The sequence below is a fragment of the Parazoarcus sp. PS-13 R2A genome, assembly GCF_057621855.1.
The window spans coordinates 56,587-112,539 of the sequence record NZ_JBYEXN010000004.1 but is presented as its reverse complement, the minus strand read 5'-3'; the positions used below and the strand labels follow the sequence as shown (position 1 = coordinate 112,539).

The window sequence follows — 55,953 nt, the reverse complement described above, 5'->3', positions numbered from 1 at the left end:
CCGTTCATGTGCGAGCAGTTCGAACGGTGCGCCGAACGTGGCATGCAATTCACTGGCGCTGTAGCGCATGACCGGCAGCCCGCTGCACTTGGTTGGTCCATCTTCGGCAAAGGTCGCGACGATCACATGGCCATCCGGCTTCACCACCCGCAGTACCGTCTCGATATAGGCACGGCGCTCCTGCGCCGTGGTCAGGAAATGAAAAACCGCGCGGTCATGCCAGATGTCGATGGATTGGCTGGGCAGATCGGCGTTCGTGATATCCGCTGCCACCCAGTTGATCGTGTGCGCAGACGCGCCGAGCCGTGCCCTGGCGACCGCGAGCGCCGCTTCCGAGAGATCAAGCACGGTGAGTGCCGAATAGCCCTCCCGCAGCAGATCGTCGACCAGCGTCGATGCCCCGCCGCCTACATCCAGCACCGCTGCCGATCGCGGCAGACCGGTCTCGCGGATGAGGCGAAGGGAACGCAGCGCATGATCCTGAAACCAGCTCACGCCTTCGGCGGGAACGTCCGAGTAGACCTTCTCCCAGTGCGCCCGGGATTGCATTGACTGACCCATTGATCACCTGTCCGTGTTACATCAGATCGAGCGGGATTTTCAGGTAGCGCACCCCGTTGCTCCCCGGGGGCGGCAGCTTGCCTGCGCGGATGTTCACCTGTATCGCGGGCAGCATCAGCTGTGGCAGATCCAGGGTGGCGTCGCGCTGCGTTCTCATGGCAATGAACGCCGCCTCGGTGATGCCATCCCTGACATGAATGTTCTGTGCCCGCTGCTGCGCCACGCTGCTGAGGCCGCATGCCTCGCGCCCTGCAGTCGGGTAGTCATGGCACAGGTACAGGCGAGTACTGGCAGGCAGCGCCAGCAGACGGCTGATGGAGCGATACAGGGTGGCGGCATCGCCCCCCGGAAAATCGCACCGTGCTGTGCCGACATCGGGCATGAACAGCGTATCGCCGACGAACACCGTGTCGTCGCCGACCCGGTAAGCGATGTCGGCTGGCGTGTGTCCGGGCACATGCAGCGCCTGCGCCGGAAGCGGACCGATGCTGAAGCACTCGTCCGCCGCAAAGAGGTGGTCGAACTGCGTGCCCTCGCAGCTGAATCCCGTCCCCAGATCATAGACGTCGCGAAACACCTGCTGAACCTCGCGAATACGGGCGCTGATGCCCACCTTGCCGCCGACGATGCTGCGCAGATAGGCCGCGGCAGACAGATGGTCGGCATGCGCATGCGTTTCGAGCAGCCACTCGACCTTCAGCGCGCGAGCACGCACGAAGTCGATGATCCGGTCGGCACCGCTGGTGGAGGTGCGCCCCGAAACCGGATCGAATCCAAGCACCGGATCGATGATTGCGCATTCGCTGCCGACGCCGGCGTACACCACGTAGCTGAACGTACCCGATGCGGCGTCGAAGAATGGCTCTGCCAGCGTCTTCACGAAGAGTGTCCTGGTGGTTGAGGGAAGATGGGCACGGCCGACGGACTAAAGGCGAAAGATCGAACCGGTGGCACGAGATCCGCACCACCGATCCGCTCCGCGAACAGGCCTCGATCAGTAGGTCTTGTACGGCAGGAACTTGCCGGACATGGTGATGCTGACGCGGTCGCCTGCGGGGTCGGGCTCGCGCTGCAGATCCATCTTGAAATCGATCGCGGACATGATGCCGTCGCCGAACTCTTCGTGGATGAGCTCCTTGAAGGTCGTGCCATACACGCTGATGAGCTCGTAGAAACGGTAGATCAGCGGATCGGTCGGCACGGCGGTGGGCAGCGAACCCTTGTAGGGCACGGCCTGCAGCACGGGAATGGCCTCGGGCGGCAGGGCGAAGGTATCGGCAACGATTGCAGCCTGTTCCGCGGTGAAAGCCATCTGCCCCAGACAGGCCGAGGTGACCCACTCCTTTGCCAGGCCGATCTTTACGGCCACATCCGCCCACTTGATGCCCTTGGCAATCTTGGCGGCCACGATCATTTCGGTAACGTCATTGCGGTTCATGTGATCTCTCCTTGAGGAAACTACTGATTAACAACTTTCTTGAGCTGCGGGACCGGACGTGCGGTTTCGGGCGCCAGTGCGGCCTGTTGCTCCTCGGCCAGCCCCGGGCGCACCACCGGCGGGTGTTTCGGGTCGTACTGGGCGAGCTCGCCGCCACCTGCATAGTCCTTCGATCGATTGACGAGGAAGTCGACCAGGTGATTGCGAATCCGGTAGTACTGCGGGTCGTGATGCATTTCGGCGCGGGTGCGGTTGCGCGGCATCGTGATCTCGACGATCTCGGCAACCTTCGCCAGGGGACCGTTGCTCATCAGGATCACCTTGTCGGCGAGCAGGATGGCTTCGTCCACATCGTGGGTGATCATGAAAACGGTCTGGTGCGTGGCCTGCACGACCTTCAGCAACTCGTCCTGAATGGTGCCGCGGGTCAGTGCATCGAGTGCGCCGAAGGGCTCGTCGAGCAGCAGCATCTTGGGCTGGATCGCAAATGCGCGGGCGATGCCAACGCGCTGCTTCATGCCCCCGGACAGTTCGGCCGGCTGCTTGTGGATGGCATGCCCGAGTCCGACCATTTCGAGGTATTCGGTGCAGTGTGCTGCGATCTTCGCCTTCGACCAGTCCGGCCACTTCGACTTCACCGCAAACGCCACGTTACCGAGCACCGACATCCAGGGCATCAGGGCGTGGCTCTGGAACACCACCCCACGGTCCAGGCTCGGTCCCTTGACCTCGCGGCCATTCATGATGACCACGCCGCCCGAAGCCTCCTCGAGGCCTGCAAGCACATTCAGGATCGTCGTCTTGCCGCAGCCCGAATGCCCGATGATGCAGACAAACTCGCCCTTTTCGATGGAAAAATGAATGTCTTCGAAAACCGGCGTACCGACTTTTCCGTCACTGGTCGGATAGGCCTTTTTCAGGCCTTCCACGCTGAGATAATGATTGGTCATGGCATCAGTCCCGGTAGGTGACCATCTTCTGCAACACACCGAAGGCGAAGTCGAGCAGCATGCCGACGAGGCCGATCATGGTGATTGCAAAGATCACGTTAGGCAGGGCGAGGTTGTTCCACTCGTTCCACACGAAATAGCCGACCCCCGTTCCGCCGACCAGCATCTCGGCTGCGACGATGACGATCCAGGCAATGCCCATGGAGATGCGCATGCCGGTCAGGATGGTCGGCGCTGCCGCCGGCAGGATGACCTGGAAGGCCTTGCGCATCGGGCCCACTTCGAGCGTGCGCGCCACGTTGATCCAGTCGCGCCGCACCGACGCAACACCGAACGCGGTGTTGAGCAGCATCGGCCACATCGAGCAGATGAAGATGACGAAGATGCCCGATACGTCGGAGTCCTTCAGCACGTACAACGCCAGCGGCATCCACGCCAGCGGCGAGATCGGCTTGAGTACCTGGATGAAGGGGTTGAGCGCCCGCGTCATCAGCGGCGACATGCCGATGATGAATCCAAGCGGCAGGGCCACCAGGGTGGCGAGGAAGAATCCCGCGCCGACGCGCATCAGCGAGTAGGCGATCTGGATGCCGATCCCCTTGTCGTTGGGGCCATTGTCGTAGAAGGGGTCGGACAGGAAATGCACGAAGGTGCGCCCGACCGCCGACGGCGTCGGAAAGCCCTCGGCCTTGCCCGCGCCTTGCCCCATCAGGGCGGCGTATTCCGCGTCGGCGGCGGACACCACTACGTTGTCCGACGGCAGCGTCGCGTAGTGCCAGATGCCAATGAAGCAGGCAAAGAGCACGAGCGACAGCAGTGCGGCACGCATAGGCAGGTGCTTGTTCATGGCTGCACCCCCTTGCCGCAGGGTGAAAGGACGTCTGCCCATCCGTGCTGACGGGACAGTTCCGGCGCATCCGGGCGGATGTTGAGTCGTTGCGAACTGGCTGACATGATGGTCTCTCTGTTATGGAGTGGGCCCGGCCTCACGCCCCGGCTGAAAGGCCTTTCAGGTAGGCCTCGGGCTGCGCAGGATCGAACTCCTTGCCCAGAATCATGTGCTTCTTGTAGGTCTGCGCCGGCGCCTCCAGCCCAAGCTCGGCCATGCGCTTCTTCGCATCGGTGGCGAGATACACGCGCTCGGCGATGTCCTGGTAATTCACGTCGCCCTTGATGTAGCCCCAGCGCTTCATCTGCGTCAGCATCCACACCCCCATCGAATGCCAGGGGAAGGGGTCGAACGCAATCCGGTTGGGCTCGCTGAGCACACGTCCCAGACCATCGGCATAGCGCCCGACCAGCACCTGCTCCACGACGGTCTGCGGCTGGTTGAGATAGTTCGCCGGCGCAATCATCTCGGCCACGCCCTTGCGGTTCTCGGCCTTGTTGACGTATGCGGTGGCACCGATGATCGAGCGCACGAGCGCAGCGAAGGTGTTGGGGTTCTGGTTGACGAAATCCTCGGTCGCAGCGAAGGCGCAGCACGGGTGGTTGTCCCAGATCTGGCTCGTCAGCAGATGAATGAAGCCGACCTTCTCATAGACCGCACGCTGGTTGAACGGCTCGGCGACGATGAAGCCGTCGAGGTTTCCGGAACGCATGTTCGCAACCATGTCGGGCGGCGCCATCACGCGCAGTTGCACATCCTTGTCCGGGTCCAGGCCATGGGCGGCAAGGTAGTGACGCAGCAGGAAGTTGTGCATCGAGTAATCGAACGGGATCGCGAACTTCATGCCCTTCCAGTTGCGGGGGTCGCGATTGTTCTTGTGCTTCACATGGAGGGTGATGGCGTTGCCGTTGATGTTCTCCATCACCGGCATCACCATCGGCGCCGCGGTCGAGCCTGCGCCGAGCGAGATCGCCAGCGGCATTGGCGACAGCATGTGCGATGCGTCGAATTCCTTCGCCAGCACCTTGTCGCGCACAATCGCCCAGCCTGCCGTCTTCTGCAGCGTGACATTCAGCCCTTCACGACCATAGAAGTCGGCGGCGCCCGCAAAGATGATCGGCGTCGCGCAGGTGATGGGCAGGAAGCCCACCGTCAGATCCTTCTTCTCCAGCGGCCCGGCCTTCTCCAGCGTCATGGCCTGGAGGTCGGAAATCGGCATCATGCTGGCAATCGCGGCCATCGCCGCATTGGCGCCAACCGCCTTCAGGAACCGGCGACGGGTCGCGTCCTGCGGGAATATCGCACGCACCAGCGCGGCTTCAACAAAATCGGTGGAGAGGCTTTCGGCCTTCTCGCCGCGCAGGCTGCGCGCGCGTGCCGCTTCGGCATCATGTTCGTGCTGGCTGCCATGCTGACCACAGGAGCAGCGGCCGAGTGCGACATCGGCCGCATAGGGGCGATAGAGGTTTTCGTCTTTCATGGCTGGGCACCTTTTCTCTGGAAGGGAAAAATCTGTTGTCGTTCGAATGCTGGCGGCGTCAGGCGGCAAGGCGCTGGCGCAGGCTACCTGCCTCCAGCCTTGCCACCACCTCACCGTTGCGGCGCTGGTTCATGCGCAACATGTCGGCGGTGTCCTCGACCACCACCCACTCCCCGTCCGTGCAGGGCAAGCCATGCACCACGACCGGAAGCGATTTCGTTTTGAGCCGTATCACGGGTTGAACATGCGCATAGCCCGGGTGCTGACGGCCAAGCAGGTCATGCGCAATGGCGGCGGCCTGTTTGGCGATCGGCTCGATGAAGCGGCAGGGCATGCCGGACAGGCTGACGCAGTCGCCCAGCGCATACACGTCGCTGGCACTGGTCTGCATGCTGACCGGATCAACCACGATGCCGCGCTCGAACTCGAGCCCTGCAGCGCGCGCAATGCGGTCTTCAGTGACCAGGCCGGTGGCCGCGACAACCTCGTCGGCGTCGATGCGGAGGCCGCCGGCAGTGACGATGTGCTTGCTGCCATCCGCCGCAGGGGTGACCGAAGCGACCTGCGCCGATCCAGTGAATTCGACACCAAGCGCTTCAAGACTCAGGCGCAGGCGCTCGCCGGCGAGCGGCGGCAGCAAGGCCGCCAGCGGTGTGGCCTGCAGGTCGAGCAAGGTCACTGCGTGGCCGGCACGGGCGAAGTCTTCTGCAAGTTCGCAACCCACCATGCCGGCGCCGATGATTGCAACGCGACGCTTTCCCGATACCAGCCTGGCGCGCAGCCCCGACCAGCCCGCAAGGTTGTTGACCCGCCAGCACACGTCGGCAGGCAGCGCGGCAGGCAGCGCCGGACGCGCGCCCTGTGCAAGCACCAGTTTCGTGAATTGCAGCGTTCCACGGGACGTCCGCAACTGGTGCAGCGCGGGCGACAGGCCGACCACACAGGTGTCGGCCAGCAAGCGCACACCCAGACGCGCGGCCGCGGCCGCAGCACTTTCGCGCACCAGATCTTCAGGTTCATGCCCCCGGCTCAGCGCAATCGAGAGCTCCGGCTTGTGATAGCGATCGCCGTGACAGGCACTCACCAGCGTGATTCCGATTTCGGGATCAAGGGCGCGAACCGCCTCCGCAACCGACCAGCCGGCAATGCCGGCACCGACGATGACGACACCCGCAGTGCGGGAGACCGCGACGGATGCACATGCCGGGCTTTGCATTTCGAGTCCGGCATACGGCTCGAAATCGTTCTTCATGACCCCGCACAGCGGACACTCCCAATCGTCGGGTATGTCCTCGAAGCGGGTTCCGGGCGCCAGTCCGCTATCCGGATCTCCCTTTTCTTCGTCGTAGATCAGGCCGCAGGCGCGGCAGATGAATTGCTTCCACGCGGATGTCGATGCGCTCATGCCGGCATCTCCTCGCGCGACAGACGATCCATCTCCCAGCGCAGATGCTTGATCGCAGGGGTCACGATGGCAACGAAGTGCGCCTCGCGGATACGGCGCTGAGGTGCTGAACTCATCAGGTAGCCGCGCGCGCCCTGATGCATGAGGGCGGACTGCGATGCGCGCAGCGCGAACTCGGCACCCTGGGTGCGAGCGTCGAGCACATCGAGAAGGTAATCCTTGCTTCCGTCGTAGGGCGTCAGCGCAAGCTTCGCCACCCGCGCGCCAAGCTCGTCGAACTCGGCCTGCAGTTCATCGGGGCGGTCGTGCAGGAAGCTGTTCACATGCCCAAGCAGCGGCTCCACCTCCCTCATCGAATCGATACTGCCCTGCGCCACCCCCACCGCGATACCGGCCTGAAGCAGCACGAAGGCCGCCCGGATGCGGGCGATGAAGGGCTTGGCGGGGTCGGCGATCATGTCGTCTTCGCCAACAAAGAGGTTGTCGAGACGGACACCCCAGGTGCTCGTGCCCTCCATGCCCGAAAATTCCGGACACGCGCGCAGCACGACGTCTTCGGTGCAACGCAGCATGAACATGATTTCGTGCGAACGGCTGCCGTCGTCACGATAGACCGCTGCAATCGCGCCACAGTACTGCCCCGGGGCAATGTGGCTGACCCAGGGCAGCGCGCCGCTCACCCGGTAGCCACCGGCCACCTTGGTGGCACGCAGCAGCATCTTCTCGATGCCGGCAAGCGCCTTCATCGGGTTGGAGAGCGCCGTCCCGCCGAAGGTCTCGCCGAGCGTGTGAGCGCGCAGCATCTCGCCAGTCAGCGCCGGATTGCCCGACTGCTCCATGTACAGACCGCATACATCGTGAGCCCAGGTCAGGAACCCGGTCGATCCGCAACTGCGGCTGATTGCGCGCATCGCGTCGATGGCGAGGCCATAGCGGCAGCCGCTGTCTTCAAGGTGGGCGCCAAACGCCCCGGCCCGGCCGAGGGAGGCCATGATCTCGAGCGGATAATGGCCTTCGTGATCGATACGGTACGCCGCATCGGACAACGGACCGTTTGCAACCGCAGTCACGCGTTCCATGACCTGTGCATCGGTCCACGACGGTTCGAACACAGATTGGCTTTCATCGGCAGGATTCATGGCTTTTTCTCCGGTTAAGACTGGCAGGACGAGGCGTGGGGCCCTCAGTCGGCCAGGCCGATGGTGAAAGGAATCGGGTTGCGCATCGTGTTCGCGACCGGCGAGTAGTAGTTCGCATGCTTGACGATGTCGTCGAGCTCTTCGCGGCTGGCGTCGCCCTCGATCACGACCTTGACCCGGATGTCCTGGAAACCCATCTCTTCGGGCTTGCGCTCCGCGCCGCCGGCACCCCAGGCGGCCGTATTGCCGATATCGGCTTCGAGAAAGACCTCGAGGCGCGACAGCTTGACCTCACGATGGGTGGCCACAGCCGTGATGCCGACGCTGAGACAGCCGCCGAGCGCGGAGAGGACAATTTCGCCCGGTGCCGGAGCGGTGTTCTCGCCGAACAGGTGCAGGGGCTCATCGACCACCACCGGGTTATGGATCCCGACGAAACTCCACGAGCGGAACTGGCCCTGCATCACGGTATGAACCTTGTTGGTACCGCGGCGCTCGGGGTTCTCGCGACCCGAAGCGGCGAATTTCAACAGCCCGTCGCGATCGATCGGGCGAAGCTGGGTTTTGACGGTTTGGGGGTTGAGGGTCGTGGTCGTCAAGGCGTTCTCCTGGGGAATTGGACGGCGGATTTGCTACCGCACTCGGTTCATCGCAAATTCGATGGACTCGACATCCCTTTTGCAACGACCGTGCCAGAAGAACAGCAAACTTCTTAAAACATTGATTTTTATCAAAACAAGAAGCGCATTGATGTGATTGTCATCATCCGCACGTCTGATCACAGCCGCTGACATTGTTAACAATGTCGACATTTTGTAAACACTTCAGGCCGGGGCGATTGCTACGCCTCCGCTCGAAACCATCACGCATCGAGCGCCAGTTTCTGCCAGCGATAGGCAAACTGGCGCGCAGTCATGCCCAGCACCTGTGCCGCGCGCGACTTGTTGCCCCCGCACTGGGCGAGCGCCTGGCGCAACTCGGCGGCCGAGTGCGATCCTGCGGGCGCATAGGGGCGAACGTTCGGAAACGTGCCGGGATTCACCGCTGCCCCTGCACCCGGTGCGGACTCGGCCAGCGCCTTGGCAGCGGACGCCGCTTCGCCGCTGGGCATGAATTTCTCGATGTCGGCAAGACCCACGATCGGCTTCTCGGCCAGCAGCACGATGCGCTCGATCAGGTTCGCCAGTTCGCGGATATTGCCCGGCCACGAGTACGCCTCCAGCCGCGCAATCGCCTCCTGGGTCAGGTTCACGCTGCGCTGGTTGGTCTGGTTGGCCCGGCTCATGAAATTGAGCGCAAGGGCATGGATATCGCTCTTGCGCTCAGCCAGCGAAGGCAGCCGGATGGGGATCACGTTCAGGCGATAGTAGAGATCCTGCCGGAACAGCCCGCGGGCCACCTCCATTTCGAGGTCGCGGTTCGTCGCCACCACGAGGCGGACGTCAATGCGGATCTCGCGCTTGCCGCCAAGATGGGTGATCGTGCCCTCCTGCAGGGTGCGCAGCAGTTTGCCCTGCATCGAGAGCGGCAGTTCGCCGATCTCGTCGAGAAAGATCGTGCCCCGGTTCGCCTGCTCGAACAGACCCTCGCGGTTCGTGCTGGCGCCGGTAAATGCGCCACGCTCGTAGCCAAACAGTTCGGACTCGAACAAGGTATCGGGGATCGCCGCGCAATTCACCTTGATGAAGGGCTCGTCGCGGCGCGGACTTGCAAGATGCAGGGCTCGCGCAAACAGTTCCTTGCCCGTGCCCGATTCACCCAGCAGCAGCACGCTCGCGGTCGAATCCGACACCTTCTCCAGCTCGGAAATGGCCCGCAGCAGGGGCGGCGAGGTGCCGATGATGCCGTAGCGGGCGGTCTCGTGCTCGAGGGCATGAATCAGGATCTGGTTCTGCTGCTCGAGTTCGCGGGTCTTGGCCTCAAGCATCGCCTGCAGCTGCAGCAACTGCCCGGCCAGCGTGGCCAGGATGCGCAGGATCGAGAGGTCGTCGGCAAGCGCGCGGCTGCGCGTGCGAATACGGTGACAGGCGAGCACGCCAATGGTTTTCTGTTCGATGCGGATGGGCAAGGCAATGAAGGAGACCGGCCCTGAAGGCAGGTTCTCACGCTCGACCGCACGCCCGAGGAAGTTCTCGTCACGATCGATGTCCTGCACGATGATGAGCTGACCGTGCGCCAGCACCGCCCCGGTCACACCTTCTCCGGGCAGATAGCACCCGCGCTCGACCTCATGCCGGGTCAGGCCGTAAGCGTAGCGAATCCGGCTCGATTTGCCGTCATCGTCGAGCAGGACGATTCGCCCGCGGTTGAGGCCGAGCAGTTCCGACAGCAAGTGCAGGGTCTCGCGCAAGACGACATCGGGCGAAAGGCTCTTCCCGACGAGGCCCATGATCTGCTGCATCAGCAGCATCTCCTGTTCGCGCCAGAACGAGGGGGAACTGTCCAGATCGGACTCGGTAGGCTGTGCTTGCTCCATCAGTAAGTTCTAACACGGCTGCACGCCTCAAGCCAATGCCCTGGCCGGACAGGAAGGAGCGGACACCGTCGCAGCAAGTGCGTAAATCGATTTGTCATCACGAACGAAATCACACGCGCACAGACGATCTGACACACGGAAAATCAGTGCATCGCATTCCGTAATGCACAATCTGCCAACTAAACGACGTTGAACGCAATATTATTCTCCATTCAATCTGATTTTGTGCCGAACTTGCAATCGTCTGCCGCGTGCTCCTGCGTAAGATTCTCCCTATCGCCTCAGGGCTCAGACAGATCGAGGAACACGCCATGATGTTGCAGGATCCAGCCACCAAGTACCGTCCCTTTGCACCGATCCGGCTCGCCGACCGTCAGTGGCCGAGCCGCGTCATCGACAAGGCGCCGATCTGGATGAGCACTGACCTGCGCGACGGCAACCAGGCGCTGTTCGAGCCGATGAATGTCGAGCGCAAGATGCGCATGTTCCGCACCGTGTGCGAGATCGGCTTCAAGGAGATCGAGGTCGGCTTCCCGTCGGCTTCGCAAACCGACTTCGACTTCGTGCGCCAGCTCGTCGAGGGCGGTCACATTCCCGCCGACGTCACCATCGAAGTGCTCACCCAGGCGCGTGAAGACCTCATCCGCCGCACCATGGAGTCGGTGCGCGGCGCGCCGCGCGCCATCATTCACGTCTATAACGCGACGTCGCCAACCTTCCGCGACGTCGTGTTCGGCATGAGCAAGCCCGAAGTGATTGCGCTCGCCGTGTCGGCCGTACGCATGATCAAGCAGCTCGCCGCCGAGCAGCCGGAAACCGAGTTCATGCTCGAGTACAGCCCGGAAACCTTCTCCGCCACCGAGATCGACTTTGCCGTCGAGGTGTGCGATGCGGTCACAGCCGAGTGGGGCGCGACGCCCGACAACAAGGTGATCCTCAACCTTCCGGCCACGGTCGAGGTCGCCACGCCCAATATCTATGCGGACCAGATCGAGTGGATGCACCGCAATCTCGCCCGCCGCGACAGCGTCATCCTCAGCCTGCACCCGCACAACGACCGCGGCACGGGCGTCGCCGCCGCCGAGCTCGGTCTCATGGCGGGCGCCGACCGCGTGGAAGGCTGTCTCTTCGGCAACGGCGAGCGCACCGGCAACGTGGACATCGTCACCCTCGCGCTCAACCTCTATACCCAGGGCATCAACCCTGGACTCGACTTCTCCGATATCAACGCGGTTGCACGCACCATCGAGTACTGCAACCAGCTCCCGATCCACCCACGCCACCCCTATGTGGGGGATCTCGTATTCACGGCCTTCTCCGGCTCCCACCAGGACGCCATCAAGAAGGGATTCGCTGCTCAAAAGGCCGGCGCCCCGTGGAACGTACCCTATCTCCCGATCGACCCGGCCGATGTCGGCCGCAGCTATGACTCGGTGATCCGGGTCAATAGCCAGTCGGGCAAGGGCGGCATCGCCTACCTGCTCGAAACCGAATACGGCATTGCCATGCCGCGTCGCCTGCAGGTGGAGTTTTCACGCGAAGTGCAGAAGGTGACCGATGCGACCGGCGGTGAAATGGCGGCAGCCGACATCTGGGGGCTGTTCTCGCGCACCTACCTCGAGACCGGCACACCGGTGCGCTATTGCGAGCATCACCTGTTCGAGCATGGCGCGGCACAGGGCATCCGCCTCGTGGTCGAGATCGGTGGCACGCGGCACATGCTGGCCGGTGAAGGCAACGGCCCGATCGATGCCGCAGTGCATGCCTTGCGCACCGTCGGCATCGACGTTCAGGTGCGCAGTTTCGAGGAGCGTTCGGTGGCGCCGAGCGAGGACGGCGGCAATGCGCAAGCCTGCGCCTTCATCGAGCTCTCGGGCGCCAGCGGCGGCATCGACTTCTATGGCGTTGGCATCGACACCAACATCGTCACCGCGTCCATTCGCGCCATCGTCAGTGGTGTGAACCGGCTGGACCCGGCTGCGGCCGGCAACCCGGTCGCGCAGGCTGCCTGAAGCTGAACCCGGGTCTGACGCTCCCGGGCAGGGGCATCAGCCCGGTGGGAACAAGGGCATCCAGTAAGCCAGGGCGTCGTCGCGCTGCTCTTCGCGGTCCACCGTGCCATCCTCCATGGATGGCCGCGCACTCGCCCTCTCCCGTTCTGCTGCCGAAAACCAGTCTTGCGACCAGCGCTGTACCTGCTCCAGAATTTCCAGACGCATTTGACACCTCCTGTCTCACAGACAAGGACACCGCGCACCACGCATGGCGATGCGCTCGGGAATCCGCCCCGGATTGGTGCAGATCGGCGGAAAATGGCTCCGCTGAACCCCTGCAGCCGGGCGGATAGACTTTTCGTAGCAGCTTTTGTACCAATGTTCAGGCCCTGGCGGGCGCGCCCACCGCCCCGCCCGGCACTGACCTGCACGCTGCCCCTGGCGTGGCTGACCCGCCTGGGGCACTGGCAGCGCTGAAGCGCAACCGTCTCCGCGGCCCCGGGCAGTGGCGACCGGCCTGCTTCCTGCTTTATGGACCTGCGTCTCTGCGCACCCCGAACCGGGTGCGCGGCGCATTCCTGACCAGGACCACCACACGCCGCTTCCATGCACATCCACGCCCGCACCCTGAAGTACTTCGACATGATTCGTCGCTGCGGCTCGATCCGCGAAGCGGCACGGCGGCTGCATGTCGCCTCATCGGCCATCAACCGCCAGTTGCTGCAACTGGAAGAGACCATCGGCTCGCCACTGTTCGACCGCATGCCGGGTGGCTTGCGTCTGACCGCTGCCGGCGAGATCTTTTCGCGCCACGTCATCACCGTGCTTCAGGACGAGCACCGCATGGCGACCGAGCTCGACGCACTCAAGGGAATCCGCCGCGGCGAGCTGTCGATCGCATCCGTCGAGGGCCTCAATGCCGACCTGCTGCCCAATGTGCTCGAACGCATGATGAAGCGATACCCGATGCTGCATATCTCGGTGCGCCCGGCGGGTTCGGAGGTTGCCGCTGCCGCCGTTGCCGCGGGCGATGCCGACATTGCCATCGGTTACTCGATCGAGCGCAACGAAGCCTTGCGCCAGTGCGCACTCGGCCACTTCCGCCTCGGCGCGATCATGCCTGCCGATCACCCGCTCGCCACCCAGACCAGCGTCAGTTTCGCGGACTGCGCACGCTACCCCCTGATTCTCGCCGGCAAGCCACTGTCCATTCATACCCAGCTGCGCCCGCTGCTTTCGCACCACCGCAAGCCCATCACCGTTCTGATGGAAAGCGCCTCGGTCGAGCTGGCCAAGAGCATGTGCCTGCGCGGTGTCGGGCTGGCCTTCCAGACCCGGATCGGCATCGAGAACGAGTTGCGCGACGGCCGCCTTGTGCATGTGCCGCTGATCGCTGCGGGACCTGTCATCTCCGACCTCGGCATCTACGTTCGCAGCGGCCGCTCACTGCCCCCGGCGCTGGATGCACTGATCCATGCCCTGAGCGAAGAAATCGCCCGCTGCGAGGCGGACGAACCCGCGCTCGACCCGCAAGTACCGGCATGAGCCATGCCTGCGCACCAGCGCTCTGTCCGATGCCGTTTCGGCATCACCCCTGATCAAATTTGGCGCTATCGGCAGCATTGGGGCACCGCATAGGATGACTGCAACACCAATCACGACTGAGCGCACGACATGCAGAACACCACCTCCACCGCACTACCGCTGATCGACATTTCGGGCCTGCACTCGCCCGACCCGGTGCGCCGCTCCGCGGTTGGCCGCGAATTGCGTGCGGCCTGCGAAAGCAGGGGGTTCTTCTACCTGTGCAATCACGGCATACCCGCCTCGCTGGCGGCGCAGGTGTTCGACTACAGCGAGCGCCTCTTCGCGCAGCCTGCCGATGCCCTCCTCGCACTCGACAAGGCCCATTCGCGCTGCCACCGCGGCTACGAGCCGCTGCGCGGACAGACGCTCGAAGCCGGCTCGCCTCCCGACCTGAAGGAAGGCTTCTACATCGGGGTTGAACTCGACGAGGACGACCCGCGCGTGCGTAGCGGCAAGTTCAACCACGGTCCCAACCAGTGGCCAGCAGATCTGCCGGGATTCCGCAGCACGATGGAGGCGTATTTCTCCGCCTGCTATGCGCTCGGCGCCCTGGTCATGCGCGGTCTGGCGCTGTCGCTCGAGCTTCCCGAAGATCATTTCGACGCATTCACGGCCGACGCTTCGGCCACGCTGCGACTGCTGCACTACCCGCCGCAACCGCCCAACCCGGAGCCGGGCGAGAAAGGCTGCGGTGCGCATACCGACTTCGGCGGCATCACCCTGCTGTTGCAGGACGAGGTCGGCGGACTGCAGGTGCGCGACACCAAGACCGGCCAATGGATTGATGCCCCGCCCGTGCCCGGTGCCTACGTGGTCAACATCGGCGACCTGATCGCGCGCTGGACCAATACCCGCTACCGCTCGACCGAACACCGCGTCATCAACGCCTCGGGGCGCGAGCGCTACTCGGTTCCGTTCTTCTTCACCGGCAATCCCGACTACCTCGTCGAGTGCCTGCCCAACTGCCTTGCACCGGGCGATGCACCGCGATTCCCGCCCGTCACCGTCGAACAGCACATTGCCGAGTGCTATCGCCGCACCTATGCCTGAGGAGCACGCATGACCCGCACGATGATCCTGATTCACGGGGCCTGGCAGGGGAGCTGGTCCTTCGCCAGCTGGCGCCCGCTGCTCGCCCGTCGCGGCTGGACTGCACATGCGGTCGATCTGCCGGGCAATGGCTGGGGTGAGGAGACACCTGACGCCGCCTCGCTGGACGCCTACGTCGAACACGTCGCGGCCTGCATCGAAGAGATCGGCGAACCGGTCGTGGTCCTCGGCCACAGCGGTGGCGGCATCGTCGCCTCCCAGGTGGCCGAAGCGATACCGGAGCGGGTGGCCTGCACGGTCTACCTGGCCGGCATGATGTTGCCATCAGGCATGTCCTACGCAAGCCTCGTCGAGGTCTGCAAGGCCGAGCACCCCGAGCTCGACTTCGCCGGCGTCGGCCCCCATCTCGAATACTCGGCCGACGGGCGCTACAGCGCGGTGCCGCCCGAGGTCGCTCAGCGGATCTTTCTGCACGACTGCGCCCCATCCGATGCCCGCTATGCCGCCAGCCTGTTACGCCCCCAGGCAGAACGCGGCCGGATCATGGCGCCAAGCCTGTCGCCGAACCGCTACGGCAAGGTTCCCCGGATCTACGTCGAAGCCACACAGGACCGCTCCTTGCTGCACGCCAGCCAGCGCAAGATGCAGGCCCTCAGCCCCGGCGCCATCCGCGTCAGCCTCGACTGCGGCCATGTTCCCCAGCTGGCCGCGCCGGAGCGCCTGACCGAACTGCTGTGCACCGAACTCGAACAGCTGCTGCCCTGAACAACATCACCATAACCGCCCCAACCACAGAGGAACACTCATGAAGCCGCTTCTGAAAACCGTCGCCTCCACCCTGGTCACTCTCGTCGCCTGCAGTGCATTTTCCGCGAACGCGGCCGACAAGGTGGTTTTCCAGCTCGACTGGGTGCCCGGCGGCGACAAGTCCGCCATCTATTCCGCGATCAACCAGGGCTTCTTCAAGGAAGAAGGCCTTGAAGTCACACTGCAGTCGGGGCGCGGCTCGTCCGACGCCATCAGCAAGCTTGCCGCCGGCACCTCGGATGTCGGCGTCGCGGGTATCGCCGCACTGATGACGGCGGTGGCCGAAGGCAATGCGCCGGTAAAAGCGGTGATGTCGATCTATTCCAAGGAGCCGGACGCACTGCTCACGGTCAAGGGCAGCAGCATCAAGAGCCTCAAGGATGTCGCCGGCAAGACCATCGCCACCGCCACCTTCTCGTCCTCCAACGCACTGTGGCCGGTCATGCTGCAGCAACAGGGCATCGATCCCGCGCAGGTCAAGCTGCTCAAGGTGGACCCGACCACCCTCGCCCCGATGCTGGCGCAGGGCAAGGTGGATGCGACCATCAACTGGATTACCGTCGCCCCCGGCTTCGAAGGCGTGCTCGCACAGACCGGCAAGGAGCTCGCCATCCTGCCGTGGTCGGACTACGGTCTCGACGGCTATGGCTGGAGCATGATGGCCTCGGACAAGATGATCAAGGAGCGCCCCGAAGTGCTCAAGCGTGTGGTCCGCGCGATGCGCAAGGCCTTCGACTACGCGCTGGCCAACCCCGACGCTTCCGCTGCCGACCTCAAGGCCATGGTGCCGGAAGTCGACGTCAAGCGCGCCGCCGCCGAACTCCGCGCCTCCGCGCCGCTGATCAGGAACGAAGTCTCGGCCAAGGACGGCATGGGGGCCTTCGAGCCCGGCCTGCTCAAGACCACCTGGGTGTGGGTTGCCAAGTCGATGAATTACCCGGAGAGCAAGATCGACCCGGAAATCCTGGTCGATCGCAGCTTCCTGCCCAAGTAAGCAGTCCTTCCGCAACGGCGTGCCGCAGTCCGCGGCACGCCCCCCCTGGATGAAGCCGGAGAAGTCCCTGATATGGGAAACGTGATCGATCTGACCGATGTGTGTCAGACCTTCGTGTCGAAGGATGGCAGCCGCATCGTCGCGCTGCAGGACGTCGAACTGGGCCTGCGCAAGCACGAATTCGTGTCCATCATCGGCCCCTCGGGCTGCGGCAAGTCCACCATCCTGCGCCTGGTGGCGGGGTTGCTGCAGCCAACCAGCGGCACGGTCTCGATCTTCGACCGTCCGGTGACCGAACCGCGCGACGAGATCGGCATGGTGTTCCAGAAACCCACACTGCTGCCGTGGCTCAACGTACTCGACAACATCACCTTTCCGATGCGGCACAAGTACGGCCGCGTCGACGACCGCGACATCGCGCGCGCGCATGCCCTGCTCGACATGATCGGCCTGCGCGAGTTCGCGGGCAAAAGACCGGGCGAACTCTCGGGCGGCATGCAGCAGCGCGTGGCCATCGCGCGCTCGCTGCTGCACGACCCCGACATCCTGCTGATGGACGAGCCCTTTTCCGCACTCGATGCGCTGACCCGCGACGAGATGAGTTTCGAGCTGCTGCGCATCTGGAGCGAGCGCCCGAAGACCGTGGTGTTCGTCACCCACTCGATTCAGGAAGCCATCCTGCTGTCGGACCGCATCGTGGTCATGAGCGCACGTCCCGGGCGGGTTGCCGAGATCATCGATGTGCCGCTGCCCCGCCCGCGCAGCCTCGCCACCCTGTCCGACCCGGTGTTCACCGCGCTGGCCAATGAAATTCGCGTGAAGGTGTTCACGCGCAAACCGGAGTAAGGCCATGCAATCGCTGACGCGTTTTGCCGACCGCTTTGCGCCGGCCCTTGCCTTTCTCGGCGTGCTGCTCGCCTGGGAAGGTGCGTGCCGTCTGCTCGCGATCCCGATCTACGTCCTGCCACCGCCGACCGCCATTCTCGCTTCCACCGGCGAGATCGATGCCGCGCGCTGGGGGGAACATCTGTTTGCCACCATTCAGGTCGCCATCATCGGCTATCTGGTGGCCATCCTGTGCGCGATTCCACTGGCCATCGCAATTACCGGCTCACGCCTCATGTCGCGCACCCTGCTGCCGTGGCTGATCATCATCCAGTCCACGCCGATCGTCGCAATCGCGCCCATCATCGTGGTCACGCTCGGTGCAGGCATGGTGCCGCGCGTGGTCATCACCACCCTGATCGCCTTCTTCCCGCTGGTCATCGCCACCGCCACCGGCCTCGCCTCGGTGCCGGATGAGCTGCTTGAGCTGTCGCGCTCGCTGCGCGCCAGCCGGTCGCGCGAGTACTGGCAGATCCGCATGCCGTACGCGATGCCGCATATTTTCAGCGCGCTGAAGGTGGCGATCACGCTGGCGGTGATCGGTGCGGTGGTCGCCGAATTCGTCGCCGCCGATGTCGGACTCGGCTACCTCATTCTCTACGCCACCTCCTCGTTCAAGGTCCCGATGGCCTTTGCCTCGCTTGCTCTGCTGGTGGGCTGCAGCCTGTCGCTGTACGGCATCATCGTGTTGCTGCAGCGCACGCTGTGCCCGTGGAGCCTGAGCGACAGCGGCGCAAAATGAGTCTGAGCATCCTCCACCCCACCACGCCGGCAGAGGCGGCGGCCGCGCATCGCGACCCTGCGACGGCCTTCATCGCAGGCGGCACGGCGCTGCAGCTGAGCTGGCGCAGCCCCGCCCCTGCGCTGACCCTGATCGATGTGCTCGCGCTCGAGCCTGCGCACGGCATCGCGCTGCAGGCGGACGGCAGTCTGCGCATCGGCGCGGCCGTCAGCCTGGAAACGCTGCGCACCCACGCCGCGGTGGCTGCGCGGGCGCCGCTGCTCGCCATGGCCTGTGACAGCCTGGCCGCACTCGCGGTGCGTCACCTTGCCACCCTCGGCGGCAACCTCGGCTGGCGCTTCGGCGACACCGTCGCCGCACTGCTCGCGCACCGGGCCAAAGCCGAACTGGCGGACGGCCGGCGCCAGGCACTTTCTGACCTGCTCGCCCACGACAGATTGCCGCTGATCCTCGCGCTGCACCTGCCGCCGCCGCACCCGGAAGAGCAGCATTTCTACGAGAAGGTCGGGCATCGCGCCGCCTTCACGCCGGCCCGCATTGCGCTCGCCGTCTCGGTCTGCATCGGCATCGACGGCCGCCTGCAGAACATCCGCATCGGCCTTGCCGGCGCCGGCCTCAGCGGGCGCCGCCTGCTTCACGCCGAAGCCTGGCTCAACGCCTGCCAAGTCGCCCGGCTTGGCCCCGCGGACCGCGGGCTGCGGGCTGCAGTGGCCACCGACCTCCCTGCAGACCCTGCGTCCGCCCGCCTTGCAGCCCGCATCCTCGGCGGCCGGTTCGGGCGCCTGCAGGCAGGCGACGCTGCATCTGAACCGGCGACATCCCCATGAATCAGCGTCCACACCTTGTGATCGAACACCGCGAACTGCTCGCCCGTGCCACGCCGCGCCCGGACGCGGCCGCGAAACTGGCTGCCACGCCCTTTCCCAGCGACCGTCAGCATCCGCAGGCCTTGCACGGCGCGATACTCGGCAGCCCGCATCCGCATGCACGCATCCTTGCCATCGACACCGTCGCGGCACGCGCGCTGCCTGGCGTTCATGCCGTCCTGACCGCCGCCGACGTTCCAGGCCAGGGCAGTTACGGCCTGCGCCACATCGACCGGCCGGTGCTGTGCGCGGACAAGGTGCGTTGCGTCGGCGATCCGGTGGCGATTGTCGCTGCCGACACGCCGACACAGGCACAGGCCGCACTGGCAGCCATCCGCGTCGACTACGAAGTGCTGGCGACCGTGGACGATCCCGTGCACGCGCTGGCTGAGGACGCACCGCCAGTGCATGCCGGCGGCAACCTGCTGCACGCCATGACCCACGACCGCGGCGAGCTTGCCGCTGCCGAAGCCGCCTGCGCACACGTGGTCGAGGCCGAATACCGCAGCCCGCGCCAGATGCACGCCTATCTCGAGACCGAAGGCGGCATTGTCGAACACGATGGCAACGGCGGCCTGATCGTCTGTTTCGGCTGTCAGAACCCCGAGCGCGACCGCCAGGTGCTTGCTGCCATCCTCGGGCTCCACCCCGACAAAGTACGCGTCGTCGGCACCCCGATCGGCGGCTCCTACGGCGGCAAGGACGAACTCACCATCCAGCCGCTGGCCGCGCTGCTGGCCCTCCATACCGGACGCCCGGTGCGCCTGCATCTGAGCAGAGGCGAATCGGTAGACCTCGGGGTCAAACGTCATCCGATGCAGATCCGTCTGCGCACCGGCTGCGACGCTGCCGGCCGGCTGCGCTTCATGGTCGCCGACATCCTCGCCGACACCGGGGCCTACGCGACGCACGGCCCCGAAGTGCTCGATGCGGCGGTGGAGCATGTGTCTGGCCCCTACCACTACGACGCCGTGTCCCTGCGCGGCCGCCTCGTCTATACCAACAATGGCATCGCCGGCGCCTTTCGCGGCTTCGGTGCGGTGCAGGTGCAGTTCGCACTCGAACGTCAGATGGACGTGCTTGCCGCGCATGCCGGGCTCGATCCGCTCGCGTTCCGCGCGCTCAACCTCGCAGCGCCGGACGCGCCAGGCCCCCTCGGCCAGCAGGTGCTGCCCTTCGACGGCCCCGCACGCGCGCTCGATGTGCTGCGCACCCACCCCTTGTGGACAGCGCCGCGCAGCCACACTGACGGACGCTATCTCTACGGCACCGGCCTCGCCCTCGTTCATCGCAGCGACGGCTTTGGCAAGGGCGGACCGAACACCGGCCGGGTCGTCCTTGGCCTCGCCGCCGACGGCAAGATCGAACTGCGCACCGGCTTCACCGAAATGGGACAGAACCTGGTCGGCGCCATCCATGCGCTGGCGGCCAGCGCGCTCGGCTGTGCAGAGGACGATGTCCGTCCCGTCATCGGCGACACTGCGCACACGCCGGACAGCGGCCCGACCGCGGCCTCGCGTGCCACCGCCGTGCTCCATCGTGCCATGCAGCAGGCGAGCACCGACTGGAAGCAGCGGATCACCGTGGCCGGCGCGCGCCTGCTCGGCGTCGCCGCGGACAGCCTCGTCCCCGCAGCGGGGGGGCTGCGCGACCATCACGGCACGCTGTGCATCAGCTACCCTGCACTCGCCGCCGCACTGGCGCCCGCAGCGAGACCGCTGCTGAGCCTCGTCATCACCGCCGAAGAAACGCCCAGCGATGTTCCCGCCGCGCACTACGTATTTGGCGCCAGTGCCGCCATCGCCCGGGTGCGGGTTGACGCGTGGACGGGGCAGACGCGCGTCGAACAGATCGCGCTGCTTGCGGCGCTCGGGCCGGTGGTCTCGGCCCAGGGCTTTCTCGGACAGATGGAGGGCGGCGCGCTGATGGGCCAGGGCATGGCCACGATCGAAGACCTGCCTGCGCATTCAGGCCGCTATCAGGCACGCAACCTGGACGCCTATTTCATCCCTACGCTGGCCGATGCCCCTGCAATGGAAATCATCGCCGTCGAAAACCTCCCTGACGATGACCCGGTGGGACCACGCGGCGCAGGCGAGATCAGCGTCAACGTCACCGCCCCGGCGGTAGCCAATGCGATTGCCGCGGCCACCGGTTTTGCGGTGCGCAGCCTGCCGGTGAAGCCGGACGACATACTCGACTACCTGGAAAACACCCCATGAGCACCGTACGTTTCAAGCTCAACACGCAGGCAGTCAGCGTCAGTTGCGCACCCGACCGCAGGCTGCTCGACATCCTGCGCGAAGACTTCGGCCTCATTGCAGCCAAACCCGGCTGCGGCGTCGGACGCTGCGGTGCGTGCATGGTGTGGATCGATGACCTGCCTGCCAATGCCTGCCTGGTCATGGCCTTTCGTCTCGAAGGTCGCAGCGTGCGCACCTATGAAGATGTCGCGGCAGACGCCGCGAGCGCACCGGTACGCGACGCCATTGCCCGCTGCGGCGCACTGCAGTGCGGCTACTGCACCCCCGGCCTGGCCATGACCCTGACCCACCTGCACCAGCAGACACCGCGGCCCGACCGCGAGCAGGCAGCCAGCCTGCTCAGCGGCAACCTGTGTCGCTGCACTGGCTATGGCGGTATCCAGCGCAGCATCGAGCAGCTCTTTCCCGCCGCACCACCCCTTTCCACTGACAACTCCGGAGACAGTCAATGAGCGACCAAACCGTCGTTTACCCGCCGCAAGGCCTCACGCCGACACGGGAACAGATGATCCGGCACCTGCGGCGATCCAATGAGGTCGCGCGCCGCGCACTCACCCTCGGCCACCATCCCTTCGGTGCGGTGCTGGTCGGCCCCGACCAGGAGACGGTGCTGCTCGAGCAATGCAACATCGACGCCGTCAATCACGCCGAATCCACCCTGGCCCGTGTGGCCGCAACCAACTTCAGCGCGGAGTTCCTGTGGGGCTGCACCCTGTACACGGCGGTCGAACCCTGCTGCATGTGCGCCGGCACCGCCTACTGGGCCAACATCGGCAGAGTGGTTTTCGGCATGACCGAACACCAGCTGCTTCAGGTGACCGGCAACCACAGCGAAAACCCGACCATGAGCGTGGCCTCGCGCTATGTATTCGACCACTGCCAGAAAGCGGTCGAGCTGATCGGCCCGGTCGCCGACATCGCGGACGAGACCGTCGCCATGCAGCGTGCGTTCTGGGCAAGCCGCTGACTGCGAGGGCACCGGCGCATCGATCTGGTGCGGCGCCGCTCGCATCGCCCCTGATCAGTGCCGTCAGCACGGGCGCGTGAGCGGCACCTGCCCGCTTCTGCTGCGATCCGGCCCTGCAGGCATGTGGAACGGATTCTGCTAAGCAAGAGATAAGAGTAGAAGCGTTCAGCCCCCTCAGCTGCAGCTGACAGGCAGCCCGAGGGTCGGTCGGAAATTGCTCTTGGAGTCGGTGCGACACCGCGTTCGGACGAATGCAGGCTGCACCGGGATTTTCTTCAAGATGCCTTGCGATGCCGACCGCAGCGAACGCCTGCTTTCCATGCCGTCGTGCGTCCAGGCCCTCAGCCGCCCCGCGGGGCACAGGAGCATGATGATGAACGGTCAGACCACGCCTTACACCCTCGACGAACTCAAACTCGAATCCCGCATGGGTGCCGTCGGCACCGAAAGCCGCACTCGCGAGATCCGCCGTATCGACCTTGGCGATTTCGATCGTCGCAAGTCCGAAATTGCCGATCAGCTGTGGGATGCCGCCGTGGAGGTGGGTTTCTTCCAGCTGGTAAACCATGGCATCGACCTCGTCGAAGTGAAGCAGGCCTTCGCCACCGCCGAGCGCTTCTTTGCCTTGCCCGCCAGCATCAAGGGCAGATCGCCACTGGTGAAGGGGTGCAATGCCGGCTGGGAGAGCCTGGCCCAGGTGCGTCCCTCGACCGGCACACCGGACCAGAAGGAGTCGTACCAGATCACGCTGCCGCACATGGCCGAAATGTGGCCGGACGAGGACGCCCTGCCCGGCTTTCGTGCCACGATGCTGGAGTTCGAGCGGCGCTGCCGCGAGCTCGGCATGAAAGTGCTGTCCTGCTTCGCCGACAAGCTCGGCTTTGACAGCGATTTCTTCACCCGCGCGCACGACCCCGCAGGGGCCGACTACCAGAGCACCCTGCGCCTGCTCCACTACTACCCCGTTGCCGCCGAGTTCAGTGACAGGCTCGGGCTGTGGCGCGCCGGCGCCCATACCGATTTCGACTGCCTGACGCTGCTGTTCCAGCAGGACGGCCAGGGTGGCCTGCAGGTCTGCCCCGGCAAGGAAGCCGACGCACAGGAATGGACGCCTGTCGAACCCGCGACCGGCGTGATCACCTGCAACATCGGCGACATGCTGATGCGCTGGAGCGACGACCAGCTGCCGTCGAACTTCCATCGGGTACGCAATCCGCAGCCGCATGAGTACCAGGGCGACCGCTACAGCATTGCCTTCTTCTGCCAGGCCAATCGCAGCGCCGTCATCGAAGGGCCGGGCAGAAAGTATCCGCCAATCACTGCGGGCGACTACCTGCAGCAGCGCATCAACGCCAACTTCGCGAAATACTGATTGTTCAGCGCGTGCACAGCCCACACGCGGTCCTTACGCGTGTGGCCGATCCGGCGGCGGCTGCAGCCAATGTACCAGCCCTGTTTCGAAAATGGCCGGAAGCCATGCACCGTTCGTAATACACTTCCACGATTAACCCCAATGTGGGCAGTGGATTTCGAATGACGCTGCTCTGACGGGGCAACCCAGCAGGGGAACGGACGATGGATTCATTTCAGTGGGACGAGAATTTCGTCACCGGCATAGACGAAGTAGATAGCCAGCACATGGAGCTGGTCCGCATCATCAACCGCATTGGCGACGTCTTGTCCAATGCGTCCACGGCGGGACAGGAATCGCTTGCAGGCCTGATCGACGAACTCGCTGCCTACACACGTTTCCATTTTGCGGCCGAAGAGTCGATGATGGCCGCGCAGGGTATCGACCCGCGACATCTCGAATCACAGGCCCGCGAGCACGAGAGCTTCGTCGATGAGATTGTCCGTATTTCGCAGACGGAGATGACCGCCGAGCTCTCGAGCCGTCTGCTCAGTTTTCTCATCCACTGGCTGGCGTACCACATCCTCGGCTCCGACCAGTCGATGGCCAGGCAACTGCGCCTGATCGGCCAGGGCATGAGCCCGGAACAGGCCCTAGCCGAAGATGCCCGGCTCGGCACCCGTGCCACCGAGCCCCTGCTTGCGGCACTGAGCGGCCTCTTTGCCCAGGTGTCGCAGCAAAACCGCGAACTGCACGAGCTGAACCAGACGCTCGAGGCGAAAGTCGCAGAACGCACGCGCGAACTGGCCGTCGCCAACAAGAACCTCGAAACGCTGTCGCTCACCGATGTCCTGACCGGCCTGCCCAACCGGCGCCATGCGATGCACGTCATTGGGCTTGAGTGGCAGAGCTCGGGCAGCCCGCTTTCGCTGATGATGATCGATGCGGACGGATTCAAGACCGTCAATGACACCTGGGGGCACGAAGCCGGCGATAAGGTATTGACCACGCTGGCAAGAACGCTCGCAGAATCGGTGCGCACCGACGACATGGTGTGCCGCCTGGGTGGCGACGAGTTTCTTGTGATCTGCCCCCACACGCCACTGGAAGGCGCAATGCAGCTCGGCGAAAGCCTGCGGGCCAGGGTCAATGCGCTGCGTGTCGCCGCCGGCGGTGGCGAGTGGCCAGGCAGCGTGAGCATCGGCGTTGCCTCACGTACGACCGCCATGATCACCCCTGACGCACTGATGCGGCGTGCAGATGAAGGTGTTTACATGGCGAAGGCACGTGGACGAAACTGCGTGGCAAGCGCTGACCTCCCCACCGGATAATCATGAGCACGCTGACTCTCACCCACTTGTATCGCTACCCGGTCAAATCCCTGCGCGGCGCGCAGCACCCGGCGCTCGACATCGGAGCGAAGGGCTTCAGCTTCGACCGCCACTGGATGGTCGTCGACGCGCAGGGACACTTTCTTACCCAGCGCCAGTTGCCGAAAATGACACTGATCGATACCCGGATCGATGCCGCTGGCGTACTGACGCTGAGCGCGCCGGACATGCCGGACATCACGCTGCAGGGAACGACACAGCAACGCATGCCGGTCACGGTGTGGGAAGACACGGTGGAGGCGACCCTGGCCGATCCGGCTGCAGACGCCTGGCTGAGCCGCTTTCTGGCGCAAGCTTGCCGCCTGGTGCAGTTCGCCGAGGACGTTCAGCGCGCGCTCGACCCCGACTACGCCGCGCCATCCGATCAGACCGGCTTTGCCGACGGCTTCCCCTTTCTGCTGATTTCGCAGGCCTCGCTCGACGATCTCAACGCACGGCTTGAGCAGCCGCTGCCGATGCAGCGCTTCCGCCCCAACCTGGTGGTGAGCGGCTGCGAACCCTTTGCCGAAGACCGCTGGCGGGTGATTCGCATCGGCGGCGTGGTCTTTCGCGTGGTGAAGCCCTGCGCACGCTGCGCGATCACGACAATCGACCCCGAGACTGCGCTGCGCAGCCCCGAACCCCTGCGCACGCTAGCAGGCTACCGGCGGCACAACAACATGGTGATGTTCGGGCAGAACCTGATTCACGACGGCCCGGGGCGGCTGGAAGCGGGGATGGCGGTCGAGGTGCTTGAGTAAGCCGTCCCCTTGCTTCAGTTACTGAGGCGCAAAGCGTCCGCGCAGATAGGCGATGATTTCGTCCGACTCGTACAGCCACTTGCTGTTGCCCGCCTTGTCGGAAACCCGCAGGCAGGGCACCTTGGCCTGACCGCCGCCGCGCACCAGCTCCTCGCGGACGCTGCCCGGGTGCTGCGCATCGCGACGTTCGATCGGCAGCGAGAGGCGACGCATCTCCTGGCGCACCTTGATGCAGAACGGGCAGGTCCTGAATTCATACAAGGCCAGCATGCCGCACTCCTTATCGACCTTGCCCTGCTCTTCCGCCGGGCGTGACACGCCCTTGGGCCGGGTAATCATTTCCCACAGCAGAATCATGGGTCCGATGACGAGACGCAGGGTCTTGAAGAATGCTCTGATGACAACTTTCATGATCGTTTTCCGATAGATGGCAACGCCCGCCTGGGCATGCACGGCACTGCCTGCAGGCGATAAAATTCGAACAGGGCGCCGAGAATAGAGGAACACGCGGGATTTTGGTGCACTGAAATCGAGCATGAACGGCTGCCGGCATCATCATTTTCAGCCCGATAGTCAGGCATCATTACCCCGCGCAACCCCGTCGTCATCGCCAGCCGCACCCATGGACGCATCACTCTCCGCCGCCATCGATCTCTACTGCGAACGCACCAGCCCCGGATTCTGGGCAGAGCCGGTCAACGCCCTCACCAACCTGTCCTTCGTGCTGGCGGCGATCGCAATCATGCTGCTGATGCGTCGCAACGGCGTCCGCGCCGGCGCGCCGGCCGTGTTCCTGACCGCCAACATGGCCTGCATCGGGATCGGCAGCTTTCTGTTTCACACCCTGGCCAACCGGTGGACGATGTTCGCCGACGTGCTGCCGATCTTCATCTACCAGATGGCCTTTCTTGTGCTGTATGCGCGCAATATCGGCGGCCTCGCACCCTCCAGGGTCGCTGCGCTGGTGCTGGTCTACGTCCTGGTGTCCGTCGGCTTTGCCACGCTGCCGAGCGCATGGCTGAACGGCTCGCTGGCCTACGGCGGCGCGCTGGTGTTCATCGCTGCGATCGGGCTCTACCACCGCGCCGCAGGCAAGCGCGAGCCGCTGATCCTGCTGCTCGCGGTATTCATCTTCGTGGTGTCGCTGAGCTTTCGCTCGCTCGACATGGCACTCTGCGAAACCGCTACGCTCGGCACACACTTCCTGTGGCACCTGCTCAACGGGCTGGTGCTATACCTGACCACCCGGGCCTATGTGCTGAACCAGCCCGGCGCACGCTGAAGGCGGCAAGACGCCGCCGAGGCCGGTCAGGCACCATCGGCCATTGCGAGCCGCAGCCGGCGCACCAGTTCGTCCATCTGCGTTTCGTCGACGTTGCCGTAGCCCAGTACCAGCCCGTTGCAGCACAAGGGCGCGTGCGCATAGTGCGACAGGGCCCGCACCCCGAGCCCGAGCCGGGCTGCACGCCGCGTCACCTCGGTATCGCGCAGTGCGGGCGGCAAACGCAGCACCAGATGCAGGCCCGCCGCGCCGCCGTCGATACCGAGTTCCGGACCCGGCTGACGCAGCAGCGCCGCACGCACCGCACGCTGGCGCAACTCGTAGCGCTTGCGCATGCGGCGCAGATGGGAGGTGTACTCGCCACGCCGGATGAAATCGGCCAGCGCCACCTGTTCGATGCCCTGACCGGCGCGCACGGCTTGCCCTGCGGCGTGCGCAAATGCGCCGGACAGCGCCGGCGGCAGCACCAGATAGCCAATGCGCAGGCCGGGGTAGAGGGTCTTGCTGAACGTGCCCGCATACACCACCGCCGCCCCCGGCTGCAGTCCATGGAGCGCAGGCAGCGCCGGGCCGCCGCGTTGAAACTCGCTGTCGTAGTCGTCCTCGATGATCCACGCACCGGCCGCACGTGCGCCTTCGAGCAGGGCCAGACGGCGCGCGAGCGACATGACGTGTCCGCTGGGATACTGATGCGAGGGCGTGACCATGATCAGACGCGGCGGATGTGCGTGCCAGTCTGCCGCGGCCGGCGCCAGTCCGTCCTCATCGACCGCCACCGCGTGCAGGCGCAGGCCGGCCAGGCCGAGTGCGCCGCGCGCCGCCAGATAACCGGGGCTCTCCACCCAGGCGGTGTCGCCACTGTCGGCGAGCAGCCGCGCACACAGGTCCAGCCCCGACTGGGTGCCGCTGGTAATGATCACCTGCCCGGGAGTGACGGCAAAGCCGCGCACGGTGGAGAGCTGTTCGGCCAGCGCGGCCCGCAGGACCGGCTCGCCGCCATACGGCGTATGACCCAGCTGGCGCGCACCCGCCTCGCGCCACGCCCGGTCCAGGCTGGCCCGCCAGCTGCGAAAGGGGAAGGCACCGAGATCAAGCGCGCCGGGCGCGAAGGGCAGGATGTCGGTGTCCGGCCCGTGCTCGGGCTGAAGTGCAGCTGCGGCACGCACCGACAGACCGGGCAGGGCCACGGTCTTGCCGTGCGATCTGTGTGCGGACGCATCGGGCAGCGTCAGTTGCGCCACGCGGGTGCCATGGCGGTCGGCATGCAGGCAGCCCTCCGCGCTCAACTGCTCATACGCGAACAGCACCGAGTTGCGCGCAATGCCCAGACCTGCAGCAAGGCTGCGGCTGGAAGGCAGGCGCGCGCCGGCCTTCAGCTGGCCGCTCAGAATGGCCTCGCGCAGCCGCTGATACAGCAGGCGCTGGCGCGGCACACCCGGCGGAAACGGTGGGGCCAGCAGCCAGTCGAGTTGCATGGTGGCTCCAATCCAAATGAATCTGGTGGCACTACTGATGGTGCCACCAGCAGCATATGCTGGCCGCTCACCTCAAACAAGCGTCAGGCACCCCGACATGAACACGCACCCCGCCCCTTCCGAGCGCACCCGCGTCAGACGCCTCCCGGCGCGCGCCCACTACGACAGCGAGACCATCAACGGCATCGTCGACGCCGCCACGGTGTGCTCCGTCGCCTTCCAGTGGGAAGGCTCCGTCCATGCCCTGCCCACCATCCACTGGCGCGAGGGCGAGCACCTCTACATCCACGGTGCCAAGGGTTCGCGCATGCTCAAGGCGCTCACCACCGGCCAGGCCTGCGTCACCATTGCGCTCGCCGACGGGCTGGTGATGGCGCGCTCGGCCATGCATCACTCGATGAACTACCGCGCGGTGGTGGTCTATGGATGTTTCGAACAGCTTGATGAGCCGGACGCCAAGCTCAACAGCCTGCGTGCCCTGATCGAAGGCATTGCACCGGGGCGCTGGGAACAACTGCGTCCGATCACCGGCAAGGAACTCAACGCCACCACGGTGTTGCGCATCCCCCTGACCGAGGCGTCGGCCAAGATTCGCGCAGGCGGGGTCAAGGATGATGAGGAGGATCTCGGCTGGCCGGTATGGGCAGGTGTCATTCCCCTGCAGACGGTGCGCGGCACGCCCGTTACCGAGCCCGACAGTGTCGTGCGCGATGCTCCCGCCAATGTACTGAACCCCGCCGCGCCAACGGTCTGATTCAGCCGCAGGAAGGCAGCGCCGGATCGAGATCGGTGACCTGATCGACGTCGCGCAGGATGCGGTCATCGTGCCAGTCGAGCAGGCGCACGTCGGCCTCCTGCAGCAGGTCACGCGCGCCACGGTCACCCTCCTGCGCGGCAAGACGCGCCCCCCATGCCGCACCGAAGCCGACCGGATGGCCGCGCCGGCCGCCGTGCATGGGGGCCACCACCGTGTCGGGCCGGTCGATGGCGGCGGCCACCCTGCCAACCGCGGCTGCGGGCAACCAGGGCATGTCGGCGAGCGCGATCACCCAGCCGGCAGCATCCGCGCTGGCCGCCACTGCCGCCGCCAGCGCACTGCCCATGCCCTGCTCGGCGTGCGCGGTTTCCAGGATCTCGCAGCCCGCCAGACGCAACCAGTGCACCCGCTCCGTCTGCCCCGGACGCACCACCGCGAGGCTGCCGGGCAGCGCCGCGCACAAGGCAAGGGCGCTGTGCCAGATCAGCGGACGACCATCCGCCAGGCGCGCAAGCAGCTTGTCGCGCCGCCCTTCGGGATCGAAGCGGCGGCCGTAACCTGCCGCAAGCAGGATGCCGCGCACCGTCACTTGCGGGCGCAGGCGGACAAGGCGTTTTCGGCCAGTTCGAGTGCGGCCTTGGCCTCTGCCACCGGCAGGACCCGCTCGGGCACCACACCATTCTTTACCGCGACCAGTTCAGCCGCGATCGAGACCGCAATCTCGCACGGCGTGCGACTGCCGATGTACAGCCCGGCCGGGCCGCGCAGGGCTGCCACCTGCGACGCGTCGAGATCGAACTCGCGCAGACGCTCGCGCCGCACGGCATTGTTGTGTCGCGAGCCCAGCGCCGCCACGTAGAAGGCAGGCGAGCGCAGCGCCTCCATCAGCGCGAGATCGTCGAGCTTGGGGTCGTGGGTGAGTGCGATCACCGCGGTGCGCGCGTCGGGACGCATGCCAATGACCACATCGTCGGGCATCTCGCGGGTGAGCACGGTGCCCGCTACGTTCCATTCCTCGGACCACTCTTCGCGCGGATCGCAGACGGTGACGGCGAAGTCCAGCGCGAGCGCCATGCGTGCGAGGCTGGCCGCGAGCTGGCCGGCGCCGATCAGCAGCAGGCGATAGCGCGGCCCGAACACACTGACCAGGGTTTCCCCGTCGAAGCCCGTCGCCTGCTCGGGATGCGCCGGCGCCAGCGCGCTCCTGCCACTGGGCAGATGCAGGCTGCGCTCCACCAGTTCGCCCGCCGCCAGCCTGGCGAGCAAGGCGTCGAGCGGTGCCGGGTCGGCCAGCGGCTCCAGCACCAGTTCCATTGTGCCGCCGCACGGCAACCCGAAGCGGCGGGCCTCCTCGGCACCGACGCCGTAGCTCACCTTGCATGCCGCTTCGGGCATGCCTTCGGCGCGCAGGCGGTGCATGAGGTCGTCCTCGATGCACCCACCCGACACCGACCCCACCGCACGTCCGTCTTCGCGCAAGGCCAGCAGCGCGCCTGGCGGGCGTGGCGACGAGCCCCAGGTGCGCACGACCGTGGCGAGCAACACCCGTTTTCCGTCTGCGAGCCATGTTCTCGCACGCTGCAGAACTTCCAGATCCAGACTATCCATGCCCTTACCCCATCTCAAATCGGTACAGAACCTGGCGCGCCCGCTTCGGCAGAAGCCGGCGGCGGTTCAGGCCAAGCCTTCCTGCAGCAAGAATCGCTCCGGGAAGGCATCCGCATCAGCCTTGCAACTGCGTGCCGATCGGCAGCCTGCGAATACGCTTGCCGGTTGCCGCGTACAGCGCATTCACCAGCGCCGGTGCCAGCGGCGGCACACCGGGCTCGCCCACACCCGACGGCTTTTCCGCCGAGGGCACGATATGTACCTCCACGGCCGGCATCTCGTTGATGCGCAGCACGGTGTAGTCATGGAAGTTGGACTGTTCGACCTGACCGTCCCTGAGGGTGATCTCGCCACTCAGGGCTGCGGCCAGGGCGAAGCCGATGCCACCTTCCATCTGCGCACGGATCACGTCCGGATTGACCGCAATCCCGCAGTCCACCGCGCACACCACGCGGTCGACCCGGAAGCTGCCATCGGCGACGACCGTGGTTTCCACCACCTGGGCGACGAAGCTGTTGAAGGATTCATGCACCGCAACCCCGCGACCGCGCCTGCCACCGTCGCTCGCGGCCTGCAGTGGCGTACCCCAGCCGGCCTTTTCGGCAGCGAGCCGCAGCACCGCTGCATGGCGCGGATGTGCTGCGAGCAGCTCAAGCCGGTAGGCCACCGGATCGCTACCCGCCGCAAGCGCGAGCTCGTCCATGAACACCTCGGTTGCAAACCCCGTGTGGGAGGAGCCCACCGAGCGCCACCACTGCACCGGCACCTTGGTCAGCGCATTGGTCGTATGCAGATCCACCGCAAGGTTGGGGATGGCGTAAGGCAGGTTGGCCGCGCCCTCGACCGAGGTCGCATCGACCCCGTCCTTGATCATCAGCGATTCGAAGGGCGAACCGAGCATGATGGACTGCCCCACGATGCGCTGTGACCACGCCTGCGGCCGGCCCGTGGCATCGAGCGCGGCACGCAGGCGGTGCAGATACAGGGGACGGTAGTGCCCGCCACGCATGTCGTCCTCGCGCGACCACACCAGCTTCACCGGTGCCCTGCCACCGATCGCCTTGACGATGTGGGCGGTCTCCACCAGATAGTCGGACTTTGGGTTGGCACGACGCCCGAAACTGCCGCCCGCGAACAGCATGTTGAGCTTCACCTGTTCCGGCTTGAGCCCGAGGATGGCTGCGACCACGGCCTGGTCGACGGTCTGGAACTGCTCGCCGTTCCACACTTCGCAGCTGTCCGCGTCCAGCTTCATCACGCAGTTGAGCGGCTCCATCGCCGCATGTGCGAGATAGGGGAACGCAAATTCGGCTTCGACCACCTTGTCCGCCTTGCCCAGCGCAGCCTCGGCGTCGCCATCGTTCCGCGCCACCGCACCGGGCGTGGCCGCGAGCTTGCGGTAGTCGGCCAGCAGCTGTGCCGAACTGCCGCGCCAGGCGGCGGCTTCGTCCCAGTCCACCTGCAGCGCATCGCGCCCCTTCTTTGCCGTCCAGTAGTCCCCCGCCAGCACCGCCACGCCGGAGGGAATGCGCACCACCTCGACCACGCCGGGCACGGCCCGCGCCGCCGTGTCGTCGACGCCACGCACGGTCGCACCGAAACGCGGCGGATGTGCCACCACCGCGACCAGCATGCCGGGCAGCTTCACGTCCTGGGTAAACACCGCGCGGCCGGTGGTCTTGGCCACGCTGTCCTTGCGTGGAGCATGCTTGCCGATGAGGGTGAAATCCTTCGGGTCCTTCAGCGTCACCGTGGCCGGCAGCGGCAGGGCGGCGGCGGCCTCGGCGAGTTCGCCAAAACCTGCCGTGCGTCCGCTCGGCGCATGGCTCACCACGCCGGCGCTGATGGTGATCGACTCCGCCGCCACCTTCCAGAGCCCGGCTGCCGCCTGCACCAGCATGGCGCGCGCGGTCGCGCCGGCATGCCGCATCTGTTCAAAGGAGTTGGCGATCGCGGTACTGCCCCCCGTTCCTTGCGCCGGCCCCCAGAACAGGTTGTTGTAGCGTGCGGCGTCGGCAGGCGCGCCTTCGACCACGACCTGCGCCCAGTCGGCATCGAGTTCCTCGGCAACCAGTGTCGCAAGGCCGGTAAAGGTGCCCTGACCCATCTCCAGATGTTTGGCGAGCACCGTCACCGTGTTGTCGGTGCCGATGCGCACAAAGGCATTGGCTTCGAACGCGGCTGCGACCGCCGGGGCGGAACCGGCGATGCCGGGGCCCGCGACCCTGGCGGCCGCGCCGCGCGCCGACGGCAGCACCAGCGCCAGGGTCAGTCCTGCGCCCGCCTTGAAGAAATCACGGCGGGATACGTTTTCGATACGGGTTGTCATGTCGCGTTCCTTCATGCCAGGGCCGTGGCGGCTTCGTGGATGGCTGCGCGAATGCGCACATAGGTGGCACAGCGACAGATGTTGCCGCTCATCGCCGCATCGATCTCGGCATCGGTGGGTCTGGGGTTGGCGACCAGCAAGGCGGTGGCCGACATGATCTGGCCGGACTGGCAGTAACCGCACTGCACCACGTCGAGCTTCTGCCATGCGGCCTGCACGGCCTGCCCCGCACGGGCGGCATCGACGCCTTCGATCGTCGTCACCTTCTTTCCGGCAACCGCCGAGAGCGGGGTGGAACAGGCGCGCACCGGCTCGCCGTCCAGGTGCACCGTGCAGGCACCGCACAGGCCCATGCCGCAACCGAACTTGGTGCCGGTGAGGTCGAGGCCGTCGCGCAAGGCCCACAGCAGCGGGGTGTCATCGGGCAGGTCGGGACTGACACGCTGTCCGTTCAGGATGAAAGTCGTCATCGGGCAACTCCGTGGGGAAGGGGGTCAAACATCAACAGGGTCGCAGGGTGCAGCCCCGCATACCGGACGATTCAGATTAGACTGTTTGGCTATTAAGATCGACGCAGAAATACTGAATGAGTCATGAAGCCTGACTTACAAATAGATCCCGCGCTCCTGCCCGCACTCGCCACCTTCGAGTGCGTTGCGCGCCACGCAAACTTCACCCGCGCTGCGGCCGAGATGGGCTTTTCACCCTCCGCCCTCTCGCAGTCGATACGCGCGCTGGAAAAGCGCCTCGGCGTGCGTCTGCTCGCGCGCACCACGCGCCGCGTCAGCCTGACCGAGGAAGGTGCATGCATCCTCGATGGTGTCCGCCGCGGACTGGCCGAACTCGGCGGCGCCCTCAGCGCACTCGCCGACGCACGCGGCCAGCCCAGCGGACGGGTGCGGATCGCGCTGTCGCGAATCGCCTACGCCGATCTGTTTTCACCGCACGTCGTCGAGTTTTCAGCGCGCTACCCTGGCATCGGGCTCGAGTTCTACCTTGACGACGGCCTGACCGACATCGTGGCAGGGCGCTTCGACGTCGGCGTCAGGCTCGGCAACAGCATCGAAGCCGACATGGTTGCCGTGCCGCTCAGCCGGCCATCGCGAATGGTGATCGTGGGAACGCGCGACTACTTCGCCCGCAACCCCACGCCGCGTTCGCCGGAAGACCTTGCTGCACACGATTGCGTCCGCTTCCGTTTCACCACCAGCGGCCGCCTCGCGCGCTGGGATCTGCAGCGCGATGGCAGGCTGTTCGAGCTTGAGGTCAGCGGGCGTTTCATCGTCAATGACTTCGTCGCCGAGCTCGACCTCGCCCGCCGCGGACTTGCCCTTGCGCAGGTGGTCGAGTCGACCGCAGCGGAAGACATTCGCGCCGGGCGCCTGGTCACCGCACTGGACGAATACGCGCCGACGCTGGGCGCGGCCCATCTATACTTTCCCGGCACCACCCACATGCCGGCACGGCTGCGGGTGTTCATCGACTACTTTCAGGCCGCCCACGCGGCACGCAGGGCGGCGGCCTGACACACGCCGAATGGCATCGGAAAGGAGTTGCGCGTGGATACAGCCGAGACAATCTGCACCTTCTGGTTCGGGACCGATACCGACGAGGCCAGCATCATCGCCAGTCAGTCCGCACTGTGGTGGCGCAAGCGCGACGAGGTCGACACCGCGATCCGCGAGCGCTTCGAGCACCGGGTCATCCAGGCCGGAAACGGTGAGCTCGACGCGTGGCTGCAAACGCCGCGCGGCCGCCTCGCCCTGATCCTGCTCACCGACCAGTTCCCGCGCAACATCTACCGCAACAGCGCACGCGCCTTTGCCTTCGACGCACGGGCCCTGGGCTGGAGCAAGGAGGCAATCGCACTCGGCATCGACCGCCAGTGTCGCCCCGTCGAGCGCGTGTTTCTCTATCTTCCACTCGAGCATTCCGAAGACCGCAACGACCAGGCCGAATCGGTGCGACGCTTTGAAGCCCTGGCGGCCGAAGCCGGCCCCGCAGTCAAGGTGTCCTTCGACAGCTATCTGGACTTCGCCCGCCGCCACCGCGAAATCGTGGATCGCTTCGGCCGCTTTCCGCACCGCAATGCCGCGCTGGGACGGCAATCAAGCGCAGCTGAAACGGCCTTCCTCGAACAGCCCGGCTCCCGCTTCTAGCACTGCACAGAGGCTCGTGCACGCCGCCACCGTCACCCGCCCCATTCCGGGCTGCGAAATGTCCCTGCATCGAGCAAGGGCAAAGAACGACGCCCCCATTCATATACAATCATCCTCCGCGTCACTGCCCGCAGCGGTAGGACTGACGCTTACGGCCATTCAGGAGACATATTTTGGGTGAACATGCAATGCTCACCATCGCAGCAATCACCTTGCTCGGTGGTGCTTGCCAGTGGCTCGCATGGCGCTTGCGCCTGCCCGCCATTCTCTTTCTGCTGATCACCGGCATCGTCGCCGGGCCCGGCATCGGATGGCTCAACCCCGACGAGCTGATGGGGGAACTGCTCTTCCCCTTCGTTTCACTGTCGGTCGCCATCATCCTTTTCGAAGGCGCGCTGACACTCAAGTTCTCCGAGATCCGGGGCATGCAGCATGTCGTGCGGCGTTTCGCCACCAGCGGCGTGCTGGTGACGTGGACCGTGGCCGCACTGGCAGCACGTCTGATCGCCGGTTTCGACTGGGGTCTGGCGATCCTGTTCGGCGCCATCATGGTCGTGACCGGCCCCACCGTCATCGTGCCGATGCTGCGCACCGTGCGCCCGACCGCCCGCATCGCCAACATCCTGCGCTGGGAAGGCATCGTCGTCGATCCGATCGGTGCGCTGCTCGCGGTGCTGGTGTTCGAGTTCGTTGTCTCCACCGAGGCCGGTGGCGCGCTGAGCGCGACCATCCTGCTCTTCCTCGGCACCATTGCCATCGGCACGATTACCGGCCTCGCCGGCGGTTACCTGATGGGCGAGGCCCTGCGGCGCGACTGGCTGCCCAACTACCTGTTCAACGTCGCCACGCTGGGCGCGGTGTTCTGCTGCTTCGCCTTTTCCAACGCAGTGGCGGAGGAATCCGGCCTTCTCGCGGTGACGGTGATGGGCATCTACCTCGGCAACCGCAAGGGCGTGCCGATCGAAGAGATTCTGGCGTTCAAGGAAAGCCTTTCGCTGCTGCTGATCACGGTGCTCTTCATCCTGCTTGCAGCTCGACTCGACTTCGCCCAGCTCGAAGCGCTGGGCTGGGTCGTGGTCGGGGTGTTTCTGGCCATCCAGTTCATCGCCCGTCCGCTCAAGGTCATGTATTGCACCTGGGGCTCGAACATCCCGTGGCAGGAGCGCACCCTGCTGGCCTGGATTGCGCCGCGCGGCATCGTTGCCGCAGCAGTGAGCGCACTGTTCGCACTCAAGCTCGAGCAACGGGGCGTCGACCAGGCAGCCCTGCTGGTGCCGCTGACCTTTGTTGTCATCATCGGCACCGTCGTGCTGCAGAGCCTGACCGCGGGCAAGCTCGCCGCCATGCTCAAGGTGGCCGAACCCGAGCCGGCCGGCTTTCTGATCCTTGGCGCGAATCCGCTTGCACGCAAGCTGGCGCAGGCCCTCGAGCAGCAGAAGATCCGGGTCCTGCTGTGCGACACCCTGTGGGACAACGTCAGCCGCGCCCGCATGGCCGGCCTCAAGGCCTACTACGGCAACCCGCTGTCGGAACACGCCGAGGTCTATCTCGACACCACCGGCCTCGGGCGCATGCTGGCGGTCACGGCCGATGCTCACCTAAACGCACTCGCCTGCAACCGCTACAAGGGTGTATTCGGAGCGAAAGACGTCTTCGCGCTGCGGGTTGGCGGCGCGACGGGCACCAACGGCCGCAGTGACACGGCACGAGAGGGACGCACCGCCTTCAGCGACAAGGTCGGTTACATCGACCTTTCGCGCCGCCTATACCGCGGTGCCGAGATCCGCCGCACGACCTTGTCGGAAGCCTTCACCATGGAGCACTTCCGCAACATGCATGGCGACCATGCCACGCTGCTGTTCGCGATCGACCCCAAGGGCCGGCTCGAAGTGTTCTCGGCAGAGAACGCGCTCGAACCCGGCCCGGGATGGGCCGTCATGGCACTGATAGACCCCGCATCCGAAAAGACTGGCGGCACCGCAGCCACCGATGTGGAGAAGGCCAGCGCACCTGCAGCGAGCTGAGCGTTTGCGGATACAGGGGCGCGCCCGGTCCGAGGACACGGGTCACGCCCCTTCTCTTCATGGCAGCGACGGCAGGCAGCATCTACACTGAGGACGTTGTCTCGTGAAGGATGCCTTTCGGCCACCGCTATCGACCCGGAGCTGCCATGACCTCGCCGCCCCAGAAAACGGAATCCGTCTTCGCCACCCTTCCCACCGTGCTGCAAACCATCGACGGCACACTGACGGTGCCGACCGAAGACGATGAGCTGGCCATCATCGCCTACGACGGATTTCGATATCTCACCGCGCTCGGCTTTGTTCGTGGCCAGCCCGCCCTTGCGCTGCTCTACGATCTCGACATCGTGCACCTCGGCACCCGGCCGGGCAGTCGACTGATCGAGTTCCGGATCTACGTCCGGCTCAAGGAGCGCGTCCGCACCGAGATCGACCACACAGGCGCGGTTGAACTGATCGCCAGCGCGCTGGCGCTTCCCGCCGCAATCGAGGTCTCTGCCGAGCAATGGGGGCAGCTGTTCCCGCAGGTGCAGCAGCAGATGCAGAACGAACTGCCGCAGTGCCCGCCATCGATCCGCGCCATCCTCCACCCCGCCCCCGAAAAGCCCAATCCGTTCCACGGCGGAGGGCATTCGTTCAGCCTGTAGCCGGCAGCGACATCTCGTCGCCACCGGGCAGCGCCCTCAGCCGCGCAGCTTCCTCAACTCGATCTCGGCCACGTCGACCCGCACCGTGCCCAGACCGACGAGCACGCTGGCAAGCGCCGCGACCTCATCGCCCACGGCACCGGCCATCATCGCGATATTTTGTGCGTGCAGCGACATATGGCCCTTCTGGATACCGGTGGTCGCCAATGCCTTCAGCGCAGAGAAATTCTGCGCCAGCCCCACCGCGGCAATGATGCGGGACAGCCTGTCGGCCGAGGCGACGCCAAGAATCCTGAGGCACGCGCGGGCGGTGGGATGAAGCTTGGTCGCACCGCCAATCAGGCCAACCGCCATCGGCAATTCGATGGTGCCGGCCAGATCTCCTTCCGCAGTCACCTCCCAGTCGGTCAGGCTTCCATACGCGCCACGCCGCGCCGCATATGCATGGGCACCGGCTTCGACCGCTCGCGTGTCATTGCCGGTGGCCAGCACCACCGCCGAAATTCCGTTCATGACCCCCTTGTTGTGGGTCGCGGCCCGGTATGGATCTGCAGCCGCAAACTGGAACGCACTGATGATGCCGTCGCGCACCGCAGCCCCTCCAATTGCGTCGCAGGTCCAAACGGCCCGCGCGCGCGCGAGGCGGCGATCGGCCAGATTGGAGAGAATGCGCAGGTACACGCGCCCCCCACACCAGACCTCGATCTGGGGCGCCAGCTTTTCCGCCATGCTATTGACCGCATTCGCACCCATTGCGTCGCGGGTATCGACGATGAGATGGGTGACCACCATCGGCCCGCCAGCCGATTCGATAATGCGTACCTCCACATCACGAAAACCACCCCCCAGCTTCACCAGTACCGGATCGCAGGCGTCACATACGGCCTTGATCTCTTCTCGACGCTCCAGAATGCGGATACGGGCATGCACCGGGTCACTCACCCCTACAAGCTGCACCTGCGCAATCATCAGCGTGCCGGACATCGAGGTCACGAAACCACCGCTGTCATAGCACTGGCGCGCCGCATTACACACCGCAGCCACCACTGACGACTCCTCGGTTGCCATCGGCACGAGGATGTCCTCGCCATCGACACGCATGTTGGTCGCCACGCCCACCGGTACGTTCATGGTGGCAATGACATTCTCGATCAGGTGGTCGGCCAGATGTGGGTCAAGGTTTCCCATATTGGCGAGATGTCCGACCTCGTCTTCATCCAGCCCGCTGAACCCGGCAACGAAGTCGAGGCGTTCGCGCGGGCTCTTCTTGTGGAAGCCCGACACGCGTGAGGTTTTCTCTGGTGTGCTCATTGTGGATGTCTCCAGTCGATTGATGGGGTCGTGCGTCAGCCGGACGCCAATGCGGGGAGCCAGGTAACCAGCCCGGGGAAAGCGGCACAGATCAGCAGGGCGAGGATCTGCAGGTAGAGGAAGGGCAGGATGCCGCGATAGACGGTGCCCATGCCGAGATGCGGTGGCAGCGGCCCCTTGATGTAAAACAGGGTGTAGCCGAAGGGCGGGCTGATGTATCCGGTCTGGATGGTCAGCGCATACAGCACGCCGAACCAGATCTCATCAAAGCCAAGCAAGCGCACGATGGGAAGAAATACCGGCACGGTGAGCAGGATGATTCCAATCTCGTCGAGTACGGTGCCGAGAAAGATCAGGATCAGCATCATTACGCCGAGGATCACGTACGGATGCACATCGAGCGTGCGGATGAAATTGAGCAGCGTGTCGGCCCCGCCAAGGCCGGTGAAGATGGCGACATATGCCTTCGCGCCGATCGTGATCCACAGAATCATCGATGTCGCCTTCAGGGTTTCGACGGCGGCGCTGCCCAGGCCGCCCAGCGTCAGGCGCCGGCATAGCGCGGCCGACACCATCGCGCCGAACACCCCAACCGCGGCAGCTTCGGTGGGGGTCGCGACACCGAAGAAGATCGAGCCCAGAATCATCACGATCAACAGTGCTGGCAGGATCAGCGCTTTCAGGCTGGCAAGCTTTCTCGCCATCGGCACGCGCTCGTTCGAACCCGCCGGCACCGCACCCGGTTTCAGGTAGGCAACCGCAATGATGTATGCAATGTAGAGTGTCGCCAGCAGCAAACCTGGCACGAGGCCCGCGATCAGCATCTTCCCGATCGAGACTTGAGCGGTGACCGCATAGACGATGGTCAGCACCGAAGGGGGGATCAGGATGCCGAGCGTCCCCGAGGCGCAGATCGTGCCGGTCACCAGCTTGGGGTCGTAGCCACGTTTCAGCATCTGCGGCATGGCAAGCACAGCCATCGCCGTCACGGCCGCGCCGACCACACCGGTCATCGCAGCCATCACCACGCAGATGACAACGGTGCCGATTGCCAGCCCGCCGCGCACGCGACCGAACCACAATTCCATTGCCTCGTAGAGCGCTTCGATGATGCCCGAACGCTGAAGAATGCTGGCCATCAGGATGTACAGGGGGATTCCGAGCATGGCTTCGGAGTGCATGGTGTCGAACACCTGCAGCACCATCAGCACTACCGCATCCGGGTTCCACAGCGTCACCGTCAGCAGCAGTGACAATCCACCCAGAACGAATGCGATCGGCAGGCCGGACAGCATCAGCACGGTCAGGCCACCGAACATGATCAGCAGGATCAGGTTGGGCGTCATGCCTGCACCTCGTCCTCATCCGGGCGCGACGACGGCTCCCGGTACAGCAGACACAGGAACTCCGCCAGACTTTGCGCTGCGAGAAGGCTCACAGCCAACGGAATCGAGAACTTGACCGGCCAGATCTGCGGGTTCCACGCCGAGAACGATGTCTCGCGGAACGCCCAGGACTGCATTGCGAGCGGCAGGGAGTAGTACAGCAGAATGGCGCAGAAGCAGATGATGACAAGGTGGTTGAACAGGTCCGACCTGCGCTTCCACGCGGGCGAGAGGGCACGGTGCACGAGGTCCAGGCTTACATGCCCTCCAAGGTGCAGCAGGTAGGGGCCACCCAGCAGGAAGTACGGACCGAAGATCAGCGTCGCGAGCTCCATGCCCCAGACCGTGGGTGCATTGAAGACATAGCGGGCCACTACTTCATACAGCATCACCGGAACGATCACGAAGGCCAGCAAGGCGACCCCCATGAACAGCAGACGATTCACTCCGGTGATGGCCTTCACGTAAAGGCGTATCACTTTGGGCACGATCATTCCCGAAACAGGTTGGGCGGGGGCCCTGACGGAGCCCCCGCAGAGTCGACAGGTCAGGCGCTGCGGATTGCGCTCAGGACAGCAGGCCGAGCTGCTTCATGAAGGCCATCTGACTTTCCAGGATCTTCACCGCAGTCGGGTCGTTCTTAGTGGCTGCCTTCCACGCCTCGCGCGCCTTGACGCGCCCGGCAGCGACTTCCTTCGGGTCGAGCGAGGTCACCTCTACGCCCTTGGCCCTGAAGGTCTCGATTGCCTTGCCGTCCGACACCATGATGTGTTGGCGCAGTGCAGAAGAGGTTTCGCGCGCAGCAACCGCCAGTGCGGCCTTGAACTCGGCCGGCAGGCGGTCGTACGCGCCGCGGTTGGCCACGTAACTGGTCGCGGTGGTCGGCTGATGCGGGCCGGGCATCACGATGTACTTTGCCACTTCGCTCAGGCCGGCCTCGAGGTTGGCCGACAGATCGCCACGGTCGGCGAAGTCGATCACACCCTTGTCGAGCGCGGAATACACCTCGGCTGTGGCCATCGGGGTAACGGCGACACCGAGCGCACCCATCACGCTCGACGCAAGACCGACGAAGCGCCCCTTCTTGCCGCTCATGTCGGCGAGAGAGCGGATCGGGAACTTCGAGTGGATCGGCTCCGGGCCATATACCGTCGGCGCAATGTAGAACAGGCCCGCAGGCGCATAGGCCTGGCGCGCGAGCTCGAGGCCGCCAAGTTCGTAGAACCAGGCTTCGAACTGGTCCGGCTCGGGAAAGCCGAAGGGTACCGTGCTGGTGAATGCCAACCCCGGAATCTTGCCGGCCTCGTAACCGTCGAAAGTCTTCATCAGCTGGAATGCACCGCCGCGAACTGCATCGAATGCCTGGTTCGCGGGGACCAGCTGGCCGGCGGAGAACAGTTCGATCTGAAACTTTCCACCGGTCAGCTCGCCGACACGTTTGACGAAACGTTCCTCAAATTTCTGCGGCGTGGTGCCACCATCCCAAAGCGCCTGCATGCGCCAGGTCACCGTCTCCTGAGCCAGCGCCGGGGTACTGACAGCCACATTGGCTGCCGCGCCGACCGCGCCGATACTCAGCGCCTTGAGTGCATTCCTGCGAGTAATGACTTTCATTCTGTTTACTCCTCCTTTGGCTTCCGCCCCTTGCGGGCAGACTTCCGGATGGCGTGAAACCACCCATGACTTGCGCAGAACACCGGCCAGGTGCAACTCGAGGTCGCTTTTTGTTGGCAGGTCTGGCGTTCAATGTCTCCGATTTTTCGTTTTGCAGATCATCTACAATGAACAGGGACAGTTCAAGGGACACTTTGTTGAATTGTCAAACAACTGTCCCAGCCGAATAAGAGTGACAGTTCAGGTGAAACAGCGTGAATTGCCGATGCGCTGGCACGGAGGAAGGCCATGGGACGTACCGATGCGATCATTGAAAAGCTCAGGGCCCAGATCGAAAGCGGCTTGCTCAAGCCCGGCCACCGGCTGCTCTCGGTTCGTGCCGCGGCGGTCGAAGCCGGCGTATCCAAGAACACCGTCGCCGAAGCCTATGACCGGCTCGTCGCCCAGGGGCTGCTGAGCTCGAAGCAGGGCTCGGGCTACTTCGTGACGAGTGGACGCAGCCTGGCCTCGGGTACGCCATCCGCACATATTGCAGAAGCAATCGACTCTGCCTCGCTGCTGCGCGAGCAACTGGTGCGGCACTACGCCGTACGCGTCGGTGACGGCCGTCCCCCGGCGGAATGGATGGGTCGTCTCGACTTCGGGCGGCAGCTTGCTCAGCTCAAATCCGGTCTCGATACCGAGGCCAACCATGGCTACAGCAGTCCATGGGGCTACCAGCCGCTGCGCGAACGCCTCGCACTCATGCTGATCGAACGCTCGATTCACGCCTCCCCCGACCAGGTTCTGCTCACCTACGGTGCCAACCACGCACTCGACCTGGTCAGCCGCCAACTTCTGGAGCCGGGCGACGTCGCGCTTGTCGACAGTCCGGGCTACTACCCCCTGTTCGGCAAACTGCACCTCGGCAAGACCCGAACCATCGGTGTCCAGCGCCTGGACGACGGACCCGATCTCGATGATCTGGTGCGCAAGTGCGAGATATTCCGTCCCAAGGTCTTCTTTACCCAGTCGCTCGCGCACAACCCGACCGGAAGCGCGATCTCCCTCCCGGTCGCGCACCGGCTCCTTCAGATCGCAGAGCAGTACGGCTTCTTCATCGTCGAAGACGATCCGTTTGCGGACATTCTTCCGGCCGCCAGCCCGCGCCTGGCCACGCTCGATCAACTCAAGCGCGTGGTGTACATCGGGACTTTCTCCAAGACGCTCTCTGCCAACCTGAGGGTCGGCTACGTCGCAGGTGAAGCCCGGCTGATGGAAACGCTCTGTGACCTGAAGATGCTCACCGTTGTGAACACGTCCGATCTGCTCGAGCGCATCGTCTTCAACATGATCTCCAGCGGCCATTACCTGCGTCATCTGCGCCGCCTCAAGCTGCACGTCGAACAGGCTACCGAGAAAGCCATCAAGGCGGTCCAGGGCGCGGGTATTCACCTGCCGTATTCCGCAAACGGGGGCTACTACCTATGGGGCGAGCTCGGCGAGGGACAGGATGAACTTGCGCTGGCACGCCGCGCCGCCAAGGAGAGCATCTTTCTCGCCCCGGGCTCCATCTTCCGACCTGAAAAGTCCGAAGCGCCAGCTGCGATTCGGATTAACGTCGCCTACGCATGCAACCCGCAGTTTCTGCAGTTCATGAAGACGGCACGGACCTGAAGCGCTGCACGCACTCAACCCTCCTTGCCCGGCGTGCGGTCCAGAATCTGTGGCACCAGCCGCTCGGAGAAGCCGGCGAGGAAGGACCAGAACAGGAGCTTGGCCACGTCGGCACCGCTTGACGGGTAGGTTTCGGAGAAGAAGCGCTTGAGGTCCGCGGTGGTCGGGACCGGCTGCGAAAAGGGGTGGCTGGAGAAGGACGGGAACATCGAACCTTCAATCACCCCGCTGAGAAAACCGATGTACAGCACCAGCGCGAAGATGCCGCCATACACCGGGATCAGCAGGACCTGGCACCAGGACTGCGACAGCAACTCCAGCTCTTCATCGCCGAACTTCCTGAGGCGCTGCTGGATGCTGACGAATCCGCCCAGCAGGCCGCAACCGAAGCATGCCCATGACACCATGAAACGCTCTTCGCGCAGCAGGGTGAGACCAAACAGGCCGACGACGAAGAACAGCGCAATCCCCGTCAGGATGATCAGGCGCCGGGTGATTCTGAGCAGTTTTTCGGTTCGGGTCATTGAGACGCGACACTGCAGGGTGCCGGATGGGTGCTGATCCTTTCAGCATAGCCCCACCGAACCGGCTTTCAAGGCCGCGCTGGCCCGTCGGCGCTCATTCGCGCCAGAATGGCTTGTCGGCAGAAAAGCGTGCCTGCGCGCGGCTGATGCCGACATCTCTCAGCACTTCGTCATCGAGACTGCGCAGCTCGCGGCGCTGGCGGGCCCGGGTCTGCCATGTGCGCAAGGTGTCGCCTGACGCAGCGAGCAGGGCGGCCAGCGTGCTGCGCAAGGCGGGCAGGCGGCTGACGGGAATCATGCGGGCGTGGGTGATGGGGCTCATGGTGCGTCTCCTTCAGGGCATCGGTGATGACTGCATCCTGGCGTTCGCACGTAACACAATCCAATCGTTTTTCGGGATTCGCGTGTTCAGGAAATGTGATGGCGTCGTCGGCCGGAGTGCGCTTTACTAACACCTGAGAATCCCGCATCCGGAGTGACCGACGTGGAGCTATACCACCTGAAGACCTTCGTCACGGTGGCCGAAGAGAAGCACCTGACACGTGCCTCAGAGCGCCTGTTTACGAGCCAGCCGGCAATCAGTGCCCATATCAAGGCACTGGAGGAAGAGCTCAACCTCACGCTCTTCGACCGCACGCCAAAGGGCATGCAGCTCACCGCCGCCGGCGAGCAGCTGCTGGATCGCGCGCAACGCACACTGGCTGCTGCAGGCGACTTTCTGCACTACGCCAAAGGCATGCAGAACGAGCTGCTGGGCAGCATCCGCATCGGCCTGAATACCGATGCCGAATTCCTGCGTCTGGTCGAACTCCAGGCCGGTTTGCGCGCGCACTATCCACAGCTCGATCTCGAGTTCATGTCCGGCCGAACGGGCAACAACATCCCCGCCCTGAGGATCGGCAAACTCGATGCCGCCTTCGTCAGTGGCGATTGCGATGAGCCCCTGCTTGACTCCCATGTGCTGCGCGAGGAGGAAATGGCGGTGGCGGTGCCAAATGCACTGCGCGATCAGATCGCCTCTCCCGACATCCCGGCACTCGCGCGCCTGCCGTGGGTCTACACCTCGCCGGAATGCGCCTATTACCAGCTGATGCAACCGCTGTTCGAATCGCACTGCTGCATGCCGGTCAAGACCATGATGGCCGACCAGGAAGATGCCATGCGCGCCATGGTGGCCGCCGGCGTCGGGCTCGGCATCATGCGCCGCTCCGATGTCGAGGCCGCCGAGCGGGAAGGCAGGATGCACGCCCTGCCGATGAAGCTGCCCACGATCAGCCTGCGCTTCGCCTACCTCCGGAAGCGGGCGAACGACCCGATCATCCGCGCCGTCGTTTCGGAGCTTTCGACGATCTGGGGGCTGGCGCCGGAGCAGCAGCGTCAGGCGGTCTGAGCGGCCACCGACTTGCGCGCCAGGATTTAACTCCGCCCCCTGTCACTGCTGAAAAGCGTTAGTAATTCTTGTCATTTTGAAGCACTTCGATGCATTTGAGCACGCGCTGCGCGCGCCCGGACAGCGGCCACTCGGCGCGATGCAGCAGCCATAAGGTATCGACCACCTGAGGCTCGCGCTCCACCACGCGGATCGTATCGGCGCGCGCAAACGCCTTGCGCGCAAAGCGCGGAATCACGGTAAAGCCCAGGCCGCGTGCAACCGGCTCCAGAATGAGACCAATCTGATTGGTGAAACCCCTGCACGGCAGGCTGCGCACACCCGGACTGCCCGGAAAACAGCGGCTCAGGAGGCGTCCGGCCATGGCCTCGCCATCGGGGTGATCGATGAAGCCAAGGCGCACCAGATCCTCCCAGCTTTCGACCGCCGCGCCGGCGGGCACGACCAGCTCAAGCGGTTCCTGCACGAAGGGCTGAACGCTCAGGCGCGGATCGTCCGGCTTCAGGGTGACCAGGCCGAGCTCGTAACGGTTGGCCAGCACCGCTTCGATGACTTCGCTGGTTGGCGCAAAGCGCTGGCGGATGCTCAGCCCCGGATGCGCTGCCTGCAGATCGAGCAGCAGTGGATACAGCGCGAGACCGATGCTGCCCGGACTGATCAGGCTGATCTCGCCGTGCTCGGCGTCGGTGCCGGACAGGCGCAGCTGCAGGCGCTGATCCGCGGTGGCGAGCTCGCGACAGTAGTCGAGCAAGGCGTGACCGGCGGGGGTCAGCTCGACGTGGCGCGGGTGGCGGACCAGCAACTGCCCGAGCGCATCCTCCAGTCGCTTCACATGCTGGCTTACCGCGGCCTGGGTCAGGTCCAGGCGCTCTGCCGTGCGGGTGAAGTTTCCCAGCTCTGCCAGCGTGGCAAAACTGCGCAGCCATTGAGGGCTAAGCATAATGAACTCTTATCAAACCGATAACATCTACCTTGTTCTTATTATGCCTGCGTCTGCCTAGACTACGAACCACGTACTCAACAAGGAGCTCAGCATGTCTCAGGTCTATCCGCGCAGCTTTTCCCATATCGGCCTTTCGGTCACCGATCTCGACGCCGCCGTGAAGTTCTACACCGAAGTCATGGGCTGGTATCTGATCATGCCGCCCACCACCATTACCGAAGATGAATCCCCCATCGGCGTGATGTGCACCGATGTGTTCGGCGCCGACTGGAAATCGTTCCGCATCGCCCACCTGTCCACCGGCGACCGCATCGGCGTGGAGATCTTCGAGTTTCGCAATGCAGTGAAGCCGGAGAACAACTTCGAATACTGGAAAACCGGCATCTTCCATTTCTGCGTGCAGGATCCGGATGTGGAAGGACTGGCCGCGAAGGTCGTCGCCGCAGGCGGCAAGCAGCGCATGCCGGTACGCGAATACTTCCCGGGCGAGAAGCCCTACCGCATGGTGTACATGGAAGACCCGTTCGGCAACATCCTGGAAATCTACAGCCACAGCTACGAACTGACCTACGCCGCAGGCGCGTACCAGTAAGCTCAGTTCCAGCTATCCCCCCAGCCGTCGAAACTGCCGCGCGCATGGAAACGGCTGGCCACCTCCGCCAGCGCCGCCGTCATCGGTGCATCGAAGGGGCTGTGGCCTGCGTCGTCGATGAAGCGCAAGCGGCTACCCGGTAGCGCATGCTGAAGCTTGCGTGCGTTGGCAGGGCGGCAAACGAAGTCGAGCCGGCCGTGCAGGATGGCGACCGGCATCCCTGCCATTGCCCCGGCACAGCGCAGCGCCTCGGCTTCGCCGATGAAGCAGGCATGGGCCAGGTAATGGGCCTGGATGCGGTACTTGTCGAGCGCCACGTCGAGCGCATCGGCCGATAGCGGCTCCTCCGCCGGCGGCAGACGGCCGGGGCTCGACAGCGCGGCCTCCCATTGCATCCAGCGTTGCAGGGCCCGTGCGGCAGTCAGACGGTCCGGCGAGCGCAGCGCATCGAGATAGTGCTGCGCGATGTCCTCCTGCCCGCTTTCGTCGAGGTAGTCGCCGAGGCGCTCCCACGCCACGGGCAGCAAGGCGGCAGCGCCGCGGAAGAACCAGTCGAGATCGTCCTGCCCGGTGAGGAAGATGCCGCGCAGGATGGCGCCGCTGCAGGCATCGGGATGGCGGGCGCAATAGACCAGCGCCAGACTCGACCCCCATGAACCGCCAAACACCAGCCAGCGCTCGATGCCGAGATGGCTACGCAGGCGCTCGATGTCGGCGACCAGGTGGTCCGTGGTGTTGGCGGCAATCTCGCCGCGCGGCGTGCTGCGGCCGCAGCCACGCTGATCGAACAGCACCACGCGAAACAGCGCGGGATCGAGCAACTGCCGATGGCGCTCGCTGCAACCGCTGCCCGGCCCGCCATGCAGGAACAGCACCGGCATGCCATCCGGCGCGCCGCACTCCTCAAAATAGACTTGATGACCGTCGCCCACGTCCACATGGCCGTGGTTGAAGGGCTCGATCGCATCGAACAGGGCGCCGGCGTTGGATTCGTCGGCGGCAGGCGGAATAGTGGGCAGGGTCATTTTGAAATCATATCGCGCCCGGTCACGGCAATCTCCAGAAAATCGCTAGATGGCTTTCAAGAGATGCGCGATGCGCGCCAGCGCCCGGCGGCGCACCATGAAGTCGTGCCCTGCCATGCCGGCAGTCACAGTTCAGAAACCACACTGGAGACACGCCATGAAATGGGAAACCCCTGCAGCTTGCGATTTTCGCTTTGGTTTTGAAATCACGATGTACATCGCCAACCGCTGATGTGCCCCGGTGGGGCGGGCAGGTCGGCCGCCCCACCCACGAATGAATCGGGAGGCCGCGTGAGAATACGAGTACTCGGTGCCGCAGCTGGCGGTGGATTTCCGCAGTGGAACTGCAACTGCCCCAACTGCGACGGCCTGCGCAAAGGCAGCATCCGCGCCCAGGCCAGAACCCAATCGTCGATTGCAGTCAGCGGCGACAACGAGCACTGGGTGCTGTTCAACGCCTCCCCGGATGTGCTGCAGCAACTGCGCAGCTTCCCCGAACTTCAGCCCGGCCGCGCCCTGCGCGACACCGCCATCGCCGCCATCGTGCTCATCGATGCACAGATCGACCATACCACCGGCCTCTACATGCTGCGCGAACATCGCCAGCCGTGGCCCGTCTGGTGCACACGCGGCGTGCGCGAAGACCTGTCGGTGGGCAATCCGCTGTTCGGCGTTCTCGGCCACTATGCCGGTATCGACTGGCATGAGGTGCCGCTGGCCTGCGCCTTCAGCATTGAGCGCGCCGCCGGCCTCGGCTTCGAGGCCCTGTCGCTGACCAGCAACGCGCCGCCCTACTCCCCGCACCGTGACCGTCCGCAGCCGGGCGACAACATCGGCGTCAGCCTGATCAACACGAAAAACGGCAAGCGCGTGTTCTACGCCCCCGGCCTCGGCGAGATGGAGCCGCATGTGTGGGCGGCGATGGAGCGGGCCGACTGCGTGCTCGTCGACGGCACACTGTGGACCGACGACGAGATGATCCGCCTCGGCGCCTCGCAGAAGACCTCGCGTGCCATGGGCCATCTGCCGCAATCGGGCGCGGGCGGCATGCTCGAATGGCTGGATCGCCTGCCTGCGACCACGCGCAAGGTGCTGATCCACATCAACAACACCAACCCGATCCTCGACGAAGACAGCCCCCAGCGCGCAAGCCTGAACGCGCACGGCATCGAGGTCGCTTTCGACGGCATGGAGATCGAACTGTGATCGCATTCGACACCGACAACACCATCGAACATATCGCCGACATCAGCCTCGCCGCAGCGCAGGAGGCGCCGTGGTCGCCGGCCAAGTTCGAAGCCCTGCTGCGCGAGAAGGGCACCAGCTACCACATCCATCACCCCTTCCACCTGATGATGGCGGCGGGCGAACTCAGCCCTGCGCAGCTGCGCGGCTGGGTCGCAAACCGCTTCTACTACCAGATCGCGATTCCGGTAAAGGATGCGGCGATCCTGTCCAACTGCCCCGACCGCGAGATCCGTCGCGAGTGGATACAGCGCATTCTCGACCACGACGGCTACCAGATCGGCGGACTGGAAGACGCCGGTGGCATCGAAGCCTGGATCCGGCTCGGCGAAGCGGTCGGCCTCAGCCGCGACGATGTCACCTCGTTGCGCTTCGTCGCCCCGGCCGCGCGCTTCGCGGTCGATGCCTACATCAACTTCGCCCGCCAGCGCCCGTGGCAGGAAGCGGTTGCCTCCAGCCTGACCGAACTCTTCGCCCCGCACATCCACCAGCAGCGCATCGACACCTGGCCCACCCAGTATCCCTGGGTCGACACCGAAGGCCTGCAGTACTTCAGGAACCGGCTCACCCAGGCACGCCGCGACGTGGAGCACGGCCTGCGCTTCACCCTGGAGTATTTCAGCCAGAGCCGGGCGATGCAGCGGCGTGCGCTCGACATCCTGCAGTTCAAGCTCGACGTGCTGTGGGCGCTGGCCGACGCCATCATGCTCAGCCAGTGCGAAATCGAGATCAAGGGGCCGAAGGCATGAGCACCGCGACACCGAAGCGCGACATGCTCGCGGCCATGCCGCGCGTATCGAAGAAATTCCGTCTGCAATGGGAAGAGGCGCAGCAGGCCTGGGTGCTGCTCTACCCCGAAGGCATGGTGAAACTCAATCAGAGCGCAGGCGAAATCCTGAAGCGCTGCAGCGGCGAGCAGACCGTGGCCGCGCTGGTTGCCGAGCTTGAGCAGGCCTTCGACACCACCAACCTGCAGACAGACGTGCTCGCCTTTCTCGCCATGGCGCAGCAGCAGCACTGGATCGAGTACTGACATGAACACGCCCGCAGCCCCGGAACACGCCAGCCCGCAGATCGGCCCGCCGCTGTGGTTGCTGGCCGAACTCACCTACCGCTGCCCGCTGCATTGCGTGTTCTGCTACAACCCGGTCGATTTCGCCCACCACCCCGACGAGCTCTCCACCGACGACTGGCTGCGCGTGCTGCGCGAGGCGCGTGCGGCAGGCAGCGTGCAATGCGGCTTCTCGGGCGGTGAGCCGCTGTTGCGCGATGATCTCGAAATTCTGGTGGCCGAAGCGCACAGGCTGGGCTTCTACACGAACCTGCTCACCTCGGGCGTCGGCCTCACCGAAAGCCGCGCCGCCGCGCTCAAGGAAGCCGGTCTGGATCACATCCAGCTCTCGTTTCAGGACTCCACCCGCGAGCTCAACGATTTCCTGTCGCATACCCGTACCTTCGAGCTGAAGCAGAAAGTGGCCGCCATCATCAAGGCCAATGGCTGGCCGATGGTGATGAACTGCGTGATCCACCGCCTCAACATTGACTACATCGACCGCATCATCGACATGGCGGTGGAGCTGGACGCCGAATACCTCGAGCTCGCCAACAGCCAGTACTACTCGTGGGCGCTGCTCAACCGCGACCAGCTGCTGCCCTCACGCGAACAGATCGAACGCGCCGAGCGGGTCACCAACGCGCGCCGCGAACAGTACGGCGACCGCATCCGCATCTTCTACGTGGTGCCCGACTACTACGAGAACCGTCCCAAGAAGTGCATGAACGGATGGGGCAACGTCTTCCTCACCGTCACGCCCGACGGCACCGCCGTGCCCTGTCACACCGCCGCCATGCTGCCCGGCCTGAGCTTTCCGAATGTGCGCGACATGGACGTCAAGCAGATCTGGTACGACTCGGAAGGCTTCAACCGCTATCGCGGCGACGGCTGGATGAAAGACAGCTGCCGCAGCTGCCCGGACAAGGAAAAAGACCTCGGCGGCTGCCGTTGCCAGGCCTTCATGCTCACCGGCGACCCCGCGGCCGCCGACCCGGTATGCGACAAGTCACCCCATCACCACGTCGTCATCGCAGCCGTCGAACGCGCACAGAGCGGGGAGCAGCGCACGCACGAAGCGCCACTGGTATTCCGCAGCCCGGAAGAGTCGCGCAAGCGCCCGGTGCTGAGCAGCTGATCTGAAGGCGCGAACCTGATCAGCACGCGCTCAGCCTTCATTCGCACTGGTGTCGAATGTCGCTCAGCACGGTCCCCGTTCGCAGGGCATCCCGTCGCCGTCCCCATCCATCTTCACATTCGGGCAATGTTGCAGAAAGTATTCTGCCTCGGCACAGGAGCGCATCTGCGAACAGTGCTCGCGCCCGTCACAGCGAAAACTCGATTCGAACGCAGACGCAGACTGCGGGACCGCCCTTTGCACAACAGCGGGCTCATCAACCACTTGCCAGTTATCGGCACCAGAAAATCGGTGAGCATATTTCTGGTACCCAAACACTGCGACCACCGCCAAAATCAGCAGTGGCAATGCTCGGCCAAGGCTGCTGCGGCGCTCGGGTCGGGCGGGCCTTGACTGACGTGGTGCCTTTGGAGCCTCGTGAGAGCGCTCCAACCGGCGTGCAGGGGCCATCGGCGCAACCGACAGGCCGGGGCGTGCCACCCGCACCGCACGCTTCCTGCCGTCCTTGTCGAGCTCGATCTCGAACAGCAAGGACTCGCCCATCTGTGGCGGTTTTCCATCGCGCGGAAAAACGGAAATGTGGATAAAAATGTCCTGTCCGCCGTGCTTGGGCTTGATGAACCCAAACCCGCGCGCGTCGTTCCATTTTTCAAGCGTGCCTTCAATACGCATAAGTCGGCTACCGGTGATTGCAGAAATGCCCGGCCCCAAACCGGTGCATCATGTCCGCGGCATTGTGCCGACAGACATGCGCATGTCACAAGTAAACCGGCTTTTGGGCACCCCTACACAGACATGCCCACCTTCTCCAGCAGCAGCGGCTTGACCGTTTCCAGCCAGATATCGATGCGCTCGTCGGTATGCATGCCTTGCGTGCGGGCGTCGATGACGAGGCCGACGAAGCGCCCGTCGACGATGGCGGCGGAGTGGTCGAAGGTATAGCCGTCGGTGGGCCAGCTACCGATGATCTCGGCGCCGAAGCCCTTGAACACTTCGTACAGGCGCAGCAGGGAACTCGCAAAGCGGTCCGAGTAACGCTCCTGCGCACCGAGGCCGAACAGCGCGACACGCTTGCCGGAGAAGTCCGCCGACTCGAACTGCGCCAGAAACTCTTCCCAGTTCGGCTCCAGACAGCCTGCACTGCGTCCCGGGATCTCGCCGATGCCATAGCTCGGCGTGCCGAGGATCAGCGCGTCGTACTGCAGCATGTCGGCGAGCCCGATGCGATTCACATTGAGCGGTTTTGCCGCGATGTCATCGCCCAGCTTCTTGTGAATCTTCTTGGCGATCAAGCGCGTGGTGCCGGTTTCGGTGCCGAAGAATATGCCGATCCTGTTCATCGTGTTCCTGCCGTCAATGTCAAAGGAAATGTAGCCAGCGGTGTGTTCGCCTCAGGCCAGCGCGTCACGCATCAGCTGTGCCACGTGGGCGGGGCGCCGCGCCACACCCTCCACAATCTGGTGGCGGCAGGAGAAGCCGTTTGCCAGCAGCGGCGCATCGGGTGCCGCACGCAAGGCGGGGAGCAGATCGGCCTCCGCCATCTGCATCGAGATGTCGGCGTGCTCGGCATCGAGACCAAAGCTGCCGGCCATGCCGCAGCAGCTGGCCTCGACAAACTCGAACTCGAAGTCGGGAATCAGACGCAGCACCTTGCGCAGCGACTTCATCGCACCAACCGCCTTCTGGTGACAGTGGCCGTGGACGAGGGTCTTCCCGCCGCCGATGGGCTTGAGTGCGAGCGTGAGACGCTTGCGGTCATGCTCGCGGGCGATGAACTCCTCGAACAGGTACACCTGCTTCGCCAGCGCTTCGGCCTCCGGACCGAGACCGAGCTTGAGGTGATCGTCGCGCAGCGACAGGATGCACGACGGCTCAAGTCCGACGACCGGCGTGCCATCGGCGAGCGCCGGGCGCAGTGCGGCCTGCATGCGCAGGGCTTCGCGGCGGGCAGCATCGATCTGACCCAGCGACAGCCAGGTGCGACCGCAGCACAGCGCGCGGCCCGGCTCCGGGTCGTCGGCCGCGGGCCCGAGCACTTTCACGTCGTAACCGGCACGCGTGAGGACGGCATGGGCAGCCTCGGCGATATCGGGGTCGAAATGGCGGGCAAAGGTATCGACGAACAGGTAGACGCTGCGATCGCTCACCGCTGCCGGCTCAGGCGCAGCTGTTGCAGCGTAGGGACGGACAACCGGTTCGGGCAGGGTGCGCTGCGCGGAGATGCCGAAGCTGCGCTCGAGCTGACGTGCCAGCAGCGGCACCCGGTTGCGCAGGCGCACAAGCGCGCGCAGCAGGCGAGGGTGGCTCAGCCAGCGCGGCAGGTCGGCAAACAGGCGGTCGCGCGGCGAGATGCCGTTGATGGCGTTGCGCTGCGCCTGCCATTCGATCTTGATCGCCGCCATGTCGACCTGATTGGCGCACTCGCGCTTGCACCCCTTGCAGCCGACACACAGGTCCATGGCCTCGACCAGACGCGGGTCGGTGAAGGGTGCCGGGCCGTATTCACCATTGAGCGCCGCCTTCAGCGCCAGCACCCGCCCGCCGGGAGAGTACCCGGCGTCGTCCGTGACCCTGAAACTGGGGCACATCACCCCCTTGGGCTTGCGCTGGCACAGGCGGTCGCTGATGCACACCGCCACCGCCTTGGCAAAGTCGCCACCGGTGGCCGGGATGCCTGCATAGGCGTCGCCCTGGCCTGCGGTCTCGTAGGACGACCAGTCGAGCTGATGTTTCATTTGCTTCCTCCGCAGAAGGAGAAAGCAATTCCGATACCATGCCGCAAACGCTCAACAACCGCATGAAACCGGCCTGATCAGGCCCGCGCCATGGCGCGAACCCGACAAACCGACACGCCAGGCTCACTCGTGTCGCAATGCTTCGATCGGATCGAGCTGTGCCGCCCGACGTGCCGGAAAGTAGCCGAACACCACACCGATCGCCGCCGAGAACAGGAAGGACAGCAGGTTGATGGAGGGGTCGAAAAGGTAGTCGATGTTCATGACGCCGGACAAGGCAATGGAGGCCGCCGCCGCGAGAATGATGCCGATCACGCCCCCGAGGCTGGAGAGCACCACCGCCTCGATCAGGAACTGCAGCAGCACTTCGCGTTCGAGCGCGCCGATGGCGAGGCGGATGCCGATCTCGCGGGTACGCTCGGTGACCGACACCAGCATGATGTTCATGATGCCGATGCCGCCCACCAGCAGACTCACCGCCGCCACCGCCCCCAGCAGCATGGTGAGGATGCGGGTGGTACCGGTGAGGGTTTCGGCAAGCTGCCGGGTGTCCATCACACGAAAGTCGTCATCCTCGTTTTCGTTGATGTTGCGGCGTTCGCGCAGCAGCTGTTCGAGCTGGGTCTTGATCGCGTCGACCGCATTCGTGGTGCTGGCGGAGACCATCAGCATGTTGATGTCCTGGCTGCCGCTCAGGCGGCGCTGTACCGTGCGCAGCGGCATCACCACGGTGTCGTCCTGGTCCGAGCCCATCGCCGACTGGCCCTTGGATTTGAGCAGGCCGATCACCTCGCAGGCGAACTGAGCGATGCGGATCTCCGCGCCCACCGGATTCTGTGCGCCAAAGAGATTCTCGCGCACCGTGCTGCCGATCACGCACACGGCCTTGCCGGCGCGCTCTTCCGCTTCGGTAAAGCCCCGCCCGGCGACGAGCTCCCAGCCCGACGCACTGAAGTAATCGTTGCTGCTGCCGGTCACCATGGTCGACCAGTTCCGCGCCTGATAGACCGCGGTCGCCGAGCTGTTTGCCACCGGCGCCACGGCTGCGGCGTCGGTGATCTGGTTGCGTACCGCCTCGACGTCGGCGGTC

The 55,953-nt window shown here is 64.8% G+C and carries 57 protein-coding genes (2 of these 57 cut by a window edge); 28 read left to right on the top strand and 29 right to left on the bottom strand.

The annotated features are described in order from the left end of the window. From AC22G6_RS06025 to AC22G6_RS05980, 10 genes are all read right to left on the bottom strand, one after another. Positions 1–561, bottom strand: partial view of a class I SAM-dependent methyltransferase gene (locus AC22G6_RS06025; protein ID WP_487366025.1) — the 5' portion only. It extends 84 nt beyond the left edge of the window; the window shows 561 of its 645 coding nt (coding positions 1–561); its start codon is at positions 559–561; its stop codon lies beyond the left edge, outside the window. A 16-nt stretch (positions 562–577) separates the two neighbouring features. After that, positions 578–1,441, bottom strand: a complete 864-nt coding sequence (locus AC22G6_RS06020) for an MBL fold metallo-hydrolase (protein WP_487366024.1) — start codon at positions 1,439–1,441, stop codon at positions 578–580. Positions 1,442–1,555: 114 nt separating this feature from the next. Further along, positions 1,556–1,999 (bottom strand): cyanase, encoded by a 444-nt coding sequence (gene cynS / locus AC22G6_RS06015; protein WP_487366023.1) that lies wholly within the window; start codon positions 1,997–1,999, stop codon positions 1,556–1,558. A gap of 20 nt (positions 2,000–2,019) precedes the next feature. Next, positions 2,020–2,949, bottom strand: coding sequence for an ABC transporter ATP-binding protein (locus tag AC22G6_RS06010; protein WP_108971946.1), 930 nt, complete (start codon positions 2,947–2,949; stop codon positions 2,020–2,022). 4 nt (positions 2,950–2,953) lie between these two features. Then, positions 2,954–3,796, bottom strand: a complete 843-nt coding sequence (gene ntrB / locus AC22G6_RS06005) for a nitrate ABC transporter permease (protein ID WP_487366022.1) — start codon at positions 3,794–3,796, stop codon at positions 2,954–2,956. A gap of 139 nt (positions 3,797–3,935) precedes the next feature. After that, positions 3,936–5,318 carry a CmpA/NrtA family ABC transporter substrate-binding protein gene (locus AC22G6_RS06000; protein ID WP_487366021.1) on the bottom strand — a complete coding sequence of 461 codons (1,383 nt, stop codon included), beginning with the start codon at positions 5,316–5,318 and terminating at the stop codon, positions 3,936–3,938. Positions 5,319–5,376: 58 nt separating this feature from the next. After that, positions 5,377–6,723, bottom strand: coding sequence for an FAD-dependent oxidoreductase (locus AC22G6_RS05995; RefSeq protein WP_487366020.1), 1,347 nt, complete (start codon positions 6,721–6,723; stop codon positions 5,377–5,379). Beyond that, positions 6,720–7,862: an acyl-CoA dehydrogenase family protein gene (locus AC22G6_RS05990; protein WP_487366019.1), complete on the bottom strand. Its 1,143-nt coding sequence runs from the start codon at positions 7,860–7,862 to the stop codon at positions 6,720–6,722. The genes AC22G6_RS05995 and AC22G6_RS05990 overlap by 4 nt, the downstream gene beginning before the upstream one ends. Positions 7,863–7,906: 44 nt before the next feature. After that, the gene (locus tag AC22G6_RS05985; protein WP_108950050.1) at positions 7,907–8,461 is read right to left on the bottom strand and encodes an OsmC family protein; all 555 of its coding nucleotides are present in this window, start codon (positions 8,459–8,461) and stop codon (positions 7,907–7,909) included. 263 nt (positions 8,462–8,724) lie between these two features. Beyond that, complete coding sequence (locus AC22G6_RS05980) at positions 8,725–10,338, bottom strand: sigma-54 interaction domain-containing protein (protein WP_487366018.1); 1,614 nt, start codon at positions 10,336–10,338, stop codon at positions 8,725–8,727. Positions 10,339–10,649: 311 nt separating this feature from the next. Here AC22G6_RS05980 and leuA point away from each other — a divergent pair, with 311 nt between their 5' ends. Continuing rightward, positions 10,650–12,350: a 2-isopropylmalate synthase gene (leuA, locus tag AC22G6_RS05975; protein ID WP_487366017.1), complete on the top strand. Its 1,701-nt coding sequence runs from the start codon at positions 10,650–10,652 to the stop codon at positions 12,348–12,350. Between the two features lie 36 nt (positions 12,351–12,386). Here leuA and AC22G6_RS05970 read toward each other — a convergent pair whose 3' ends face one another. Continuing rightward, entirely contained in the window at positions 12,387–12,557 is a 171-nt protein-coding gene (locus AC22G6_RS05970; protein WP_487366016.1) for a hypothetical protein, read from the bottom strand. Between the two features lie 381 nt (positions 12,558–12,938). Between AC22G6_RS05970 and AC22G6_RS05965 the strand changes: the two genes are divergently transcribed. The 13 genes from AC22G6_RS05965 (at position 12,939) to AC22G6_RS05905 (ending at position 25,976) form a co-directional block, all read left to right on the top strand. Then, on the top strand, positions 12,939–13,877 hold the full coding sequence (locus AC22G6_RS05965) for a LysR family transcriptional regulator (RefSeq protein ID WP_487366015.1): 939 nt from the start codon (positions 12,939–12,941) through the stop codon (positions 13,875–13,877). Between the two features lie 129 nt (positions 13,878–14,006). Further along, a complete protein-coding gene (locus AC22G6_RS05960; RefSeq protein WP_487366014.1) occupies positions 14,007–14,969 on the top strand; it encodes an isopenicillin N synthase family dioxygenase in 963 nt (320 codons plus the stop codon). A gap of 9 nt (positions 14,970–14,978) precedes the next feature. Further along, positions 14,979–15,734: an alpha/beta fold hydrolase gene (locus AC22G6_RS05955; RefSeq protein ID WP_199917137.1), complete on the top strand. Its 756-nt coding sequence runs from the start codon at positions 14,979–14,981 to the stop codon at positions 15,732–15,734. A gap of 40 nt (positions 15,735–15,774) precedes the next feature. Next, complete coding sequence (locus tag AC22G6_RS05950; protein WP_487366013.1) at positions 15,775–16,770, top strand: ABC transporter substrate-binding protein; 996 nt, start codon at positions 15,775–15,777, stop codon at positions 16,768–16,770. Between the two features lie 72 nt (positions 16,771–16,842). Further along, positions 16,843–17,616 carry an ABC transporter ATP-binding protein gene (locus tag AC22G6_RS05945; RefSeq protein ID WP_487366012.1) on the top strand — a complete coding sequence of 258 codons (774 nt, stop codon included), beginning with the start codon at positions 16,843–16,845 and terminating at the stop codon, positions 17,614–17,616. Between the two features lie 4 nt (positions 17,617–17,620). Beyond that, a complete protein-coding gene (locus tag AC22G6_RS05940) occupies positions 17,621–18,397 on the top strand; it encodes an ABC transporter permease (RefSeq protein ID WP_487366011.1) in 777 nt (258 codons plus the stop codon). Beyond that, positions 18,394–19,224, top strand: a complete 831-nt coding sequence (locus AC22G6_RS05935) for an FAD binding domain-containing protein (protein WP_487366010.1) — start codon at positions 18,394–18,396, stop codon at positions 19,222–19,224. The genes AC22G6_RS05940 and AC22G6_RS05935 overlap by 4 nt, the downstream gene beginning before the upstream one ends. Next, positions 19,221–21,485, top strand: coding sequence for a xanthine dehydrogenase family protein molybdopterin-binding subunit (locus AC22G6_RS05930; RefSeq protein WP_487366009.1), 2,265 nt, complete (start codon positions 19,221–19,223; stop codon positions 21,483–21,485). Before AC22G6_RS05935 ends, AC22G6_RS05930 begins: the two co-directional genes overlap by 4 nt. Further along, the gene (locus tag AC22G6_RS05925; RefSeq protein ID WP_487366008.1) at positions 21,482–21,979 is read left to right on the top strand and encodes a (2Fe-2S)-binding protein; all 498 of its coding nucleotides are present in this window, start codon (positions 21,482–21,484) and stop codon (positions 21,977–21,979) included. Before AC22G6_RS05930 ends, AC22G6_RS05925 begins: the two co-directional genes overlap by 4 nt. Beyond that, on the top strand, positions 21,976–22,494 hold the full coding sequence (locus tag AC22G6_RS05920) for a nucleoside deaminase (RefSeq protein WP_487366007.1): 519 nt from the start codon (positions 21,976–21,978) through the stop codon (positions 22,492–22,494). The genes AC22G6_RS05925 and AC22G6_RS05920 overlap by 4 nt, the downstream gene beginning before the upstream one ends. Before the next feature lie 373 nt (positions 22,495–22,867). Beyond that, the gene (locus tag AC22G6_RS05915; RefSeq protein ID WP_487366006.1) at positions 22,868–23,866 is read left to right on the top strand and encodes an isopenicillin N synthase family dioxygenase; all 999 of its coding nucleotides are present in this window, start codon (positions 22,868–22,870) and stop codon (positions 23,864–23,866) included. A gap of 203 nt (positions 23,867–24,069) precedes the next feature. Further along, positions 24,070–25,176 (top strand): bacteriohemerythrin, encoded by a 1,107-nt coding sequence (locus tag AC22G6_RS05910; protein WP_487366005.1) that lies wholly within the window; start codon positions 24,070–24,072, stop codon positions 25,174–25,176. A gap of 2 nt (positions 25,177–25,178) precedes the next feature. Then, positions 25,179–25,976: an MOSC domain-containing protein gene (locus AC22G6_RS05905; RefSeq protein ID WP_487366004.1), complete on the top strand. Its 798-nt coding sequence runs from the start codon at positions 25,179–25,181 to the stop codon at positions 25,974–25,976. Between the two features lie 18 nt (positions 25,977–25,994). Here AC22G6_RS05905 and AC22G6_RS05900 read toward each other — a convergent pair whose 3' ends face one another. Beyond that, positions 25,995–26,387 carry a glutaredoxin family protein gene (locus AC22G6_RS05900; RefSeq protein WP_487366003.1) on the bottom strand — a complete coding sequence of 131 codons (393 nt, stop codon included), beginning with the start codon at positions 26,385–26,387 and terminating at the stop codon, positions 25,995–25,997. Between the two features lie 211 nt (positions 26,388–26,598). On the opposite strand from AC22G6_RS05900, the gene AC22G6_RS05895 reads away from it, so the two are divergent. Beyond that, positions 26,599–27,258 carry a ceramidase domain-containing protein gene (locus tag AC22G6_RS05895; RefSeq protein WP_487366002.1) on the top strand — a complete coding sequence of 220 codons (660 nt, stop codon included), beginning with the start codon at positions 26,599–26,601 and terminating at the stop codon, positions 27,256–27,258. 26 nt (positions 27,259–27,284) lie between these two features. Here AC22G6_RS05895 and pdxR read toward each other — a convergent pair whose 3' ends face one another. After that, positions 27,285–28,733 (bottom strand): MocR-like pyridoxine biosynthesis transcription factor PdxR, encoded by a 1,449-nt coding sequence (gene pdxR, locus AC22G6_RS05890; protein WP_487366001.1) that lies wholly within the window; start codon positions 28,731–28,733, stop codon positions 27,285–27,287. A 97-nt stretch (positions 28,734–28,830) separates the two neighbouring features. Between pdxR and AC22G6_RS05885 the strand changes: the two genes are divergently transcribed. Beyond that, a complete protein-coding gene (locus AC22G6_RS05885) occupies positions 28,831–29,487 on the top strand; it encodes a pyridoxamine 5'-phosphate oxidase family protein (protein WP_487366000.1) in 657 nt (218 codons plus the stop codon). Between the two features lies 1 nt (position 29,488). Here AC22G6_RS05885 and AC22G6_RS05880 read toward each other — a convergent pair whose 3' ends face one another. From AC22G6_RS05880 to AC22G6_RS05865, 4 genes are all read right to left on the bottom strand, one after another. Further along, the gene (locus AC22G6_RS05880; protein WP_487365999.1) at positions 29,489–30,073 is read right to left on the bottom strand and encodes a nucleotidyltransferase family protein; all 585 of its coding nucleotides are present in this window, start codon (positions 30,071–30,073) and stop codon (positions 29,489–29,491) included. A 2-nt stretch (positions 30,074–30,075) separates the two neighbouring features. Then, positions 30,076–31,098: an XdhC family protein gene (locus AC22G6_RS05875; RefSeq protein ID WP_487365998.1), complete on the bottom strand. Its 1,023-nt coding sequence runs from the start codon at positions 31,096–31,098 to the stop codon at positions 30,076–30,078. Between the two features lie 115 nt (positions 31,099–31,213). Then, positions 31,214–33,427 carry a xanthine dehydrogenase family protein molybdopterin-binding subunit gene (locus AC22G6_RS05870; RefSeq protein ID WP_487365997.1) on the bottom strand — a complete coding sequence of 738 codons (2,214 nt, stop codon included), beginning with the start codon at positions 33,425–33,427 and terminating at the stop codon, positions 31,214–31,216. A gap of 11 nt (positions 33,428–33,438) precedes the next feature. Beyond that, the gene (locus AC22G6_RS05865) at positions 33,439–33,897 is read right to left on the bottom strand and encodes a (2Fe-2S)-binding protein (protein ID WP_487365996.1); all 459 of its coding nucleotides are present in this window, start codon (positions 33,895–33,897) and stop codon (positions 33,439–33,441) included. 123 nt (positions 33,898–34,020) lie between these two features. On the opposite strand from AC22G6_RS05865, the gene AC22G6_RS05860 reads away from it, so the two are divergent. From AC22G6_RS05860 to AC22G6_RS05845, 4 genes are all read left to right on the top strand, one after another. Continuing rightward, entirely contained in the window at positions 34,021–34,953 is a 933-nt protein-coding gene (locus AC22G6_RS05860; protein ID WP_487365995.1) for a LysR family transcriptional regulator, read from the top strand. 33 nt (positions 34,954–34,986) lie between these two features. Further along, the gene (locus AC22G6_RS05855; RefSeq protein WP_487365994.1) at positions 34,987–35,586 is read left to right on the top strand and encodes a DUF924 family protein; all 600 of its coding nucleotides are present in this window, start codon (positions 34,987–34,989) and stop codon (positions 35,584–35,586) included. Between the two features lie 173 nt (positions 35,587–35,759). Beyond that, on the top strand, positions 35,760–37,610 hold the full coding sequence (locus AC22G6_RS05850) for a cation:proton antiporter (RefSeq protein ID WP_487365993.1): 1,851 nt from the start codon (positions 35,760–35,762) through the stop codon (positions 37,608–37,610). A 146-nt stretch (positions 37,611–37,756) separates the two neighbouring features. Beyond that, entirely contained in the window at positions 37,757–38,254 is a 498-nt protein-coding gene (locus AC22G6_RS05845; RefSeq protein ID WP_487365992.1) for a hypothetical protein, read from the top strand. A 36-nt stretch (positions 38,255–38,290) separates the two neighbouring features. On the opposite strand, the gene AC22G6_RS05840 is transcribed toward AC22G6_RS05845, so the two are convergent. From AC22G6_RS05840 to dctP, 4 genes are all read right to left on the bottom strand, one after another. Then, positions 38,291–39,580 carry a hydroxymethylglutaryl-CoA reductase, degradative gene (locus AC22G6_RS05840; RefSeq protein ID WP_487366099.1) on the bottom strand — a complete coding sequence of 430 codons (1,290 nt, stop codon included), beginning with the start codon at positions 39,578–39,580 and terminating at the stop codon, positions 38,291–38,293. 20 nt (positions 39,581–39,600) lie between these two features. Further along, complete coding sequence (locus tag AC22G6_RS05835) at positions 39,601–40,911, bottom strand: TRAP transporter large permease (RefSeq protein WP_487365991.1); 1,311 nt, start codon at positions 40,909–40,911, stop codon at positions 39,601–39,603. Then, positions 40,908–41,438 carry a TRAP transporter small permease subunit gene (locus tag AC22G6_RS05830; protein WP_199915130.1) on the bottom strand — a complete coding sequence of 177 codons (531 nt, stop codon included), beginning with the start codon at positions 41,436–41,438 and terminating at the stop codon, positions 40,908–40,910. Before AC22G6_RS05830 ends, AC22G6_RS05835 begins: the two co-directional genes overlap by 4 nt. Before the next feature lie 79 nt (positions 41,439–41,517). Continuing rightward, on the bottom strand, positions 41,518–42,564 hold the full coding sequence (dctP, locus tag AC22G6_RS05825) for a TRAP transporter substrate-binding protein DctP (RefSeq protein WP_487365990.1): 1,047 nt from the start codon (positions 42,562–42,564) through the stop codon (positions 41,518–41,520). 288 nt (positions 42,565–42,852) lie between these two features. On the opposite strand from dctP, the gene AC22G6_RS05820 reads away from it, so the two are divergent. Beyond that, entirely contained in the window at positions 42,853–44,220 is a 1,368-nt protein-coding gene (locus tag AC22G6_RS05820) for an aminotransferase-like domain-containing protein (protein WP_487365989.1), read from the top strand. Positions 44,221–44,234: 14 nt separating this feature from the next. On the opposite strand, the gene AC22G6_RS05815 is transcribed toward AC22G6_RS05820, so the two are convergent. Both AC22G6_RS05815 and AC22G6_RS05810 read right to left on the bottom strand, forming a co-directional pair. Then, complete coding sequence (locus tag AC22G6_RS05815) at positions 44,235–44,744, bottom strand: hypothetical protein (protein WP_487365988.1); 510 nt, start codon at positions 44,742–44,744, stop codon at positions 44,235–44,237. 94 nt (positions 44,745–44,838) lie between these two features. Continuing rightward, entirely contained in the window at positions 44,839–45,066 is a 228-nt protein-coding gene (locus AC22G6_RS05810; RefSeq protein ID WP_487365987.1) for a DUF1127 domain-containing protein, read from the bottom strand. Positions 45,067–45,228: 162 nt separating this feature from the next. On the opposite strand from AC22G6_RS05810, the gene AC22G6_RS05805 reads away from it, so the two are divergent. Beyond that, positions 45,229–46,134 (top strand): LysR family transcriptional regulator, encoded by a 906-nt coding sequence (locus tag AC22G6_RS05805; RefSeq protein ID WP_487365986.1) that lies wholly within the window; start codon positions 45,229–45,231, stop codon positions 46,132–46,134. Positions 46,135–46,192: 58 nt separating this feature from the next. Here AC22G6_RS05805 and AC22G6_RS05800 read toward each other — a convergent pair whose 3' ends face one another. Beyond that, positions 46,193–47,074, bottom strand: a complete 882-nt coding sequence (locus AC22G6_RS05800) for a LysR family transcriptional regulator (protein WP_487365985.1) — start codon at positions 47,072–47,074, stop codon at positions 46,193–46,195. Between the two features lie 94 nt (positions 47,075–47,168). On the opposite strand from AC22G6_RS05800, the gene AC22G6_RS05795 reads away from it, so the two are divergent. Continuing rightward, positions 47,169–47,669 carry a lactoylglutathione lyase family protein gene (locus AC22G6_RS05795; RefSeq protein ID WP_108950028.1) on the top strand — a complete coding sequence of 167 codons (501 nt, stop codon included), beginning with the start codon at positions 47,169–47,171 and terminating at the stop codon, positions 47,667–47,669. Between the two features lie 2 nt (positions 47,670–47,671). Here the strand turns inward: AC22G6_RS05795 and pip are convergent, their stop codons facing one another. Further along, positions 47,672–48,694: a prolyl aminopeptidase gene (gene pip, locus AC22G6_RS05790; RefSeq protein ID WP_487365984.1), complete on the bottom strand. Its 1,023-nt coding sequence runs from the start codon at positions 48,692–48,694 to the stop codon at positions 47,672–47,674. A gap of 157 nt (positions 48,695–48,851) precedes the next feature. Here pip and pqqA point away from each other — a divergent pair, with 157 nt between their 5' ends. Genes pqqA through pqqE form a run of 5 tightly spaced genes read left to right on the top strand, consistent with a single transcriptional unit; the run spans position 48,852 to position 52,128 of the window. Further along, on the top strand, positions 48,852–48,926 hold the full coding sequence (gene pqqA / locus AC22G6_RS05785) for a pyrroloquinoline quinone precursor peptide PqqA (RefSeq protein WP_106408400.1): 75 nt from the start codon (positions 48,852–48,854) through the stop codon (positions 48,924–48,926). Between the two features lie 59 nt (positions 48,927–48,985). Then, positions 48,986–49,900, top strand: a complete 915-nt coding sequence (gene pqqB / locus AC22G6_RS05780; protein WP_487365983.1) for a pyrroloquinoline quinone biosynthesis protein PqqB — start codon at positions 48,986–48,988, stop codon at positions 49,898–49,900. 23 nt (positions 49,901–49,923) lie between these two features. Then, positions 49,924–50,688, top strand: coding sequence for a pyrroloquinoline-quinone synthase PqqC (pqqC, locus tag AC22G6_RS05775; RefSeq protein ID WP_487366098.1), 765 nt, complete (start codon positions 49,924–49,926; stop codon positions 50,686–50,688). Then, a complete protein-coding gene (gene pqqD, locus AC22G6_RS05770; protein WP_487365982.1) occupies positions 50,685–50,972 on the top strand; it encodes a pyrroloquinoline quinone biosynthesis peptide chaperone PqqD in 288 nt (95 codons plus the stop codon). Before pqqC ends, pqqD begins: the two co-directional genes overlap by 4 nt. Before the next feature lies 1 nt (position 50,973). Further along, positions 50,974–52,128, top strand: a complete 1,155-nt coding sequence (gene pqqE / locus AC22G6_RS05765) for a pyrroloquinoline quinone biosynthesis protein PqqE (RefSeq protein WP_487365981.1) — start codon at positions 50,974–50,976, stop codon at positions 52,126–52,128. Positions 52,129–52,191: 63 nt separating this feature from the next. Here the strand turns inward: pqqE and AC22G6_RS05760 are convergent, their stop codons facing one another. The 4 genes from AC22G6_RS05760 to AC22G6_RS05745 form a co-directional block, all read right to left on the bottom strand. Beyond that, complete coding sequence (locus tag AC22G6_RS05760) at positions 52,192–52,800, bottom strand: cold shock domain-containing protein (RefSeq protein WP_487365980.1); 609 nt, start codon at positions 52,798–52,800, stop codon at positions 52,192–52,194. Positions 52,801–52,913: 113 nt separating this feature from the next. Next, positions 52,914–53,468 (bottom strand): flavodoxin, encoded by a 555-nt coding sequence (locus tag AC22G6_RS05755; RefSeq protein WP_487365979.1) that lies wholly within the window; start codon positions 53,466–53,468, stop codon positions 52,914–52,916. A 51-nt stretch (positions 53,469–53,519) separates the two neighbouring features. Beyond that, positions 53,520–54,863 carry a (Fe-S)-binding protein gene (locus AC22G6_RS05750; RefSeq protein ID WP_487365978.1) on the bottom strand — a complete coding sequence of 448 codons (1,344 nt, stop codon included), beginning with the start codon at positions 54,861–54,863 and terminating at the stop codon, positions 53,520–53,522. A gap of 123 nt (positions 54,864–54,986) precedes the next feature. Continuing rightward, a protein-coding gene (locus tag AC22G6_RS05745; RefSeq protein ID WP_487365977.1) for an ABC transporter permease crosses the window boundary here: on the bottom strand, positions 54,987–55,953 show its 3' portion. Its footprint extends 236 nt past the window's final position; 967 of the gene's 1,203 nt are visible here — the last part of the coding sequence; the start codon falls outside the window, past its right edge; the stop codon is at positions 54,987–54,989.

Bases quoted from the DNA above. Each gene is read 5' to 3' on its own strand.
- cynS (WP_487366023.1), bottom strand. From the start codon at position 1,999: ATGAACCGCAATGACGTTACCGAAATGATCGTGGCCGCCAAGATTGCC.
- AC22G6_RS06010 (WP_108971946.1), bottom strand. From the start codon at position 2,949: ATGACCAATCATTATCTCAGCGTGGAAGGCCTGAAAAAGGCCTATCCG.
- ntrB (WP_487366022.1), bottom strand. From the start codon at position 3,796: ATGAACAAGCACCTGCCTATGCGTGCCGCACTGCTGTCGCTCGTGCTC.
- AC22G6_RS06000 (WP_487366021.1), bottom strand. From the start codon at position 5,318: ATGAAAGACGAAAACCTCTATCGCCCCTATGCGGCCGATGTCGCACTC.
- AC22G6_RS05995 (WP_487366020.1), bottom strand. From the start codon at position 6,723: ATGAGCGCATCGACATCCGCGTGGAAGCAATTCATCTGCCGCGCCTGC.
- AC22G6_RS05990 (WP_487366019.1), bottom strand. From the start codon at position 7,862: ATGAATCCTGCCGATGAAAGCCAATCTGTGTTCGAACCGTCGTGGACC.
- AC22G6_RS05980 (WP_487366018.1), bottom strand. From the start codon at position 10,338: ATGGAGCAAGCACAGCCTACCGAGTCCGATCTGGACAGTTCCCCCTCG.
- leuA (WP_487366017.1), top strand. From the start codon at position 10,650: ATGATGTTGCAGGATCCAGCCACCAAGTACCGTCCCTTTGCACCGATC.
- AC22G6_RS05970 (WP_487366016.1), bottom strand. From the start codon at position 12,557: ATGCGTCTGGAAATTCTGGAGCAGGTACAGCGCTGGTCGCAAGACTGG.
- AC22G6_RS05965 (WP_487366015.1), top strand. From the start codon at position 12,939: ATGCACATCCACGCCCGCACCCTGAAGTACTTCGACATGATTCGTCGC.
- AC22G6_RS05960 (WP_487366014.1), top strand. From the start codon at position 14,007: ATGCAGAACACCACCTCCACCGCACTACCGCTGATCGACATTTCGGGC.
- AC22G6_RS05955 (WP_199917137.1), top strand. From the start codon at position 14,979: ATGACCCGCACGATGATCCTGATTCACGGGGCCTGGCAGGGGAGCTGG.
- AC22G6_RS05950 (WP_487366013.1), top strand. From the start codon at position 15,775: ATGAAGCCGCTTCTGAAAACCGTCGCCTCCACCCTGGTCACTCTCGTC.
- AC22G6_RS05945 (WP_487366012.1), top strand. From the start codon at position 16,843: ATGGGAAACGTGATCGATCTGACCGATGTGTGTCAGACCTTCGTGTCG.
- AC22G6_RS05940 (WP_487366011.1), top strand. From the start codon at position 17,621: ATGCAATCGCTGACGCGTTTTGCCGACCGCTTTGCGCCGGCCCTTGCC.
- AC22G6_RS05935 (WP_487366010.1), top strand. From the start codon at position 18,394: ATGAGTCTGAGCATCCTCCACCCCACCACGCCGGCAGAGGCGGCGGCC.
- AC22G6_RS05930 (WP_487366009.1), top strand. From the start codon at position 19,221: ATGAATCAGCGTCCACACCTTGTGATCGAACACCGCGAACTGCTCGCC.
- AC22G6_RS05925 (WP_487366008.1), top strand. From the start codon at position 21,482: ATGAGCACCGTACGTTTCAAGCTCAACACGCAGGCAGTCAGCGTCAGT.
- AC22G6_RS05920 (WP_487366007.1), top strand. From the start codon at position 21,976: ATGAGCGACCAAACCGTCGTTTACCCGCCGCAAGGCCTCACGCCGACA.
- AC22G6_RS05915 (WP_487366006.1), top strand. From the start codon at position 22,868: ATGAACGGTCAGACCACGCCTTACACCCTCGACGAACTCAAACTCGAA.
- AC22G6_RS05910 (WP_487366005.1), top strand. From the start codon at position 24,070: ATGGATTCATTTCAGTGGGACGAGAATTTCGTCACCGGCATAGACGAA.
- AC22G6_RS05905 (WP_487366004.1), top strand. From the start codon at position 25,179: ATGAGCACGCTGACTCTCACCCACTTGTATCGCTACCCGGTCAAATCC.
- AC22G6_RS05900 (WP_487366003.1), bottom strand. From the start codon at position 26,387: ATGAAAGTTGTCATCAGAGCATTCTTCAAGACCCTGCGTCTCGTCATC.
- AC22G6_RS05895 (WP_487366002.1), top strand. From the start codon at position 26,599: ATGGACGCATCACTCTCCGCCGCCATCGATCTCTACTGCGAACGCACC.
- pdxR (WP_487366001.1), bottom strand. From the start codon at position 28,733: ATGCAACTCGACTGGCTGCTGGCCCCACCGTTTCCGCCGGGTGTGCCG.
- AC22G6_RS05885 (WP_487366000.1), top strand. From the start codon at position 28,831: ATGAACACGCACCCCGCCCCTTCCGAGCGCACCCGCGTCAGACGCCTC.
- AC22G6_RS05875 (WP_487365998.1), bottom strand. From the start codon at position 31,098: ATGGATAGTCTGGATCTGGAAGTTCTGCAGCGTGCGAGAACATGGCTC.
- AC22G6_RS05870 (WP_487365997.1), bottom strand. From the start codon at position 33,427: ATGACAACCCGTATCGAAAACGTATCCCGCCGTGATTTCTTCAAGGCG.
- AC22G6_RS05865 (WP_487365996.1), bottom strand. From the start codon at position 33,897: ATGACGACTTTCATCCTGAACGGACAGCGTGTCAGTCCCGACCTGCCC.
- AC22G6_RS05860 (WP_487365995.1), top strand. From the start codon at position 34,021: ATGAAGCCTGACTTACAAATAGATCCCGCGCTCCTGCCCGCACTCGCC.
- AC22G6_RS05845 (WP_487365992.1), top strand. From the start codon at position 37,757: ATGACCTCGCCGCCCCAGAAAACGGAATCCGTCTTCGCCACCCTTCCC.
- AC22G6_RS05835 (WP_487365991.1), bottom strand. From the start codon at position 40,911: ATGACGCCCAACCTGATCCTGCTGATCATGTTCGGTGGCCTGACCGTG.
- dctP (WP_487365990.1), bottom strand. From the start codon at position 42,564: ATGAAAGTCATTACTCGCAGGAATGCACTCAAGGCGCTGAGTATCGGC.
- AC22G6_RS05820 (WP_487365989.1), top strand. From the start codon at position 42,853: ATGGGACGTACCGATGCGATCATTGAAAAGCTCAGGGCCCAGATCGAA.
- AC22G6_RS05815 (WP_487365988.1), bottom strand. From the start codon at position 44,744: ATGACCCGAACCGAAAAACTGCTCAGAATCACCCGGCGCCTGATCATC.
- AC22G6_RS05810 (WP_487365987.1), bottom strand. From the start codon at position 45,066: ATGAGCCCCATCACCCACGCCCGCATGATTCCCGTCAGCCGCCTGCCC.
- AC22G6_RS05800 (WP_487365985.1), bottom strand. From the start codon at position 47,074: ATGCTTAGCCCTCAATGGCTGCGCAGTTTTGCCACGCTGGCAGAGCTG.
- AC22G6_RS05795 (WP_108950028.1), top strand. From the start codon at position 47,169: ATGTCTCAGGTCTATCCGCGCAGCTTTTCCCATATCGGCCTTTCGGTC.
- pip (WP_487365984.1), bottom strand. From the start codon at position 48,694: ATGACCCTGCCCACTATTCCGCCTGCCGCCGACGAATCCAACGCCGGC.
- pqqD (WP_487365982.1), top strand. From the start codon at position 50,685: ATGAGCACCGCGACACCGAAGCGCGACATGCTCGCGGCCATGCCGCGC.
- pqqE (WP_487365981.1), top strand. From the start codon at position 50,974: ATGAACACGCCCGCAGCCCCGGAACACGCCAGCCCGCAGATCGGCCCG.
- AC22G6_RS05760 (WP_487365980.1), bottom strand. From the start codon at position 52,800: ATGCGTATTGAAGGCACGCTTGAAAAATGGAACGACGCGCGCGGGTTT.
- AC22G6_RS05755 (WP_487365979.1), bottom strand. From the start codon at position 53,468: ATGAACAGGATCGGCATATTCTTCGGCACCGAAACCGGCACCACGCGC.
- AC22G6_RS05750 (WP_487365978.1), bottom strand. From the start codon at position 54,863: ATGAAACATCAGCTCGACTGGTCGTCCTACGAGACCGCAGGCCAGGGC.